The following is a 57,671-nucleotide window of genomic DNA, read 5'->3' as shown; positions in this document are numbered from 1 at the left end:
ATACGGCTTTCCTTTTATATCTGTGTATTGATTTGATTCCCAACCACTAAATAATTTGTTGAAAGCTTCTTCATTTAATATAACAGCAGGGATTGCTTGGTTTAATTCGCTGTCGTTTAATTCACGACCGTGAACTAATTTTATCTTTGAATCTGTCATAAAGGCGCCTGTTCCACCTTTTAAATCAAGATTTACATCTTTTGAACCAGCAGATGCTTTTACTTTCATACTTACATCTGGATACACATCTTTAACGCCTGGTACGGTTTGAAGACGGTTTAGCATATCAGGTGTGATTTTTGCACTATCTGTTCCGTAATCAGGATTGTTGTAGTAAATGGTTATTTCATTATCTTTTCCTTGGCCTAATTCTTCTTTAAACTTTGCATTTGTACCATCACCCATTGAAATGATAGTAATAATGGCACTAATACCGATAATAATTCCTAGCATCGTTAAGATAGAGCGCATTTTGTGGGCAAAGATAGAGGAAAGGGCCATGCGTATATTTTCACTCGTGTTCAAAATTAACCTCTCCAATCTTGGACGATATTTCCGTCACGAATTACAATTTGACGTGCTGCAGCTTCCCCAATTTCACGATCGTGGGTAATCATAATGATTGTTGAGCCTTGTTTGTTTAATTCGTAAAAGAGGTCCATAATTTGTGTACTCGTTTTCGTATCAAGTGCACCCGTCGGTTCATCAGCTAAAATGAACTTTGGATTATTTACGATTGCGCGTGCAACAGCGACACGCTGTTTTTGTCCACCTGATAATTCGTTCGGCAGGTGAGTAGCGCGATCAGCTAAACCTACTTTTGTTAAAGCGGCTAATGAGCGCTCACGTCTTTCTTTTTTATCAACTCCAGCGTAAATAAGAGGTAGCTCTACATTTTGAAGTGCTGTAAGTCTCGGTAATAACATGAAGTTTTGGAATACGAATCCAATCTCTTTATTACGAACGCGCGCAAGTTCTGTTTCAGACATGTTTGAAATGTTTTGACCAGCTAGTTCATACGCACCTGTCGTTGGTTTATCTAAGCAACCGATAATGTTCATTAATGTTGATTTACCAGAACCAGATGGTCCCATAATAGAAGTGAATTCTCCCTGGTTCAGTGTTACGTCAATGCCGTGTAATATTTGAACGGATTCTGCACCATTTTGGAAAGATTTCGTGATGCCTTTTAAGTTAATCATTCAACGACAACCTCCATACCATCTTTTAAGTCTTTTTCAGGTTTAGAGATAATTTGTTCTCCTTTTTTCACTCCAGCAACTTTTGCTTCGCTATCAGTTTCGAATTCAACAGTAACCGCTTGTTCTTTCGCTTTCCCGTCTTTTACAACGAAGACAACATTTTTGTCACCTTTTTTCACGATGCTGCTTTTCGGAACAATTGTACCAGTTGCTTCGCCAGATTTACTTGTTACGTATACATGGAAGCCGTTTTGTAATTCTTCACTGTTGTCTAATGTGACCGTGAATTGATAGTTAGAAACAGTTTTGTTTTCATCCATGCTCTTTAATGGTGTAGAACCGATTTCTGTTACTTTTCCTGTCCAAGTCTTACCAGCGACCGTTTTTGAGGAAACAGTTACTTCTTGCCCAACTTTCATACTAGCAAGCTCGTATTCAGAAAGTTGACCTTTTACTTTAAATGGACCAGCATGACGAAGTGTAATGCCGCTCATACCTGTTTTTTCATCAGCAGTTTTTACGATATCATCAATTACGCCATCAGTGGGGCTCGTTACAGAAAGTGTGTTTACTTTCTCTTTTGCTGCTTTAATCATTTCATCAGATTTTTCAACTTCAAACTTTTTCATTTCAATTTGTGATTCTAATTGTTGTACTTCGATTTCTGATGCTTTTAACGCTTCAGCAGGAAGGCCTGCATTTTTCTCTTTTTGTAATTTTTGTTTCGCTGCATCAATTTGTTTTTGGAACAATGTTACTTCTTTTTGTGCGATTTTCTTTTGCATTTCTGCTTCTGTTACACCTTGTTTCGCAGTAGGGTCATTATATTTAAACAGGAGTTGCCCTTTTTTTACTTCATCACCTTTTTTTACAGCTAATTCATACGTACCTTTTGTTGGATCAAATGAAATTGTTTCGATTCCGTTTGGAATGACTTCACCGCCAAATTTTTGCGCGTTTTCAATTTGTTTTTCTGTTACTTTATATCCGCTATATGCCATTGCTACTTCTGAACTACCGCCAGCAAATGCAAAATATGATCCAGCTGCAATACCGATTGCTACTACACTAGTAATTAACACTTTATTTTTCTTCTTCATCTATTTATCACCTTTTCGTTCGTTTTAGTATCTACATTTAGTATAAAAGAGGTGAAGAATCTGACAAATCGTTTTAGCTTACAATAACCTTACAGTTTTGTAAGGTATGAATATGTAAATGTAAGGTAGAGTTTGTCCAAGTGTGAGCAAATGAATTGACTCGTTGTTTCTTTCTTACAATAATATTGTATGAAGGAGAGGAGGAGGCAAGATGGAAGCTTATTTTAGTGCGCATCCATTAAAACCATTTATTCCATACTCAAGGCAACACGTCCTTATATTATTTATTATGTTGGTGGGGATATTTTTTCTGTATCAATACCAAGATGTATTACGTCAAAGTGAGTGGAATATAACGGTTCGATATGCGATTGCATTTTTATTTATTGGGAGTGAAATTGGGCTCCATATGTGGGAATGGAAAGCGGGGATTTTTGAACTAGGCACTTCATTACCATTTGAGTTATGTACGATTAGTTTATTGTTAGCATCGATAATGATTATAACGAAAAGTTACCGCATATATGAGATTGTATTTTTTACAGGAATTATCGGTGCATCACAAGCTATTTTAACGCCGAACGTGCAATATGCTTTTCCGCATTTTCGCTTTATAGAATTCTTCGCTGCACATGTATTACTCATTTGGGCACCACTCTTTATGACGTGGGTAGAAGGATATAGACCGACCTTGCAATCAATTAAGCGTACGATGATATTTTTAAACATAATAATTCCAATCGTTTCTTTTGTGAACTACAAAACAGGTGGCAATTATATGTTTTTAGCTCGTAAGCCAGAAACTGCTTCATTACTTGATATGTTAGGGCCGCACCCTTACTATATTATTTCATTAGAAATAGCTGCGCTTATTGGATGTTTTATTTTGTATATGCCATTTGCGAAAAGAGAAGGGCATGCGCATAAAGAATCACTAGGATCATAACCTAGTGGTTTTTTTGTATAAATATTTACAATTCAGAAAATTAAGAATAAAATTAGAGGGTAAATTATATAAAGAGAGAAGGGAAAACGTGGTCAAAAAAGTTTTTCTGAATGGGATGGAAGTGACGGTTCAATTTATTATTTCGATTTTGGGTATTATTTGTTTAGGGGCATTGCCGAAATTGTTTTACGGATTTGAGCTGCATGCATCAGAGTACATACAGAGTTTAAAAGAAGTGTTTGTGAACTTAATGGATATTTCCAATTTGCAATATGTGAGAGGTAAATTTTTATTTCCGCAGTTGTTCGTCCATTATAAAGAAACGATCGTGATTTTTTTGGCGGCTTTTTTCATTTCATTATTTGTAGCATTTTGTATTGTTTATGTCATTATGAGTAGTTCACCGCGTATACAACATCGCATTAAATCATTTCTCATCTTCCTAGAATCTATTCCAGACATTCTTCTTATTTTAGTATCACAAATTTTAGTTGTATGGTTTTTTAAACAAACAGGTTTTTTACCTTTTCAAATTGCGTCAATTGGAGGCGAGTCGATTAGAGGATTGCCAATATTTTGTTTGAGTATACCGACTACGATTTTGTTTGTAAAAATGTTAGTGCTTCGTTTTGAAAATGAGCTAGAAAAAGATTATGTACTATTTGCTAAGGCGAAAGGACTGAATCGTTTTCATATTTTAAATCGTCATGTTTTACGAAATGTGTTGCTTAGTACACTTTTCTTTGCGAAAACGAATATCTTTTTTATGTTATCTAATTTATATATTATAGAATGGATTTTTAATACGAGTGGTATTTTTATGTTTTTGAAATCGTATGTGGGTATTAGGGTGGAAGTTTTCATCGTTAGTGTGCTACTTATTTATATTCCGATTTTTATTTTGTTTAAATTGTTTCATTATTTCATTCCAGCTGCGATGAAGGAGAGACTATAATATGTGGACGTATATAAAACGCGATAAAAGATTTTGGATAAGCATTGGGTTTCTTCTCATATTAGTTCTTTTGAGCATCGGAAATACGATATGGAATGATGGACATATTAGACAAGTTACATTGCAATATGATGCAGATGAAAATCCACAAGTACCACCGTTTTCACCTTCATTCCAATTTTTACTTGGGACAGACCGGAAAGGATACGACTTGTTACATTTAGTCATTGAAGGTGCGAAGTGGACGATTGGTATATCTATTTTAATTGCGGCACTTAGAATGGTAATGGGTGTGTTTTTCGGTGTCGTCCTCGGAACATATGTAAAAAGAGGTTTTTCAAAAATCGAGGCTTTTTTTGATAGTTTTACAGTTATTCCAACAGTTATGATTGCATATTTTTTTCTTCAATCTGCAAATGCATTTGGGAGTGGAGAGGAAACAACAACCTTTTTTGAAAGGGCTTCGTTTCAAGTTTTATTACTTGTAATGCTTGTGATGCCAGTTATTGCACTGTATGTTGCGAAGGAAGTCCGTAAGTTGAGAACCGAAGAATTTATTGAAGCTGCGTACATATTAGGTGGATCGAGAAGGCATATTGTTATAAAACATATTTTTCCGCATCTTTATATGACGTTTATACTTGTATTTTTTCAACAGTTTACGCAGACTCTTACTATTTTACTCCACTTAGGATTACTTGAAGTGTTCTTTGGTGGAACTGTTACGTTTGGTGGATCTATAAAAGAGGTGGAATCTTATACACATGAATGGTCAGGTTTAATTGGAGTCTATTTTAGATCATTAACAGTGAATCCGTGGATTCCGCTCGTTCCCATTACATTTTTTGGACTTACTATTTTTTCAGGAAATATGATTGTAAAAAGTATAGAAGAGGCGATGATGAAAGTAAGGTTAGGAGGAGAGATAAAGAAGGACGTTGTAGAAGAGGAACAATCTGCGGTGCAGTCAAAAGAAGAGTTATTCACTTTTAAACATACGATGTGAAGAGCCTAGGAAACTAGGTTCTTTTATTTTGTTATATTACAATATCGTAAGAGAGATGTAATGAAAATCGATAGGGGAGAAATACAATTTCGTATACACTTCATGTATAGAGAAATGCGAGAGCGGGTGAAGGTGTACGATGGATTTTTTAGAAGTATCAAAACGTAGTATAAAACGAAATATGAAAGATTATTTTCTATACTTTATTTCATTAGTAGGCAGCATTATTATTTATTTTACATTCGTATCGATTAAACGAAATGAAAGTGTAGTAGCTCTTTTAAAAGAGTCGGATAAAGTGGAAACGACATTTACGTTTGCACAAATATTGTTGATTATCTTTTTAACGATATTTGTTTTTTATTGTAATAGCTTCTTTTTGCGAAAGAAGAAAAAAGAAATTGCGCTATACAGTTTATTAGGTATCCGTAAAGAAGAAATTGCGAAGTTACTCTTTTATGAAACGTTATTAGTTGGTGCTGCGGCAAGTGTGTTAGGTATTCTTGCTGGTTTATTTATAGCGAATATGTGCGCGGGGCTTCTCGTAAAGCTAATGGGAAGTGCGTTTACTTTTACATTTGCGATTTCATTTGTATCTATAGTAGAAGTGCTTATAACGATAGGCGCAATTTTCTTTATTGCATCATGGAAAAGTAAAAAGTTAATTTATGAGTATCGCTTAGTTGAATTACTATATGGTGAAAATCAGAAAGAAGAGGCACCAACGTATTCAAGTAAGAAGGCAAAGCGAGCAATTGTTTTATTAATTACAGGTTATATCATTGCGCTACTTACACAAATCTTTGGGTTCGGAGCCATTTTTATTACAGGTCTACTTATTTTTGTTTGTATTGTAAAAGGTACGTTTTTACTATTTGAGCAATATACAGTGAAATCACTCCATAAAATAAAGGGAGATAAAACGAAATATTGGAATGGAACGAACATTTTATCCATTTCTTCACTGTTCTTCAGAATAAAAGGGAACGTAAAGATGCTGGCGCTATTATCTTTATTAAGTGCGGTGACACTATGTACAATTGGTATGAGTTCTAGTATGTATTATGGGGCGCAGAAGACAGCGGCATTAATGAATCCATTTAGTTACGAATATGTAACAACTGGAAAAGGATTAGATAAGAAAGTTAGAGAAGAAATTCAAAAACATGAGCTAGCAATTAAAAATGAAACGTCTGTAGCGATGCTCTCTATGCAAGGGAAGATAGATGGAGAACAAATATTAACTGGGTATTTAATAGGTAATGGCAATGTGCAAATGATAAAAGTGACAGATTATAATAAAGTAGCTTCTATGTTAGGCAAGAAACAAGTTATTCTCAGTTCTGAAAAGGAAGTTGTTTTATTAGATCCGTATAAATCGTATAACATAGAAAAGAATTCACTTGAAGGAAATAATGTGTCCTTTGAAGGGATGAATAATGATATAACAATTGCTGAGCATCGTGAAGAAACAATTGTGAGTGCGAAACTTGCACCAGTTGGACTTGTTGTTCAAGATTCGTTATTTAATAAGTTGCAGAAAGGGCATGCTGTTTCAACAGTTAGCGGATTTATCGTTGAAGGAAACGGTAATAGAGAGCTAACGAAAGAGCTAGGGACAATCATTCCTAAAGAAGAGAAATTCCAATCATTTGAAGAGGCGAGTCAATCTGAATTGCAAGATGGTGCAGTGTTATTATTTGCTAGTGTATTTTTAGGGATGGTCTTTATTTTGGCAACGGGTTGTATTTTATACTTTAAACAAATAACAGAAGCGATGGCAGAGCGACCAGCGTACGGAATGTTAAAGAAAATTGGACTAACGAAAAGGGAAGCAACAGAGTCTGTAAGAAAGCAAGTAGGGGCGATATTCGTAGTACCATTACTGCTAGCAATATGTCATACATTCTTTGCATTTTTAAGCTTGATGGGCTTTACAGGTATGTTTGAATATAGTCTTCCTTTACTAGGTAGTATAGGGGTGTATATCATCATATACTTTGGTTACTATATGTTAACGGTTCGTTCGTACACAAATACTGTGTTTAGCGATAGAAAATAAAAAGAAGTAAGCATGGAGTTCATGCTTGCTTCTTTTCTTTATTTTGTAGAAACTTCACCTTCAGCTTCTGTTTGCGGAATATAGTATCCGATTATACCACCGATGATTGCTGGAATAATCCAACCGATTCCTAAGTTGTAAAAAGGAATGGTGTGTACGATATTAGCGATAAAGTTTGGTATCATTTCCACATTATCAAGTGCGTGAATACAGCTAATAATGAATGCTGCGATCATTGCTCCGATATAGACAGAAGGTTTACGTTTCGTATATTTATCAATAAATGATACGAAAATTAAAATGATTGTAATTGGATACAGAATAATTAATACAGGTAATGTAATTTTTATTAGCAAGCTTAATCCTAAGTTTGAAATCACGAAGCTAAAGATACAAACGTATAGTACGAGCTTCTTATATGAAACGTTTGTTAGTACTGTTGCGAAATAGTTGGCGAACGCACTTACAACACCAATTGCTGTCGTTAAACAAGCGAAAATAATGGCGATACTTAATAAAACATTACCGCTTGTCCCAAAGAATTGGTACATAACAGTAGCTAATAGTTGACCACCGTTCTCGAATTGTCCCAAGTTTCCGTTTGAAGCGCCGATATAACCGAGTAAGAAATAAACAATTGTTAAGAATAGAGCTGCAATGCTCCCGCAAATAATTGTATATTTCGCAATCAATTTCTTCTCTTGTATACCGTTTTGGCGAATTGCATTTACAACAATTGTTGATAATACAAGTGCTCCAATTGCATCTAACGTTAAAAATCCTTCAAGAAATCCTTTGAAAAATGGAATTTCTTTATAGTCACCAACAGGTTCTGCAAACGTTCCTGGTGAAAGAATCGCTTTTGTTGCCATAATTGCAATAATTCCAAGTAAAATTGGCGTTAATATTTTTCCGATATGATCTACTAATTTTGATGGATTTAATGATAAGAAGTAGACGACTGTAAAGAAAATCGCACTAAAGATTAACATAGAGTACCATTGGTCCGGGAAAAGTGGTGCAATCCCAATTTCGTAAGATACAGATCCAGTTCGTGGAATAACAAATAGTGGGCCGATTGAAAGATAAATAATGATAGCGAATATTGCTGCGAATTTTGGATGAACACGGCTTGCTAAAGTGTTAAAACTACCACCGGCAAGGGCAACAGCGACGATAGCTAGTAAAGATAAACCGACGTCTGTAATAATAAATCCTGTAATGGAAATCCACATATTTTCTCCGGAAGAAAGACCGAGAAGGGGCGGGAAAATCATATTACCAGCACCGAAGAAAACTGCGAATAGTAATAAACTAATCGAAAGTATTTGCGCTGGTTTTAAAGTTGTACGCATATAAAGAAAATCCTCCTAATGAGTGTTTTTGTCGAAAATTCAAATAATTTGTCGAGTAACTGTTACTATTTTAAAGGTCTGATGACTAGAAAGCAATAGGGAATTTTGAAAATATTAAAAAATAATGCATTAAATCGAATAAATATACTATTTATATCTTTAATAGGAAGGATTTAACTTTGAACGTAAAAAAAACACATATCGCTAGGATACGTGTATTAAAAATAAATTTTTCGATCGCGTTCTTCTTTTAAAATTTCAACCGCTTCTCGGAAACGTTGTGAATGGACAATTTCTCGTTCGCGTAAAAAGCGTAAGCTGTCATTTATGTCAGGGTCGTCAGATAAATCAATGAGCCATTGATAAGTTGCTCTTGCCTTTTCTTCAGCAGCAATATCTTCATATAAATCTGCAATAGGGTCTCCTTTTGCTTGAATATAAGTAGCAGTAAAAGGGACGCCACCAGCATTATGATAAAACAAAGCACTATCATGATTAGCGTACTGTGCGTCTAATCCAGCAGCTTTCATTTGCGCTGGTGTTGCATCTTTTGTTAATTTATAAATCATTGTCGCAATCATCTCTAAATGTGCGAATTCTTCTGTCCCAATGTCGGTTAGTAAGCCAACGACTTTGTCAGGAATTGTATAGCGTTGATTTAAGTAGCGAAGAGCAGCAGCCAGTTCGCCGTCCGCACCGCCATACTGTTCCACTAATAGTTTGGCGAGCGCTGGATTACAAGTACTTACTTTAACTGGATATTGTAATTTCTTTTCATAAATCCACATAATCTCTCTCCTTTATATTTGCCAGGGCCACGGTCCTTTGCTCCATTCCCATGGAGCGTTAGAGTAACTATTTCCAAACTGCTGAAGTGGCCCATATCTTTCTTCGATTTTTTGTTGTAATACTCTTCGTTTATAGGAGAAATCGTTGAATTGATTTATAGCTGCAGTATCGTTTGGGTGCGTATCTAAATAGAGGGTAAGTTCAACTAATACAAAGTCTAGTTCTTGTAGTTCTTCAATCCATTTGTAATATTCATCAGGTAATATCTGTGTCACGTTTTTATTCACCGTCCTTTTTTGTGAGGGTTTTCATAAAAATCATAAAAAGCAGGCCACAGAGTTCCTTTTCGTAAGGCTTCTTTTGGTGGGAATTGGGGTAGGTTAGGTGGTTGAAAGCCCATAAATAGGTGTGGGGGAGTTGAGTAATATTTCTTTCCGATTGGAGGGCAAGGATCGTTTGGGCCATGGAAAGGTATGTAGGATCTCATAAATTCATCCATGTTACACGCCTCCTTTATAAATGAAATATTCATCACTACGTATTGTATTCGTACATAATTGCAAATTATGACTCATATAGAAAACTAAAAGGGGCAGGGGGAGTGCGGATGGAAAGTGTAACGACATGTATTGTATTAGAATCTAAAAACTTAAAGGAAACATTATATTTTTATGAAGGAATTCTAGGGTTTAAACCGAGCAAGGAGAGGCCACAAATACGTGTAACAGGTGTGTGGTATGATATCGGTTCAACAAGAATTTGTTTTGTGGTAAATAGGGGACTGGGAGAACATAGAGAGACCGTTATCTCATCAGTGAAAGAACTGTTGTTAAAAACTACAAATATCGAGCGGTTAAAGAAGAAGTTAGTGTTTTATCAAATATCATTTGTAGAAGAGCGGCATGGTGAAGAAGTCAAAATAATATTTCATGATCCAGATGGTTATATACTCCAATTCCTTTCCGTAGAGAACAGGGAAGAGAGCCTTTTTTAATGTAATAATTTGGATGTCGAATGAAAAAAATATTGACAAGCTTAGGCAAATATTTTAATGTGATTGTATAAAATTGTGTATATAAAGGGGAGTAACTTATTACAGTAAAGTCGTCATTACAGGGAGAAACCCTCGGCTTTATTGGCAACGTTTCGTTGTTAGTGAGACCTTTACCAGCAATGGTAAAGGCCCCTTATTGTCTTTTTTAGGACCCTTACCATGTTTGGTAGGGTCCTTTTTGTATACAAAGAGAGGAGAAATAAAAATGAAAAAACTTATTAGTAGATTAAGAGTTGTATTTCATGTTCGTCGTTTTGTCCCATTTCTATTTGACTTTTTTACTTCAAAAGAGGTTTCAATAAAGAAGAAAATTTTATCCATTGCTTTTTTAGTTGGTTATGTAGCGATGCCGCTCGATTTAATTCCAGACTTCTTACCATTTATCGGTATTTTAGATGATATTGGAATTGTGTTATTCATTTTGAACCGAATTGTAAAAAATGGCGCCAGTGCAATTGCAAGAAAAGCATAATGTAAATATTGGATAGGAGTTAAAAATATGGAGCAAATTATTTTAGATATAATCGAGTTTTTAAAGCAGTTTTCTTATTTTGGAGTTGTACTGGCTTTAACGTTTGAATTTATTCCAGCAGAAGTCGTTTTGCCTATGGTTGGATATTGGGTATACGAGGGAGATATGAATTTTTGGCTAGCTGTATTAGCTGGGACACTAGGGGGAACGACAGGGCCGTTAACGTTATACGCACTCGGTTATTACGGTGGTCGTCCTCTATTAATAAAATACGGAAAATACTTCTTTATTAAAGAAGAACAAATTCAAAAAGCAGACGATTTCTTTGAGAAATATGGACCAGTTGTAGCATTTGTTGGACGCTTTGTACCGGGAGTTCGAACGCTTATCTCTGTTCCATGTGGTATGGCGAAAATGAATATATGGAAATTTAGTATATATACATTTGTAGCAATGTTTCCGTTAACGACTTTGTATATTTATTTTGGAATGAAATTAGGTCCGCATTGGGCAAAAGCGGCGGATGTTGTTGGGCAATATATGCTACCGATATTACTAGTCGTAGTTATTGTTGTAGGTGGTATTTTAATCTATAAATTTATGAAAAAAAGAAAAAGAACGGAATCTATCTAGTCATTGGTACTGGAATTTGCATATTTTTTGAAAATAGATGAATAGTACAGGCAAAAGACTCTGAGGGACATACACATATAAGGAATAAGTAAGAGAGAGGGGAAACTTCTATGTCTTGTGAATGCTCAGGGGCGGCATTAACGTGTTGTCCAGATAAAAATTATGTGCAAGATAAAGTGTGTAGTCCATGGTCTGCTACTGTAGTTGCAACAGCAATTGATAATGTTCTTTATACAAATAATATTAACCAAAATGTAGTTGGTACTGGTTTTGTTAAATATGATGTTGGTCCAGGTCCAATTACTGTAGAAGCGCTTGATTCTGCTGGGGCTACAATTGATACACAAACATTAAACCCAGGAACGAGTATTGCTTTCACGTATCGTCGCTTTGATAGTATACAAGTTGTGTTACCTGCAACACCTGCTGGAACGTATCAAGGAGAATTTTGTATTACAACACGTTATCCACTTTCATAGCAGAATAGGAGAGGATCAAAATGGGAATGAGAAGTTCCGGTTTGTCTTGTTGTTCTAATAAAACACTTGTGCAAGATCAAGTATGTACAGACTGGTCTATTACAGGTGCTGGTACTCAAATTGTATATACGAATAATATTACACAAGAAGTATATGGTTCAGGTTACGTGAAATATGATGTAGGGGCAGCGCCGATTACAGTTGATTTTTTAGTAGGTGCTACAGTAGTTGATACAATTACTGTACAACCACAAAGTAGTGGTACTTTCACTGTACGATATTTTACGACTGTCCGAATTACTACGACAGGAACAACTGTTAATCAAGGAGAGTTTTGTATTACTGTACGTTATCCAATTTCATAAAAAAGCATACCGTAAATGGTATGCTTTTTTTATTAAGGAAGTAATGAAATTGGTATTCTATAAGCAACATGTAAATTGGCAACAGTACTTACCTTCTAAATATAGTGAAGGATTACTTTGTATATTGATAACCCTGACTGACTCTAAATCTTTTCCCGTGTACGATATTGTATTACCAGGAAACACAGTGAAAACATTAGTTACTGCTCCAACAATTTGAATTGTAATTGCTTCTGTGCTGCTAGTACTATTGTAAACTGAGACATTACCTGATATAAGTAGTATCCCATCACTTTGCCATAGTATCATTGATTGTGATGCATCTTTGACAGAGGGGATGGTGTTATTCGTTATGAGGAAATTCCCTGCAAATTCATTAGTTACTCGCTCACAACTTGGATTTGGAGGAGGGGGCGGTGGACAAGGGTCTGGACAAATGATAGATAAAGGAGCGAAACAGCCAATATTTTTTTTGTTCTTCAATACAACCCCTCCTTTTAAGTTGTCTTTTACTATTATTAAATGTAGAAGCATGGCCGATGTGTTAAAAAAAGAAGGAAATGTTAAAAATTAAGATTGTCTAATAGGCTTAAACCTTAAATTATCATTAGTGTTATAGAAAAGATTATATGTGAATAGCCATAGGAAAAGAATGATCAGACTCTTTTAGACAAAAGGTGGTTGTATACAATAGTACGAGGAATGTTGGACTTAACTTCTAATTAACTGTATATTTACAAAAATCTAATAAAATTCATTTGTTATTTAAACGAAATTAATATGTTTTAGATAAAATAGCCCTTGTAATGAATCAATTATTATGAGGAGGATTCACGTGGACAGAACAGCTTTACGAAAAGTAAAAGGTCTTATTGGATTATTAATGGTTTTTGTATTAGCATTCGTATCATTTCCGTGGAGTACATCAGTCAAAGCGGAAGAGAAGAAGCAAGAAAAGGCACCAAGTGAAAAGAAGATAGTTTTTCCAGTTGTAAGTGATGTACATATTAAAAATAGTGGAACGGATGATACGTTTCGCTGGAAAAGAGCGATTGAACAGTTTAATACACTTGCACCAAAGCAAGATGCGTTCGTAATTGTGGGAGATTTTACTGATTCAGGATCGGTACAACAATACGATCGTTTCATGCAAGTATATAATGAAAATGCAAATAAAGATGCGGTACGAATGAACTCTCTTGGTAATCATGATTATTGGAATGGTTTATCTGTAGAAGGAGCACAGAAGCGTTTCTTAGAAAAAACAGGAATGAAATCAATTTATTATCATAATGTGGTAAAAGGTTATCATTTCCTTGTTATGTCTCCAGAGGATGGAACAACTCATGGATATTATTCGGACAAGCAAATTAATTGGTTAAAAGAAGAGATGGCAAAGGCGCAAAAAGATGATCCGGAAAAACCTATTTTCGTATTTTTACATCAGCATATTAAAGATACAGTATACGGTAGCCAAGAATGGGGAACAAAAGATAGTGCGAAAATTAATGAGATATTAAAACAATACCCACAAGTTATTACGTTTTCCGGCCATTCACACTATCCGCTAGATGATCCAAGATCGATTCACCAAAAAGACTTTACATCAGTTGGCACATCTTCAGTAAGTTATATGGAGGTTGAAGGTGGTAAAGTACAAGGAAATATCCCGTCAGGAGCTAGTACATTAAGCCAAGGTTTATTAGTAGAAGTAGATGATAAAGAAGTAACGATTAATCGCCGTGATTTCCATACGAATTCTTGGACAGGTGAACCGTGGAAAATTCAGTTGCCATCAAAGAAAGAAACTTTTACACATGTAGAAGATCGTGATAAAGAAAAGCCGTATTTTGCAAAAGATGCAAAGTTATCAGTATCAAATGTAACTGAAAATGCAGCAACAGTAACATTCATGCAAGCATTGGACAACCTTCTTGTTCATTCTTACCGTGTACAAGCTAGAGATAAGCAAACGGGAGAAATAAAGAATAAATTGTTAGCATTCTCAGAGTTTTATCGTGATCCAGTGCCGAAAGAACTGACATTTACACTTGCAGGACTAGATGGCGGGAAAACATATACACTAGAAGTCGTTGCGATTGATTCATTCGGCAATGAAAGTGTACAACCGTTAACGGCAGAAATTACTACGAAAAAAGATAATATTGACCCGAATGTGAAAGTACCAAAGGCGGATGTTTTTGATGTGAGCTTTGCAGATGGTACATTTAAAGACAATTCATCATTTGGTACAAAAGGTGATGTTAAGGGCAATGTGACTATTGAATATGATAAAGCATTGAAAAAGAATGTTATGAAGCTAAACGGAAAAGCAAATACATTTGGATATCTTCCGTTTTCAGCAGCACAAAAAGAGAAAGTAGCAAATACGTTTACGTTAGAAACTGTATTTTCAATGAATGAACTCCGCGGGCAAGGTATTTTACAAAATACAGAGAGCGGCGGAATTGGTTTTGAATCTACAGGAAGTGGATATGTTGAATTATGGGCTCATATTGGCGGTAGCTATAAGCGTGTTGGCGTTCAATTAGCGGCAAATAAAACGTACCATTTAACTGGAACGTATAATGGAAGTGAAGTAGCTATTTACGTAGATGGTAAAAAAGTAAATAGCCAACCAGCTACAGGGAAAGTATATCACCCGAACGTACCATTTGCACTTGGTGCAGATCCAGATAGTAACGGAAATGGTGGTATTCCGTTAAATGGACAAATTGCGCTTGCGAAATTATATAGTAAAGCGTTAAGTTCTTCAGAAGTATTAGCAGCATATAATGAATTTTCTAACCGCACAAAGTTAGAGGAGGTAAACGCGTTATATGAAGAGCTTGGGAAAGTAAAAGAAATGTTAGTTGGAACGTATGAGTTTGGTGATAAGCCAGGTCAATACTCAAAGGAAGCATTTCAAGAATTAGAGAAAAGCTATAATAATGCAAAGCAAGTATTTGAAAATGTAGGAAGTACTGGAGAGCAAATCGTTCAAACGTATAACGAATTAAAAACAGCTAATGTAACATTTGTACAATCAAAAGTGGCAGAAGAACAACCGAAAACACAGAAAGAAAAATTACAAATCAATATTGAATCTGCAAAAGCGTTAGTGAAAAAAGCGCAAGCTGCAAATGTAACGGACGGTTCAGTGAAATCATTGAGTCAAAAAATTACAGTGGCAGAATCTGTGTTAAAAGATGCGACAGTAAAAGATGCACAAGTAGAAACGATGAATCGTACGATGGAATACGCGATTTCACTCGTTGAAAAAAGCATAAACAAATAAGAGAGAAGAAAAGAAGCTTATCATGATAGGCTTCTTTTTTGTTATACTAAAAGTAGTATAGAATGAAGGAGCGAATAATTTGGAAGAGAAAAAGCTAAAAAGAATTCTTGAATATGTATGGATTGCGGTTGTGCTCCTTGTAGGATATTATTTCTTAAAAGAGAAAAGTATATGGGTTTTATTTTTAATGACGTTTTTATTAGCGGGTTTAGGCACGTTATTTATTAATTTCTTTTTTGATAGTTTAAATGCATGGAAGAAGAAAAAGAAGGGAACGAAGTAAAGGGGGGAACATATGCAAAAGTGGAAGCTTATATATCAGGTGATTATTTTTTTATTGCTTGTAGGTATTGGCGTTTTTACATATTCTACACCAATAGGAAATTGGGCATCGTTTACAGCTTGCATCGGCATATGTTTCATTTTACAATCGTTAACGAAAAAACATACGAATATCGAAAGATAGCTCGCCGTTTTATCGGCGAGCTATTTTGTTATGCTTTTTTCTTTGTATCGTCTGTGTTTTCAGTAGCTAAATGACTATGCTTTCTAGAGTAGAAGAAATAGAAGCATAAGCCGACTATAAGCCAAGCTATAAAGCTAATCCATGTCGTTTTAGACAAATTAATCATTAAATATAAACAGCAAAGAATCGCGACAACTGGTAATACAGGTACGAAAGGTGCACGGAATCCTCGTTTTAAGTCAGGGTGTGTTTTTCGTAAAATAAGTACCGCGCAGCAAACGAATGTAAAGGCTGTTAACGTACCGATGTTTACTAAATTCGCTAGTAAATGTAAGTCTAAAAGTCCTGCTAGTAAAGCGGCAACAACACCAGTGATCCATGTGTTTAATAAAGGGACTTTTACTCTTTTATTTACACGTGCTAGCGCTTTTGGAAGTAGTCCGTCTCGGCTCATCGCATAAGAAACGCGAACTTGTCCGTACATAACGACTAAGAGGACGGTTGTCATTCCAGTCATCGCTCCAACAGCGAGTAGTCCTGCAATTGTATCTTCGCCAACGAAATGTAAGGCAAACGCAACTGGATCAGAAACATCTAATTGTGTATATGGAACCATACCTGTTAAAACGAAAGATACAATCATGTATAAAACAGTACAAATAAGAAGGGAACCGATAATGCCAATTGGTAAATCGCGCTGTGGTTTTTTCGTTTCTTCTGCAGCGGTTGCGATTGCATCAAAGCCTAAGAAGGCGAAGAACACAGTGGCAGCCCCAGTAATAATACCGTCGTATCCGAACGGAATGAACGGTGTCCAATTTTCAGGTTTTACATATTTTGCGCCTGCTACGATAAAGGCGATAATGACAGCTAACTTGATAAGAACCATAATGTTATTAATGCGTGCGCTTTCGCGTATACCGAAACTTAAAAGTCCCGTAATGAGTAGTAAAATACAAACAGCTGGTAAATCGATAAGACCGCCTTTTCCTACGCCAGGGGCCGAGGCTATTATGGCGGGCAGATGGATGTTAAATCCTTGTAGTAAAGATTGTAAATAACCAGACCAACCGACAGCGACTGCAGCGACTGCAAGTAAATATTCGAGCATTAAACACCAGCCAACGATAAAGGCGACGACTTCTCCGACTGTCATGTATGCGTAAGTATATACACTTCCTGAGACAGGAATCGAAGAAGCAAATTCGGCATAACAAAAGGCTACGCATGCACAAGTAAATGCAGCAATAAGGAATGATAGCATAATACCAGGACCAGAATGTTTCGCTGCGACAATACCTGTTAATACAAAAATCCCTGTTCCAATTACGGCGCCAATTCCTAAAAATGTTAAATCGAGTGCCGTTAATGTTCTATCTAGCTGCCGTGGTGATTCAGTACTAAGCGGTTTTTTTCGTAATAATGACTTCACTTTGGACTCTCCCCCCGTTTTTTCATTTCCATAACTGCGAATATAGTATGAGCCCACTAGAAAAGAGTATGTAGGTAAATGGAGGTACAGTTATGGTATGTAGTTTTTTAAAAATTCTGGATTAATTTTATTATAATTCAGAATATTTTGTCAAATAAAAATATGACAAATAAAATGCGAATAAATAGGGGAAACTACTGGCAGGAATGGACGAGGGTTAATGACCCACTCATTAAAGTTAAAGTAGGAGCAGATGCTATGTTATTTTATTTTGAACTTGTTGTCATTTTACTTTGTACGAAATTAGCTGGCGATATTAGCGTAAGACTCGGCCAGCCTTCTGTACTTGGTAAATTGCTTGTCGGTATTATTATCGGTCCGGCTGTACTTGGTATTATTAATAGTTCTGAATTGATCGATGAACTGAGTGAGATTGGTGTTTTACTGCTTATGTTTATGGCAGGGCTTGAAACAGATTTAGAAGAGTTAAATCGGAATTTGAAATCATCATTTGCAGTAGCGGCTGGTGGAATTATTTTTCCTTTCATCGGTGGTTATGTAACAGGGTTGCTGTTTGGATTAATACAATCTCATGCAATTTTCTTAGGTTTATTACTTTGCGCAACGTCAGTTAGTATTACGGTGCAAACGCTAAGAGATTTAGGGAAAATGAATACGAGAGAAAGTACAACGATTTTAGGTGCTGCTGTCTTTGATGATGTCATCGTCGTTATTTTATTAGCGTTTGTTATGAGTTTTTTAGGAACGCAAGATGTGAATATAACACTTGTTATCGTAAAGAAAATTATTTTCTTTGTCAGCATTGTTTTTATCGCATGGAAAGTTGTTCCATGGATTATGAAAATGCTTGTACCGCTTCGTGTAACTGAGGCATTAATTAGTGCAGCTCTTATTATTTGTTTCTCTTTTTCGTATTACAGTGAAATGATGGGGATTGCAGGTATTATCGGAGCATTTGCAGCCGGAATTGCCATTTCTCAAACAGAGTATAAGCACGAAGTAGAACATAAAATTGAACCGATTGCGTATGCGATATTTGTGCCAGTGTTCTTCGTAAGTATCGGAATGGAAATTACATTTCAAGGAATTGGAAGTCAGCTTTGGTTCATTATCATCATGACGCTTATCGCGATTTTTACAAAGTTAATCGGATCAGGTTTAGGAGCAAGATTAACAGGATTCAACCTTCAATCTTCAATTAGTATCGGTGCGGGAATGGTATCACGTGGTGAAGTAGCGCTTATCATTGCAGCGAATGGACTTACAGCGAATTTATTGGCGAAAGAAAATTTCACAGCGATTGTTATTGTTGTTATATTAACAACGATTATTACACCACCGCTTTTGAAGAAGTATTTTGTATAGAGAGGAAGGGCTTATCTGATGTAGGTAAGCTCTTTTTTTATTGGAAAAAGCGATAGGCATATAGCGTGAATAGGTTGTAATTATGGTAAAATCTACGTATATCATAAGTCGAGGGGAGAAAATGTGTGAAGATTACGAAGGGAAAGGTTATCGGTGTAATCACACTTATTGCACTATGTATACCGTTTACTGCATGGAAAGAGTCAAAAGTGAAAGACTTTCCAGTTTCTATTTTTTCTTCCTACGTAGAAGACGAAAATCCGAAAGACTATAAGTACACTGCTTTTGTATCTGACTTTGCAATTTGGATACGTGGATGGGAAAAACAGCGATCTGAAGGTGAAATAACGTCATATAAAAAAGGGGATCGAACTGTAATTGTTCACCATCCACCTGGTAATGATGGTTTTTATTTATATGATACAAATGAGATTAAAGAATATAAGCAACCGTAAGAAGTGGAGGTTAAATAGTGAAAGCTTCAACGTTACTATTTAAAATTGAAAGTAATATGGATCAATTTTCACCAGCTGAAAAGAAGGTTGCCATGTACATAATGGGGAATGCAGAAATTGTTCCGAATTTAACGACGAAAGAAGTGTCAACGAATGCAGGCGCAAGTGAGGCGAGTGTTGTTCGCTTTTGTAAATCGATTGGAATCGGAAGCTTTAAAGCATTTAAAATCGCGCTCGTTCGTGAATTAACGATTGCTGATTATAATATTAACGATTTTTCAGTGATGAATACGGAAGATGGACCGTACGATTTGTTTAATAAAGTTACATATGTGAATAAAGCTGCAATTGAGGCGAGCGTGACGGCTATAGATAAGAAGGAACTTGAGAAAGCAGCGGACATTATTGTAAATGCGGATAAAATTATCTTTTACGGAGTAGGTGGATCAGCTACTCCGGCGATGGACGGGGCTTATAAATTTACAAGGCTCGGATTTACAGCGATGATGCTATCAGATTTTCATATGATGTTGCCGCTTGTGACGAATTTAAAAGAAGGCGATATATTTGTGGCGATTTCAACATCTGGTCGTACGAAAGATGTACTTGAAATGGCGCAATATGCGAAGAGACAGGGCGCAACTGTTATTGCGATTACGAAGCTCGATCAATCCTCACCGTTATATAAAGAGGCGGATATTCGTCTTTGTATGCCAGATGTAGAACAAGATCATCGTATTGCAAGTATTGCTTCGAGAATGACACAACTCAATATGATTGATGCTTTATATGTGATTACGTTTAATCGTATTGGTAATAAAGTGTTGGATCAATTTATGGAGACAAGAGAAGAAGCTCTTCGGTTACGGAAGTTAAAATGAAAAGATGGGGAAACCCATCTTTTTTTGCATACTGACATAAAGTGAAACTTTAATAATTGGGGGTTTTGTTCATCCCCCAATTATTATTAGCCCTCACCAATCGGACTTTTACAGGCAGTTGATCCCCCACCTATCTTTTTTGCTTTCGCTGAATTTGAGGTGGGGGTCTTACTACCAGTTAAAGTGGGATAAATTCGTCATGAAAAGAAATAAAATTTCATAAAATAATAAAGTGATATTGATTTTAAGTTTCTTAAAGTTATAATAAAAGTATGAAATTAAATTTCAGGGCAGGTGGTAATATGTTAGAAAATTTATCGACAGAACATCGGAATGAGAAGACGATGAATTTAGATGAGATGAGCATAAAAGAAGTGTTGCAAAGTATGAATGAAGAAGATCGAACTGTTGCATTAGCAGTTGAAAATGAAATAGAAGAAATTGAAAAGGTTGTACAGATTGTTATTAAATCCTTTGAAGATGAGGGCCGACTAATTTACATTGGGGCTGGTACGAGTGGCCGTTTAGGTATTTTGGATGCGGTGGAATGTCCGCCGACATTTGGCACAGATGATAAAATGGTGCAAGGATTTATAGCAGGTGGATTGAAAGCGTTTACTAAGGCGGTGGAAGGTGCCGAAGATCGCGAAGAGTTAGCAGGAGAAGATTTAAAAAGTATTGGATTAAATGAGAAAGATACAGTGATTGGAATTGCGGCAAGTGGTCGAACTCCTTATGTAATTGGCGGCTTGAAATACGCACATAGCGTGGGAGCGAGTACAGCTAGTATCTCCTGTAATAAAAATGCTGAAATAAGTAAATATGCAAAACTAAATGTGGAAGTAGAAACAGGCGCAGAAATTTTAACAGGATCAACACGTTTGAAGGCTGGCACAGCGCAAAAATTAGTGCTGAATATGATTTCAACAGCTTCTATGATTGGTGTGGGGAAAATATATAAAAACTTAATGGTAGATGTTCAATCCACAAATGAAAAGTTAGTAGAACGATCAAAACGAATTATTGTGGAAGCAACAGGGGTTAGTTATGAAGTAGCAGCGGAGTATTATGAAAAAGCAGAACGTAATGTGAAAGCTGCGATTGTTATGTTGTTATTGCAGTGTGAGTATGGGGAAGCACTGGAAAAATTAAAAGAAGCGAAAGGGTTTGTGAAGAAGGCATTATAAAGTAATAGGGAGGGGGATTCTATTATGAAGAAAGAAGAGAGAATGGCCAAAGAAATTTCAGAGCAACTTGGGGGAGTAAAGAATATTCGTGGCATTGCTCATTGTATGACGAGACTGCGATTAACGCTTCATGATGAAAGTAAAGTGGATATGGACCTTTTGAAAAAGGTTGAAGGGGTTATGGGCGTTATTGAAGATGAGACGCTTCAAGTTGTTGTTGGGCCAGGGACAGTAAATAAAGTAGCAGCTGAAATGGAAGGTTTAACGGGACTGCGAATTGGTGAGGTGGCAGATCATCACCTTGAAGATCTTGGGCAAGAGATGAAGTCAGAGAGGAAGAAGAAAAATAATACGCCAGTGAAAAACTTTTTAAGAAAAATAGGAAGTATTTTCATTCCGTTAATTCCAGGTCTTGTTGCGTCAGGTATTATAAACGGGGTTGCTAACTTTGCGAAAAACGCAGGTGCTGATCCGAATGCAACGTGGCTACAAATGTTACTACTCATTGGCGGCGGTATCTTTACATTTTTAGGGATTTTAGTCGGCTGGAATACAGCGAAAGAATTTGGCGGGACACCAGTTCTTGGGGCAATTGCTGGTATATTAATTTTTAACCCAGCGATGGCGAATGTAAAATTATTCGGTGAAGCGCTTGTACCCGGACGGGGCGGATTGTTTGCAGTTATTTTTGCAGCGTGGCTTATGGTTGTAGTGGAAAGACAAGTTCGAAAAGCAGTGCCAAATGCAGTTGATATTATTGTGACACCACTCATTACTGTATTAGTCGTAAGTATCGTAACGATGTTAGCAATTCAGCCGATAGCAGGTTTCTTATCTGAAGGAATTACAAGCGGAATTAACGGTATTTTAAATATTGGCGGTGCATTTGCGGGAGCAGTGCTTGCAGGAACATTTTTACCGCTCGTTATGGTCGGATTACATCACGGTTTAACACCAATTCATATGGAATTTATTAATCAAACGCACGTAACGCCTTTATTACCAGTACTAGCAATGGCAGGTGCTGGGCAAGTAGGAGCAGCGATTGCGATTTTTGTAAAAACGAAAAACAAACGACTTCGTAACGTAATTAAAGGTGCATTACCAGTTGGATTTTTAGGAATTGGCGAACCGTTATTATACGGGGTTACATTACCACTTGGGAAACCGTTTCTTACCGCTTGTTTAGGTGCAGCTGTCGGCGGTGCATTCCAAGCAGTTATGAAAACAGCGGCACTTGGAATTGGCGTATCAGGATTATCTTTAATTCCGTTAATTGCTGATAATAAATATTTATTATATTTCCTTGGATTAGTAGTGGCATATACGTTCGGATTCATCTTTACGTACTTCTTCGGATTCAAAGAAGAAATGGCAGAAAACATATAGAGAAAGGGATTCCTTTCTCTTTTTCTATTCATAGAAAGGGAGATTCATATGATAGGAGTTTCAATTTACCTTGCAAAAGAACGAGTGAAGAAACAAGAAGAGTGGCTAAAAGTAGCGAAGGAAAACGGATTTACATCTATTTTTACATCATTGCACATTCCTGAAGATGATCCAAATACGTATAAAGAGTTAATTCAAATACTTGGGAAGCAAGCTCTCGAAAATGAAATGGAATTAATGGTTGATGTTTCTCCGAAATCGTTACACCATTTAGGTATGACGTACGAAAATGTCGAGGAGTTAGTAAACTGGGGCATTACTGGTTTACGAATGGACTATGGCATTGCGCCGAAAGAAATTGCACGCGTATCCCATAAAATGAAAGTAGCTTTAAATGCGAGTACGATGACAGATTCATTTTGGGAAGAGTTAATCATAGAAAATATAAAGGTAGAGAATGTAGAAGCGTGGCATAATTTTTATCCACGTCCAGAAACAGGACTAGCAAAATCATTCTTACAAAAACAAAATGAATACTTACATGAGTGCGGAATAAAAACGATGGCATTTATTCCGGGAGACGGTGAAAAACGTGGTCCGCTATATGAAGGCTTACCGACGTTAGAAAAGCACCGTAATATGCGCCTGCTTGAAGCGTACTTAGAACTTGTACAAGATTGTGGTGTCGATAAGGTGTTAATCGGGGATATAAGCGGAAGTGTAGAAAGTGTACAAGAGATAGCAAGTGCGAGTAGAGGAATTATTCCGCTGCGGTATGAGCCATTAATAGAGAAAAATGAAGTATTAAAAATGGTAGAACAAGTGCACACAAATAGACTAGATCCAGCTCGTGATGTCATTCGCTCTGTAGAATCACGAGAAGAAAACAAGGTGATTGTACAGCCGATGCCTACCATTGTAAGAAAGAAAGGCAGCATTACAATTGATAATGAATTGTATGGTAGATATGCTGGAGAGATGCAAGTTGTTGTACAGGATTTGCCTGTAGATGAGAAAGTGAATGTTGTTGGAATGGTTGTAGAAGAAGACTTGTCTTTATTGCCGTATGTTGGTGCTGGAAAAATGTTTCAACTTTTTTTGTGCGATAGAGTAAAAGCCTGAATTAGCGCTATTTTGTAAGAAAACATTATCCGTAAATGGGATAATGTTTTTTGTTTTCTTTAAAAAAGTATTTGACGAATGAAATGAAATAACGTATTGTTTTGACTTGTAAATAAAAGTTCACCATAACAAAACAAAAAGGAGAGTTCAAAATGAACCAATATATTGGGAATTTAATTATTCGTATCGTGTTAGGAGTGACATTCTTTGCGCACGGTTTAGCGAAGTTTCAATCAGGTATCGATAACGTAGCAGGATGGTTTACAAGTATCGGCTTACCGGGTGGTCTTGCGTATGGCGTGGCAACTGTGGAATTAGTTGGTGGTATCTTATTAATTATCGGTTTAGGCGTAAAATATGTAGGATTGTTATTTGCACTTATTTTAGCTGGAGCTATTGTAAAGGTAAATGGAGCAGCAGGTTTATTAGGAGATGGAAAGAATCCAGGATATGAATTAGATCTTGCATTACTAGCAATGGGTGCGTATTTATTTGTTGTAAAAGCAGAAGGATATATAGATCGTTTCTTAAAAGAGAAAGTAATGAAAACGAAGTAAACTTATTTATAAATTGTTGACTTGAATCATCATTGTAACTATAATGATTACAACGTGTAGATTAAGAGTAAAACAATTTAAAATTTTTTTTGCGCAAGATGTAATGATATTGGTTACATCTTGTGCAAAAAATAAATAAAATGGGAGGAAGTAACATGCCTAAATCAAATTTAGAAATTATTCGAAGTACATATGAAGGATCGGCTTCTTCGAATGCAAAACATTTAGCAGAAGCCCTCTCTGAAAAAGTAGAATGGACAGAGGCAGAAGGATTCCCGTATGGGGGAACTTATATAGGTTTGGAAGCAATAATGGAAAATGTATTTAGCCGATTAGGATCAGAATGGGATGATTATAAAGCGAGTGTAAATATGTACCATGAAGTAAACGCAAAAGATGTAATTATTGCGGAAGGTGTTTATTCAGGAGTTTATAAAGAAACGGGAAAATTATTTGAAGCAGATTTTGTTCACGTATGGCAGCTGGAAAACGGAAAAATCATAAAATTCAAGCAATATGTGGATAGTTATATTGTACAAGAAGCGATGAAGGTTTAAAATGAAATAAGGAAAAAAATGGAATCGGCTGTGCGCAGGCGATTCCATTTGTTTATGTGATTATTAGGGGAATGGGGAGTACATAATATGAAAAAATGGATAATAGGGGCCATTACAATGATTGTAATTGCGATAGGAGCTGTATTCGGTGTTACTAAACTGCTTAATTATATAGAGGAAGAGGAGAAGAGTCTTAAAACACAAAAAGTGATGAGCCAACAGGACAAGAAAGTTGCGGAAGAGAAGCCACAGTTTAGTGAGGATGAAATTATTTCTACCATGCATAGGATGGTACATCAAAAAGTGAAATCCTCTGAAAAATGGGGATTTATTGAAATGACAAATAAGGAAATTGTTAGTGCCAAGAAGGTGGTAGAAAGTAGTACAAATTTTAAATATAAATCAAAGCTACTTGCCACTTTAGAGCGCTGGGAGAAAGGGGATTTTTCACAAACGGTCGAGGAGCATAACTTTTTGTGGGAAATTCAAGGTGGTGATACTGGAAAGGCAACAGAACGTTTATCGCCAGAAGAAGAAAAGCAGTATGTGAAAGAAATGAAAGGTAAATAAAAATATCGCCACTTTGGTGGCGACATTTTTTTGTTAAGAATGTTTCCGCATTAAAGCTCTAGTTGGCTGAACAGCAACCGTTTTGAAATGGGAAAATAAATAACATCCCGTTACAACGATCATTGTCCCTACAATTTGTATCCACGTTAGTTCTTCACCGAGGAAAAGGAATGCTAAAATAGCTGTGAAAATCGGATTGAAATTTAGAAAAATACCGGATGTCGTAGCTCCTAATTTTTGTACGCCAATATTCCAAAACACCATACAAAGAACTGTTGAAATAAGCCCTGTATATAAAAGGGATGTGATGAAGGAAGTATTTATATTTGTAACAGTGAAGCTCCCAATGTTAAATGGCAGTAATAAAATAACACCGAAAATACCAGAGTATAATGTTGCCATGAGCGGTGTAGTTGTTTTTGTTGCCCATTTACTGCAAACAGAATACATGCCCCAAATACAAACAGCCGCAAGCATCCATAAATCGCCGCTATTAAAATGTAGTGAAAATAAAAGTGCAAAGTTACCTTTTAATAGGACAAGAATAACCCCAAAGAATGAAAGAATCATGGATAGAATTTGAAGTGTATTTACCTTTTCTTTTAGAAATAATACTGAAAATAGTGCAATGGAAATCGCATTTAATGTAGAAATAAGCCCTACATTTGTTGCGGATGTTTTTTCTAGTGCTAGAAATTGAAAGATGTTAAAAAGAGCGACCCCTGAAATCCCCATAAGTATTAACGGAAGTATTGCAGCACGAGGTGGAATGATTTTCTTTTCTTTAAACCAAACCATCGGTAATAAACAAACAATCGCAATCATCCATCTTAAACTTGTAAGTGTCATCGGAGACGCGTGATCAACGAGCGATTTTCCAACGACGAAATTTCCTCCCCATAATAAGCTCGTTAGTAATAGTAAAAAGACATAAAAATAAGGCATATTAAAATCCCCTTTGTTTTAATCAATGTGAATTGTAAATAATTTTAGCATTTTTCTTTAATATGTAATATATTCTTTTGTATAATGGAGAAAAGTCGATAAGATATTTTGTTTTGAATACTATTTACGGAAGAATATTCAGTTTTATTTAGATTATAAGGTGTTTTTTCGAATAATCATCGGTAATAAAAAGGGGGAATTTTGATGGAGTCGTCAGTTATTAAAGTGTTAGATGATTTAGACGTACAAATTTTAGATATATTGCAGAAGGAGTCTCAAGTAAGTAATGCAGAGCTTGCGCGACGCGTTAACTTATCACCAGCTGCGATGCATGCGAGAATAAAAAGATTAGATGGAGAAGGGTTCATTGATAAGCAAGTAGCCATTTTAAATCAAGAAAAGCTTGGTTTTGATTTGTTATGCTTCATTTTTATGAGTACAAATATTCATAAATCAGATAAACTTGACGTGTTGGAAAAAGAATTAGAATCGATGCCGGAAGTGTTAGAATGTCACTGTTTAACAGGAGAGTATGATTATTTATTAAAGGTTGCAAATCGTGATCGTAAAGAGCTGGAACAGTTTATTAGAAAGCTGAATAAGCTTGGGATTACAAGGATACAGACGAGTTTAGCACTTCGTGAAATTAAATATTCGACAGTATTACCGATACGAAATGAGGAACCGAGCATCGATTAGATTGCTTGGTTTTTTGTTTATATAAAGTGATTGACGGGGATAGAGGAGAGATGTATTATTATATAAAATTATGTATTAAAATTCACATCTGTTTATAGATATTAATATCGGGGGCAAGGGGATAGAATATGAAAATCTTTAATGCAGTTACGAGTGATGTGAAAGAAATTTACAGTCTCATTGAAGCTTATGCAAAAGAAGGAGTGGTTTTACCGCGTTCACTTTTGTCTCTCTTTCAATATTTACAATGTTTATATGTTATGAAAGAAGGGGAAGAAATTGTTGGAGTTGCTGGTTTACATGTGTTAGGGGAGGACCTTGCAGAAGTTCGGTCATTAGTCGTTTCGCATACATATGCAGGAAAAGGAATCGGACGTATGTTAGTGAACCATCTAATAAATGAGGCAGCGAAAATAAAAGTGAATAGAGTCATTTCTTTAACATATGAAACGGAATTTTTTCAAAAGTGCGGGTTTGATTTTGTGAATAGAGAGGTGTTACCAGAGAAAGTATGGATTGATTGTAGACATTGTCCAAAGGTTGATTATTGTGATGAGGTGGCGATGATTCGGTATGTTGGGTGAAAGTTTCAGAAAGAAAAAAGTCCCACTATTATTTACGTAATAGTGGGACTCTATATTTTAGGGGAATTAAGAGTTTGAATTCGTTTTTCTTACAGCAAAATTAAAAATGGGATTTTTAAGCTCATAGTTATAAGTATAACCATCGACAAGCCCTACAACTTTATCACTGTCGTAAAGATCAAGCATAAATTGTGCCATTTGTTTTGCGGTGTGGAATTTCGGTACAACATTATCGTATTGGAACTCATTAATATCCAATGAACGTTTTGCAAATTCTGTTTCAGTTGCACCAGGTGCTAAAACCTTTGCTTGCAGTTTTGCACCTTGTTCTTTCAATTCGTGAGATAAACCTTCTGTAAATGCACTTACATAGAATTTCGTAGCGCAATACGTAATAGCATCAGCGACAATTGTGTATCCACCGCCTGATGAAACGTTAATAAGTTGTGTGCCATCAGCCATGGAATAATCTCGAACGAAAAGAGAAGAGAGTATTGTTAGTGCTTCTATATTGACATGTAACATCGTTTCAATTTTGTTTAAGTTTTGTTCAGCAATTGAGGCGAAATTACCAAATCCTGCGTTGTTAATCCACGTTTCAATTTGAAAGGCTTGTAGGCTTTCATAAAGCTTATAAACATTCTCCGTGATAGATAAATCAGTTCTTCGAATAACAACATCCAATTCTGGATTCATTTCGTTAATTTTTAATTTTAATCCGTCTAATTCTTCTTGTCTTCGAGCGACAAGTATTAAGTTCTTTCCACGAGATGCAAAGGCTAAAGCCGATTCATAGCCAATTCCAGAACTAGCGCCAGTAATAACAGTGTATTTCATATAAAATCCCCCTAAGTTCAAATAAATGTATTATGGTTAGATTTTATTTGTTAGAGTATACTCTAAGTCAAATGTTTTTTATTAATTTGATAAGGCTATAAAATATATGAGGATGAGCATGTGGAGGGAGTGAGAGTATGTACACAATTAGCGAGGTGGCTAAATTAATAGGAGTGAGTACACATACACTACGTTATTATGAAAAGGAAAATATATTAATTGCAAATCGCGATACAAATGGGAATCGACTTTATGAAGAATCACATATAAAGTGGTTGCAGTTTGTCATGAAATTAAAACAAACGCAAATGCCAATAGCGAAAATTAGAGAATATGCTAGGTTATATTTAGAAGGGGAGCATACAACCGAATCCCGTTTACAGCTCCTAGAAAATCATAGGAAATCTATTCAGATGCAAAGAGAAAACTTAGTCATTACAGAAAAGATGCTTGAGAATAAGATTATTGCATACAAGGCCTCTTTGGAAAATAAATAGAAAACATATATATGATGAAAATTGATTTAATCTCACAGTGTGCTGGAAAATAAAAAAGAGTAGTTAGCAAACGCTAACTACTCGGTAAATTGGATGTGAAAATTTAGTGTGTATATCTTCATAGTAGATAAATTATGATTTCTTGAATGTGATTTATCCCGCTTTAATGGGCAGTAAGACCCCCACTGATTAAAGTTTCACTCTATTTTGGATCAAGTGAACATGCGATTGAATTGGATTATGAAAGATGAAAAATAAAAAGAGCAGCTAGCAAACGCTAACTGCTCTATTAAAGGGATATCTCCAAGGGGGAGTGGAGAAAATATTATGTTACTAGCAGTATTGACAGATTATTAAGAAATATACAAATCGGATGAAATAAATTTTAAATATTTTTTCGGCGTTGACAGTTCATAAAATATCCATGTACAATACTTATGAATGACATTCAGTCATTTTTTCCGTGGCAGGATGTAGTTAGCTTAGAAACGGAACAAATACAATGGTAAATGAGGATGATAGTTGTTTATATATAGTAGTGATGAAAGAGAATATTTTTTAAAACAAAAATGACTGATAGTCAGTCATAAGAGGTGAGAGGTATGAAAAGTAGAGCTTGGTTATATGTCATATTAACGTGTATCTTTGAAATTTTTTGGGTGTTTGGTTTTAATACGGCCGATACTTGGTGGCATTGGATTATTATTTTAGGAGTTATCGCTATTGATTTTCACTTTCTTTCTAAAGCGTGTGAACATCTTGCGACAGGAACTGTATATGCCATCTTTGCTGGAGCTGGTACGGTAGGTACGTTCTTAATGGATGTATTCCTTTTTGGCGGAAGTTTCAGTGTAGGAAAGTTATTCTTCATCGTGATGGTTGTAGCTGGCGTTATCGGTTTAAAGCTAGCTGATAATAAAGAAGAAACTATGGAAGGGGCTGCTTAAAGATGGGTTGGTTTTTCGTATTTTGTGCTGCAATTAGTGAAATAGTCGGTGTGATCGGTCTAAAAATGTATAGTAAAGATAAAACATTAGCAAATGGTGCGCTTTATATAGGCGGCTTTGCTACATCCTTTGCATTCTTGTATACATCTTTCTTATTTTTACAAGTAAGTGTCGCATATGCGGTTTGGATTGGTATTGGAACAGCAGGTGCCGTTTTATTAAACATGTTCCTGTTTGGTGAGTCGAAAAGTAAAGCACGTATCATTAGTGTGGCTCTTATTGTATGCGGAGTGACAGGATTAAAGGCTCTTTCGTAAAAATATATTGTATCTCCTAACAAGTCGTTAGGAGATTTTTGTTATAAAAAGTACACGATAATTGACAGTACAGCTAGTTATTTTATAAAATGAGTGACAGTCATTCAATACGCGTATGAAAGGGTTCAGATGATGAATAAAAAAGAGAAAATTGTCTATGCAGCTATTGAAGTGTTTCAGGAAAAGGGCGTTGAAAAAACGAAGATTTCTGATATCGTGAAATTAGCTGGTATTGCACAAGGAACTTTCTATTTATATTTTCCTTCTAAGTTATCTGTTATGCCTGCAATAGCAGAAGTGATGGTTGAAAAGATGATACTTGCAGTGAAAGAAAAAGTGCAAAATGATGCGCCTTTCTCAAGCAAAGTGACGCAAGTAATAGATGCGGTATTTAACTTCATAGCTGAGTATCGTGAAATACAAGCTTTAATGTATGCTGGTCTTGCATCTACAGAACATATAAAAGAATGGGAAGCTGTGTATGAGCCTCTTTATATGTGGCTAAGCGAGTTTTTAAATGAGGCGAAAGAAGCTGGTGAAATTCGCGATTCGGTTCACGCGGAGCGAACAGCGAAGTTATTTATCGCTCTTGTTGAATCAGCAGCGGAACAAGTTTATTTATATGATCATAAAGATGAAGAGCAAGTCGAGCTACAAAAGGCAGAAGTACTAGATTTTTTAACACATGCACTACATATAAAGAAATAGTGAGATGAACCTGTCTGAAAAGGTAGGTTCATTTTTGAGGAAAACTGAATGATAGTCATTCACCTAATGCTTATGTATGTGTGGAAGGATAGTGTGAAATTCTAATGAGTGGAGGCATCTCTACTCATGATTAGCCCACAAATAGCAGGATAAAGAAAAAGCTTCTTGGGCATTATTTTTTTGAGGAACTTAAGGGAAGAGGTGTTAAAAAGTGAAGAAACCGATAAAAGAACAAAAGATGGTATTGGTCATTCTTTTGAGTAATATATTTATCGCTTTTTTAGGGATTGGATTAATCATTCCGGTTATGCCGTCCTTTATGAATGACATGAGTTTAACAGGGAAGACGATGGGATATCTCGTTGCAGTGTTTGCAATGGCTCAGCTCATTACGTCACCTATTACAGGCCGGTGGGTTGATCTTTACGGCAGGAAGAAAATGATCATCATTGGATTATTTATTTTTGGTGTTTCAGAACTTCTTTTTGGATTAGGAAAAGATGTGTGGATGCTTTATGCAGCACGGGTGTTAGGCGGAATTAGTGCTGCGTTTATTATGCCTGGTGTTACGGCATATGTTGCGGATATTACCTCTATGCAAGAACGTCCAAAGGCGATGGGATATTTATCTGCGGCAATTAGCACTGGATTTATTATAGGGCCTGGAATTGGCGGATTTATTGCAGAGTACGGTATACGTGTGCCGTTTTTCGTTGCAGCAGCAATTGCCTTTATAGCATGTGTAATTTCGATCTTTATTTTGAAAGAGCCGTTAACGAAGGAAGAACTTGCAGAGATTTCTGCTAATACGAAAGGATCAAGTTTTATTGGTGATTTAAAGAAATCATTACATCCAATGTATGCAATTGCATTTATTATCGTATTTGTACTCGCATTCGGATTATCAGCGTATGAAACTGTGTTTAGTTTATTTTCTGATCATAAGTTTGGATTTACACCGAAAGATATTGCCGCAATTATTACGATTAGCTCCATCTTTGGTGTAGTTGTGCAAGTATTTATGTTTGGCAAATTGGTTGATATGTTTGGTGAAAAAGTGTTGATTCAAATATGTTTAATTGTAGGTGCAGTATTAGCGTTCGTTTCAACTATAGTCTTTAATTATTGGATTGTACTCCTCGTTACTTGCTTCATTTTCTTAGCATTTGATTTACTTCGTCCAGCTTTAACGACGTTTTTATCAAAAGCAGCCGGAAAAGAGCAAGGATTCGTTGCTGGTATGAACTCGACTTATACGAGTTTAGGAAATATCGCAGGACCAGCGATGGGCGGAATATTATTTGATATGAATATTCATTATCCATATGCATTTTCAGGAGTTGTTTTAATAGTTGGTCTCGGTATCACATTTATGTGGCGAGAGAAACAGCTAGCTGAAAGTTTTGCGAAGTAATAAAACCCCTTACGACGGTAAGGGGTTTTTGTTTTATAAACTTAATCCAAATCGTTTTAATTCAATGAAAATCCCCTCTAATTGCTTTCCTTTATCCGTTAATGTGTACTCTACACGAGGCGGAACCTCTGGATATACTTTTCTCGTTATAATGCCTTGAGACTCTAATTCTTTTAGTCGAAGCGATAATGTTTTCGGACTAATCCCGTCCATTGATTTTTGTAAATCACTAAAGCGCAATGTTCCTTCGATAAGAAGGTCGCGAATGATTAAAAACGTCCATTTTGTACGAATTACATCAAGCGTTTTAGCGATAGGACAAGGTATGCCAGGTAAACCTTTCGTTAATTCAACTGGATCTATATTGTTCATGGAACTAGCCTCCATAAAATTTTTTTGAATGAATTTGCTTTATAGTATCACAAAACTATACTTTTAGTAACTATATGAAAAAAATATCACTACTTCCATTAAGGAAGTTAGTGCATATACAATAGCAATACGAAATACAAAGGGTTTAGATGAAGAGGAGGTGATTTTCATTGGAATAAAAAAGTTGTTTGGATTCCTTAGTTTGTTTGTTGTTTGTATTGTACTTGTAGCATGCAGCGTGGAAGAAAAAACGGAAGTCCAGTTATTAAAAGAAATGCCAAAGCCAAAAGCAATGACAATTGATCCCTCACTAAGTAAAAAAGAAGCGACCGAAATGGTTCATGCAGCGCAGCGTTTTTATGCATTTTGGGATACAGGTAAGGAGGAGCTTATTCCGCAGACTGTTACTGAAAATTTTCTCGATAATACATTGCCGAAAGGGCGACCACAAGGCACGGAAGGATTAAAGTTTGCGGCACAAAACTTTCATAAAGTCGTTCCTAATATACATTGCGAGATTGAAGATTTATTAGTCGTCGGTGATAAAGTAACAGCTCGTCTTTCTTTTACAGGAACGCATAATGATAAGAAAATCAATTTTTTCGCCATTGATATGTTACATGTGAAAGACGGAAAGATCACGGAAGACTGGCATTTAGAAGATAATCTTACGCTGAAACAGCAACTGGGGTTAATAGCTGAGGAATAAAATAAGGGAGAGAAAAGCGATGAAAAATATATTTATTATAAATGGACATGAAAAATACGGTACGAAAGAAGGACGTTTAAATAGAACGTTAGTTGATTATATGGTAACGGTATTAAGTGAGAAACATCATGTGAAAACAACGACGGTTCAAGATGGCTATAGTATTAAGGAAGAACAAGAGAAGTTTTTATGGGCCGATGTTGTGATTTATCAAACACCGATTTACTGGTTTAGTGTACCGGGCTTATTTAAAACGTATATGGATGAAGTATATGAATACGGTTTGTTCTTTAAAGGTGCTGATGAATATGGGACAGGTGGTTTATTAAAAGAGAAAGAGTATATGTTTTCTACAACTTGGAATGCGCCTGAGAAAGCATTTGGAGATAAGACGAAGTTCTTTGAGGGAGAAAGTTTAGAGTCAACGCTTAGCCACTTACACCGCGTGCAAAAGTTTCTCGGCATGAGTCCGTTAAAGAGTTTTGCTTGTTATGATGTGGTGAAGAATCCGGATATTGAACAATATTTATTGAACTTGAAAGATCACTTAGATGGAGTAATTAAATAATATTTTGTATCTGTATGTGAAGAAGGTACTACTAGGGATGTAGTACCTTCTCTTTTATGAAATACGTTGAAAATCTTTACTTATACAGGACTCTTTTAGTTTTTTTGATTTGATTAAACGTTTAATATCAGAAATGTTATCGTATGAAAGCTGAGTGTGATAATAGTTAATGTACTCAAGTAATGCAAAAATATAAATAAATAGAGTGAATGATAGCCCACCTAAAGGTAAGTGGGGATACCAAATTACAAAATCAATAGTAAACGTAATAAATCCTGTGATAATGAATGCTATATTTATCTTTTTAAGTATTTTTAAATATTGAATCACCCTAATAGGTGTAACAGATGTTTTCTCTTTTTTTAGTCGTTTCCACTTTACGTACCAGTAAAGTGTTCCTTGTAATAAGATAAACTCTAAAAGAAGAAATGAGACCCAAAAAGAATATAGGGAATATAAATGTAACGTAGGATAAGCATAATTAAGTAAGTAGCTTGTGAAAATAAAAGTAATGACTGAAAATAACTCACCTGTGTATAGATAGGAAAGTCTTTTTTCTAGGGTGCGTTTCATGGTTCCTCTCCTTTTATCCAGCATTAACGGGCAGTGGGGAGGAACAAAACCCCCACTGATTAAAGTTTCACTTTATAATGACTCACATTTTAAGACATGGATGGCTGTATCCATAACTTCGCAAAATTTGCCCAGCCGAATGAATCAATTGTTACGTTTTTTAAAGAAGACGGATATGTTTTTCTTTTTAAAACGTGATAGTTAAATAAAATGATGTGTTCTGCTTGTAAAAATTCTTCGATTTCATACATGAGCTCATAGCGCTTCTCTTTATTTTCTTCTAATAAAAAGGTATCAAGTAAACAGTTAATTTGGTTTTCATAGTGCGGGTCCATGAACCGATTTACGAAGCAACTTTTATTTTTAAATACATTTAAGAATGCAAGTTCATGATCAGCAGCAAACACTTCTCCCATGAAAATAATATCGGCATGTTTATCGATAGAATGATCCATATAATCTGAAACGAGAAATGGATGAAGTTCTACGTGTATTCCTAATTGTTCACAGCGTTCCTTTAGGAAATGTGCGTCATTTGCACTATCTTTAAATGCGAAGAAGTAAATATGTATCGTTTCTCCATTATAGGTGCTCTTTTTTAAATACTCTTTCGCTTTTTCTAAAGAGTAGGACCTTTTAGTAGCTTGGCGGCTTCTTTCAGGGAAAAAGCTTGATGCGGCAATTGTTCGTCGGCCATCTATGCTATGAAGTATCGTTTCAACGTCATATATTTCTCTCCAAGCTTTTCGAAAATACATGTCGTGATGAGGACCAGGTTTTGTAAAATTGAAGCTAGCATAAATACAACCTATTTCTTCTATTTGTATATCATGTCTTTCATTTTCCTCTTCATTTGGTAGTTCATAATCAGCATCGATTTGCACATGATCAGGAATACCCCAAAATTCAATACGGTCTAATAACGCGCGCTCTTTAAAATAATGGGTGAACGCTTCGAGTACGATATTATCTTCAGAGTAATGAGTAAGTTTGAAAGGTCCAGTACCTATATAATGATGATTTTGAATACTAGCATCACATGGCAAAATTGCTAATTGCATGGAACTTACATAGTGTAAGAAAAATAAATTTGGCTTTGCTAAATGGAATCGAATTTGCAGTGGTGATGGTGTTTCAATTTGAACAATTTCTTCTGTTAACCATTCGAAAGGAGAATGCATTTGCTTTAATCGTTCAAATGAAAATTGTACATCTTTAGAAGTTAAAACTGTTTCGTTATGAAAATATATATCCTTTCGTAAATAAAAGGTCCACGTAAGTCCGTCTTCACTTAATTCCCACGTATGTGCAATGTGTGGTTCCATCTTTTCAGTAACATCGTTATAAACGACTAACGTGTCAAAAATTTGACTCGTAAGATGGCTCTCTGTAGTTACAGCGACAAAAGCCGGATCTAATGGGAATATCTTTCTCGATATAGGAATTTTTAATATGTCGTACATATCATTTGAAGGTTCGTATCCAAAATGATGATGTAGTTTATTTTCTATCTTTTTTTGAAGTGCAAGAGGTAGCGGTTCTTTTAAAAGAAGAAAGATATCCTTTAATTTTTCTTGCGCTAACAGTTCATCTGTGTAGGATTCAATCGCTTCTACGAGACTATGTATAAATAGAATTTCCGTTTTATTCCCGCGGCCTCTCCCTGGAGTCCAGTGAATGAATTGCTCCTCACTCATTTTCTTTAATAAAATTTTTACGTTTTTCGTACTGCAATATAAAATATCCGCTAATTCTTGTAAGCTATTTCGGATATGCTGTTGATCTTGTGCGTGTAATCTTAACCGGATGTAATAGTCCATAATTTTCATATATACACTTCCTTCTATCATAAAAGAGGAAACTCTTTAGAATATTCTAACCTTTTTCTTCCTCTTTTTCAAAGTAAAATAAGTAAGCATAAGGAGGGGGAACAATGGGATTTTGGAGTATGCATCGAAATATAAAAATTAGAATTATAACTTCGTTTTTAACACGTGCTGTGTCCACGATGATTTTTCCATTTATGGCGATTTACTTTTCAATAAAGTTAGGTAGTGCGATTGCAGGTGCATTGCTACTCATTAATGTCATAGCTTCATTAGTAATTGGTTTATACGGTGGATATGTGGGAGATCGGCTCGGTCGTAAAAAGGTGATGATTATCGGTCAAAGTATACAAGTCATTTCCATCGCTTGTATGGGGGTTGCGAATTCGGATTATGTAGACTCACCGTGGTTAACATTTATCTTTATGTTAGTGAATAGTTTAGGATCTGGACTTATGAATCCTGCGACAGAGGCGATGTTAATTGACGTGAGTACACCGGAAAACCGAAAAGTGATGTACAGCATTAACTACTGGGCAATTAATTTATCAATTGCAATTGGAGCGATATCTGGCGGATTACTATTTGAGAACTATAGATTACAATTGTTTATCGGATTAACAGTTATTGCAGTTATTACTTTATATGTGATGGCTGTATATATGGAAGAAGTGTATGTAGCACGAAAAGCGGTAGAGAAGAAAAATGTATTAAAAGATATGGCGGATAGTTATAAAGTCGTGATGAAAGATAGAACGTTTTTAATTTTTTGTGCAGCAAGTATATGTACATTATCTTTAGAGTTCCAAATTAATAATTATTTAGGGGTACGTTTGCAGAAGGAATTTGAAACGGTGCACTTTTTATTTTGGAATGGTTTTACATTTGATTTAACAGGTATTCGCATGCTGAGCTGGATTTCAGCAGAAAATACAATTTTAATTGTATTATGTTCAGCGCTTCTTATTAAAATGATGAAACGCTTCAATGATTTAAAAATTTTATATGTAGGTTTATTCATTTATACAATTGGCTTTACAATACTCGGAACAAGCAATAGTTTATGGATCTTATTAATCGCAGGGCTTTTCCAAACAGTAGGAGAGATGATGTATGTGCCAGTACGTCAATCTATAATGGCAGATATGGTGCCAAATGAGGCGAGAAGTTCTTATATGGCGATTAATGGGATGGTCTTTCAAGTGGCAAAAATGAACGGGGCATTAGGTGTTATGTTAGGCTCATTTCTTGCATCTTGGGGCATGAGTGCTCTGTACTTTATCGTTGGTATGAGCAGTATTTTATTATTTATGAAGGCGATAGGGAAAGAGAAGTATGAGGATGAGAGAGAGGTTTCTCAGATTGGGTAAAACTATATAAAAAGCGAACCAGTTATACTGGGACTCGCTTTTTATATGATTTTTAGAACGGATCAACTTCAGCTAAGTCTGGAGTGGTGCTAGGCTGTAGCAAAAGATTTTTTAACGTTCCTACTTCAGAAAGAGCTACTAATATGTAGCCACTAATTAGTACAATAAGCCCAATGACGCGTAACGTTTGTAAACTCACTTCATTATTATTCGTTTCCGGTGGATTTGGGGGCGTTGAAGGCGGATTATTATTCATAAATAAGGCTCCCATCTTTTGTATTTATCCCGCGTTAACGGACAGTAAAACTCCCACCTCAAAATTCAGTTGGAGCAAAGCAGTTCGGTGGGAGATCAACTGTCCGTAAACGTCCGATTGGTGAAGGCTAATAATCAGTGGGGGATGAACAAAACCCCACTGATTAAAGTTTCACTTTATATATGTGTAAAATCATTAGTTAACTTATGGATAGGAATTGTATAGTCATTTTCACTATATGAGAATTGCCTATGAAAAGTGATTAGAAATTTCGGAACGAAAAAAGAGGCTGTGATGTACAGCCTCTTTTTTCGTTAAAATGCGGAAATGCGTTTCTTCGTTTTTGGTACAATAATAAATTTGATCCAGAGTAACCCGACAATCATAATGATAAGGCTATGTAAAAATTGACCTGTAGCAATGAGTATAACACTTGAAAATACAATGAGTTGAATGCTTAGTAATATAAAGATTAAGCGAAGAAATTGGTTCATTCGTTTTTCAGTATCAATTGGATATAATGCTACAATAATATTTCCTGAAAAATATTTCCACAGGGAACGTAGCTGCATAGAGATCATATATAGGACGATGTAAGCGATAGCGCCTTTTACGTATATGTTTGGTATAAAATATAAGGCGAAGGCACCGATTAAGCCTAAGCGAATATATATACCGAAATAATCATTCCCGCGTAAAAATGCGAGTGTATGTAAATAGAAGAAAGTTGCTCTTTTTTTATGTAATAAAGGTTCAATCCAATTTGTAAGCCATTTTCTTTTATTTACTTGCTTATTCAGTTGTGGAACATCGGTGAAAATGCTAGCAAATTGATAAAAACGAACATTCATTTTTTCTTCTTGTTCGATTATGTAATCCCACGGTATTCTTTTTGTAGGCTGTTTTTTCGTATATAGAAGCAGGAAAGCAAGTAATAAGAGCAATCCGCTTAATATGAGAACATGTGCTGAGTAAAACAGCATGTAAATGATTAGGGCGTTACAAGCAATACGAATAATGAACCATATGTTTTTTTCATGGCTATCACGCCACATCCAATGTATGTACATATTCCAAGCTTTCGTAATCATTAAAACGATAAAGATTGTACATAAGAAAGGTACCGTTACTTGTAATGATTGCATTGCAAGTGGAACGAGAATCAGGAACGTAAATAATAATGGGAAAAGCTGAATGATGTAATTATATAGAAGAGATTTTTTAAAATAAGATGTTAGTTTCTCTTCTAATGCAAGCAAATAGACAGCATCAGGCTTTTGAATAAATGTACGGATCGGGCATCTCGTTATAATGAATGTAAGTACAATCGTGATGAGTAGTAAAGATATTCCTTTAGAAGGAGATGCTTTTAGAAACTGAGCATAGTAGTATGCGCCAACACATGAAATAAAGATAAAGCTATATAGTAAACCGTTAATCATACGTGCAAAGTATGTAATGATATTTTGCATATGTTGTTGGAAGCGACTGCTCCATAGTGATTCGATTGACATGTTTTTCACCTCTTTGTTCTATTATATATGTTTTATAAAAGAAAAAACGAGCAAATTGCGTTATGCAACTTGCTCGTTTTTCTTTTCGTTATTTTTTTTCTGATCACGATTCATTAATGGATAGAAGGCAAAGCCGATTACGAATAAACCAATTCCGAGAAGGAACGTTTTTATATCGGATGCACCGGTTTTAATAACCCATAGTGCGTAGCAAAGTGCAATCACTGCGACTATACCATCTGTAATTCTTGCCCGCATTTCATTTTTATATGTTTCACCAGTTGCGACTAGTTTTAACTGGAAGATTGGTGAAACGAGATATGGAATGAGGTAGGCCAGTGTTGATACGGTAATAACGAATGTATAAGCTTCCGCAATAGTTCCTGATAATGTTGAGAATAAGAACACTTGCGACATAATGTTTGTTAATCGTAATGAGTAAATTGGACTTCCTTTTTTATTTGTTTTCGTGAAGAAGGAAGGGAAGAAACCTTCTTTTGCTGCTTGATACGGTACTTCTGAGCTTAATAAAATCCAGCCTAATATAGAACCGAATAGGGAAGTAAGAGCAAGTAATGCCATCAGTTTCCCGCCGCCATGACCCATTGCAGCGTTTAATGCATCTGCTAATGGACGTTCAGAAGCTTGTAATTTATCAACGTGAAGTACACCCATTGTTAAAATTGTAATTCCTAAGTAAATCGCAACTGTAATAAGTAATCCCGCAACTGTTGCGCGTTTTACTGTTTTAGGAGAGGTAGCACGGTTTGATAAAAGTACTGCCGATTCAATTCCGATAAATGCCCAAAGCGTTGTAAGAGCAGCTAAGTTTACTTGTGAAAGTAGGCCGTGTGATACACCTGATTTATCGATCATCGGTGTGTACCATTGTCCAAACTTAGAAGCTTCGAATGCAAATAACGTAACGACGATGAATAAAAGGAATCCAGTTACTTTCGTTGTTGTTGCTAAGAAGTTTAGCTTTCCAGCTCCGCTTACACCGTTTGTTAATATAATATGAGTTCCCCAAAGTAAGATGGAACAAATCGTAAATGTAATTAGTTTTCCGACTTCTATGTTAAAAGAGCCGATTGAAAATAGTAGTCGTGTATCTTTCATAATTGGGAAGAAGAGTGATAAATATCCCGCGAAAGATGTAATGATGGCAACGTTACTTGCCCAGTTTGCAACCCAATATCCCCATACCATACTGAAACCAGCCATTTTTTTCTTTTTTGGTGTTGAGAATAAAGCATATGCATGACTTTGTGGTCCTGTCGTTAAATCAGGACGACGAATTGCTAAATTACCGAAAACAAGAGCTAGCATTAAAACACCAAACCCTGTTGTTAACCAAGCTAAAGTGACACCGAGAGGGCTTGCTGTTTGTGCCAACGTACTTGGCACCATGAAAATACCAGCGCCAACCATGTTACCGACAACGAAAGCTGTTAGTACCCAAAAGCCCCATTTTTTTTGTTGCATAGAAAATACCTCCAAAGTTAGTATAACCAAGTCAAGCGAGGAGATATGTATGTCTTCTTAGTAGAGAAGAGAAGTCCCAAACAAAACAAAAAAAGCACGTAATTTGCCGCTACATGCTTTCTATCTTATAAGAAACCCACGACATACCTCTCGATAGCTCTCCACAAACGAAACGTTTCGTTTGTGACAGTTCTGCACTTATTAAATGCAGACCCAGCAAGTGTGCATGGTGGACACGACTTACTTCGGCAATCATTCCTTTCTCATTCCTTCATCAATGCCACTACATCTCCTGAAATGATACTCTTAATGACTGCAACCTCTACCTCACCGAGATACGAATGAGGATTTAAATATTAAATTAACGTAGTTAAGAGTAACAAATGAATTTTTATACGTCAATGGATATGGTAATAATCAGATTATAGAGAAGAGTTTGTGATTAAAAGAGAGTCAGGAAGGGCTGTAGCGTTTATTAGTTGTGTAGAAGAAATAGCGACAGAGTGAAGGTCAATTTTACCCCGCATTAATGGGCAATAAGACCCCCCACTGATTAAAGTTTCACTTTACAGTACAAAGAATTTTGTCTGAAAATCTTAATTCGAAGCATCTATTTTTTTAACAGGCTTCGTTTCATAAGAAGGAAAGAATAAGCTTTTCATTGAAATGATTAAGGTCATTTTAATGAAAGGAGAGGTTTGATTATGGAATTATCAAGATCTCAATTATTTGCTTTAGAGTACATTTCAAAATATGCAGAGAACGAAAAACGTGAGGCTAAAGCAACAATTAACCATATATTGAAAATGTCTAATATTACTGATGAAATGTTTGAAGAAGCTGTCGTTCATTTAAAATCAAATGCGAGGATTGCTTTACACTTTCATCCTGACAGATTAGATTCGAATATGAAAAATATTGCTGAAGCACTGTTTGAGCAAGGAATATATAAAAGTCAGTTTGAAACATTGCTATCTAATGGGAGTGTATCTGCTTATCCTGGTGGTGAACGTGACCTTTGGGAACAGAGAATATTTGGAGGCGCATATCAATTGGAAGGCGTAACGAATAATGAACGGTCCAAATATGGGGCGCTAAATGTAATGTTACATCCAGATGGACCTGCCCCGCGCTTTGGATCATGTTATTTTCTCTTATCTCCAAAAGTTTCTTATCGTTCTACATATACGTATTTAGATTCGCATCAAGATCCAAAAGAAAAAGGTACTTATGAAGAGTTTGATATGATTTTAGCTGCTCTTTTGGAAGAGACATTCGTAAGAGATTTTGCAATTGGTGAAGGGAATTTGACTCCAACAAGATTCATTCATCATTTACTAGCTAACTTGGAAAGGCCGTTTATAGATGTAGTAAACAAAGAGTCAGCTCGTAATCTTAATCATTATATTGAAGCACAGATTCATGGAGATATTTCTCTTAAAGAAGACGTGGAAGCGCTTGTTGTAGATCCTTCATTTAAGGGGACGAATGTAGGTAGAACTTTAGAAGAAATTTGTCTGAAGTATTTTATTGATTTGTATTGGCACAAGGGTTTTGTACTGATGGTAGATGAAGTTCCAATGGATTTTAGAGGTTCAAAAATGCCATCTTTGGCAAGGCGCATTGCACGAAATAATTGTATTGATGCACATATAATTGGTTCTGCTGCAATGGATTTGAAAAGTAATCCACTATCGTGGAGTGATCGCGGAACGTATGAAGAAGTGCTTCAGGAATTTAAATTATTATGGCATGTTTTAGTTCGATTTGGAAAACCAAATCGGAATTTGAAATAAATACGCTATTATTCTTGGAAGCATGTATATAAAAAGAAGCTGATCCAAAATCAGATCAGCTTCTACATATAAGATTAAACTAAGTTTAATACAGTTACTTTTTCACGTGTCATAGACTCAAGGCTCTTGCGAATACCTTGTGCGCCCATACCTGAACCTTTTACACCGATGAATGGGAAGTGGTCAGGGCCGCGCTCTGTGCGTCCGTTAATTTGAACAGAACCAGTTTCGATTTTGTTAGCAATTGCAAATGCTTTGTTAATGTCTTTTGTGAAGACACTTGCTTGTAAGCCGAACTCTGATTTGTTAGCAATCTCAATTGCTTGCTCATCTGAAGAAACACGGATGATTGGAAGGATTGGGCCAAATGGCTCTTCCCAAGCAACTTTCATTTCTTCTGTTACGTGGTCGATTAATGTTGGGTAAATTAAGTTACGCTCACGTTTGTTACCGATAACAATTGTTGCACCTTTTTCAACAGCGTCATCAACTAAACCTTGAACGAAGTCAGCAGATTTATCGTCGATTAATGGAACGATTGTGCTGTCTTGTTCTGGAGATCCAACTGATAGTTCAGCTACTTGTGCTTTTAATAAGCTAACAAGCTCGTCTGCAACGTTTTCGTGTACAAGTACACGTTTAATAGCTGTACAACGTTGACCAGAGTAAGAGAATGCACCGCTTACGATGTGATTTGCAGCATCTTGTAAGTCAGCATCTTCACGAACGATACCAGGGTCTTTACCACCAAGTTCTAATACAAGTGGAATCATTGCAGCTTTTTTCGCTAAATGTTTACCTGTGTTTGTACCACCTGTGAACGATACCATATTGATGCCTTCGTGTTCTACTAAGTAGTCACCAATTACAGAACCGCGTCCTGTCGCTACATTTACAAGGCCTTTTGGAAGGCCAGCTTTATGAAGTGCTTCCACCATTTTAATACCACTAATTGCACCTTGAGTTGCTGGTTTGAAAATAACAGCGTTACCCATAATTAATGCTGGTGCAAGTTTTGCAGCAGATAAGTTTACTGGGTAGTTAAATGGTGCGATTGCTAATACAACACCAAGTGGTGCGCGTTGGATGATCGCAAGTTTAGATTTCGTTCCGCCAGGGAAACTATCGCCCATCATGCTTTCTCCATGCATATGAAGAGCTTCTTCAATTGTGTAACGAATGAAATCAGCTGTACGAACAACTTCTTTCTTCGCATCTTTATATCCTTTACCGACTTCTTTCATAATGATATCGGCAATTTCATCTTGCATATTTACGAGCTCATCAGCCCATTTATATAAGTATTTTGCGCGATCTTGTAGAGAAGCTTCTGCCCATGATTTTTGAGCTTCTTTTGCAGATGCAATTGCTTCATCTACTTCTCCGCGAGTAATTGCTTGTACTTGTCCAATTACTTCGTGTAAGTATGGAGATGGAATTTCGATTGTTTCTCCTGAAGAGCTTTCTCTCCATTCTCCGTTTAAATAAAATTTGTACGTATTGCTAGTTGTCATGATTAGTCCTCCTAAAATAGCAACTTGTAAGAGTGAGTATAAGGTGATTGTAGGGTGTTTGATAACATTTTTCAAATGAAATGTTTGTGAAAACGATTTCTTGTTCTTTTTTTATTTTGTATGCCCTTTCTTACAGAAGATTCTTTTATTTCAAACGGATGTATCATTATGAATCGCCTTCATTTTTTTGTGATAAAAGATTATTTTATTCTATAGTTAAAAAAACAATTGACAGAATACTCAATAAAGTTGTAAGATTATAAATGGAAAATAAATGAAGGGGGTGTGCGTAATGATTGTAATCGTAAATGTAATGGGCTTAGCTCTGTTAAATGGCAGAAAACATTCATATCATTACGCAACCCGTACGGATATATAGGGCATCTTTGTCTTATAAAAAGCGTACGTTGCGTATATCGTAACGTACGCTTTTTATGCATTTCTGTGCATATCGTCAAGCGGCGGTATGCTTTTTTTTGTTTTCCGCGTTACTATATAAAACTTTGGAAGGTGGAAAAATGTGATGAGATTGTATGGATTACGAAATGTAAATGTGATGGGTCTGGATAGTGGATAAAGAAATGAGAGGGAAACGAGTACGAGAAGGGAGAGGTTACATTGTTATCAGTATTACTAAAGTTAAAATGGTTTTTTAAAGAGCATTGGAAGAGATATAGTATCGCCATTGGAGCTCTTTTAATTGTAAATATAGTTGAAGTTATTCCCCCAAAAGTGTTAGGGGTTACGATTGATAACATAAAAACAGGAACGTTATCGAATGAAGCAATTATGCAATCAATTCTTATTTTAATAGGGGTTACGATCGTTGGATACGGTCTTACTTTCGTTTGGCAACATCAATTGTTTGGAGGAGCATTCGTACTGGAGAAGACGATGCGCTCTAAATTTATGGGGCATTTACTTAAAATGACACCGACGTTTTATCAAAAAAATCGTACTGGTGATTTAATGGCGAGAGCGACAAATGATTTAAAAGCAATCGCTATGACAGCCGGTTTCGGTATATTAACGCTCGTAGATTCGAGTTTATATATGCTTACGATTGTCTTTATGATGGGGTTTACAATTAGTTGGGAGCTTACACTGGCGGCGCTTATACCGCTTCCGATTATGGCGTATGCGATGAATATATATGGAAAGAAATTGCATGAAAGATTTACAGTTGCGCAAGATGCGTTCGGTGATATGAACGATAAAGTATTAGAATCGATCGCTGGCGTGCGCGTTATTCGTGCATACGTACAAGAGAATGCAGATCAGGAAAGATTTCATCATTTAGGAGATGACGTCTACGAAAAAAATATGAAAGTAGCGAGAATCGATGCATTATTCCAGCCAACTGTGAAAATGCTTGTTGGTCTTAGTTATTTAATTGGTTTAGTGTATGGCGCGTATCTTGTATTTCAATCAAAGGTAACACTTGGTGAACTTGTTTCATTTAACGTGTATTTAGGGATGATGATTTGGCCGATGTTTGCAATTGGCGAATTAATTAATGTTATGCAAAGAGGAAACGCTTCGTTAGACCGTGTGAATGAAACGTTAGCGTATGAACCAGATGTAAAGGATCCGAAAAATCCAAAGCTTGTACAAGAGCCGGATTATATTCAGTTTGATGATGTTACCTTTTCGTATCCTTCATCAACTGAAACAAATTTAAAGAAGGTTTCATTTACATTAAAACAAGGGGAAACGCTTGGGGTTGTTGGGAAAACAGGAAGTGGAAAAACGACGCTCGTACGTCAGCTTCTTCGTCAATATCCGCTTGGAGATGGGGATATTGCAGTCTCTGATGTGACGTTAGATAACATAACGAATGAAAATGTACTCGGGTGGATTGGGTATGTACCTCAGGAACATATTTTGTTCTCAAAAACAGCGAGGGAAAATATTTTATTCGGGAACCGAGAAGCGACTGAAGAAGAACTCGAGAAAGCGATTGAAATTGCGGCGTTTACAAAGGATTTAGAGTTTTTACCAGAAGGGTTAGAAACGCTCGTTGGAGAGAAGGGTGTTTCTTTATCAGGAGGGCAAAAACAAAGGATTTCAATTGCGCGAGCTGTGATTCAAAATCCAGAAATTTTAATTTTGGACGATTCTTTATCAGCTGTTGATGCCCGTACGGAAGCAGCGATTATTGAAAATATAAGAACAGAAAGAAGCGGGAAAACGACAATTATTACGACGCATCGTTTATCAGCTGTACAACATGCGGATTGGATTCTCGTTATGGATGAGGGCGAAGTAATGGAAGAAGGTACGCATGATCAGCTTATTAAAAGCGGAGGCTGGTATGCTGAGCAGTTCGAAAGACAACAAGGGGAAAGTGAAAGTGCGGATAGTGGGGTGAAAATATGAGCGTTTCAAAACGATTGTTTCAATATGCGATGAAAGTGAAAGGGACGATTTTTGCAGCGATGCTAATGTTATTTATTTTCGTTATCGCAGAGCTTGCTGGTCCTTTCGTCGCAAAAACGATGATTGACGATCATATCGTTGGAATAGAGAAACCTTGGTATGAAACAGAAAAAAGTGAAGAGGCTGTTCCGTATAATGGTACCTTTTATAAGCGAAGTGATCGCTTTGAACAAGGTGAGAAAAAAGGAAAAGAAGTACGCGTGATGCAAGTCGGTTTTCAATATTACTTTGTGCCGAATAAAGTGAATGCTGAAGGGTCACGTACTGTAAAAGGTGATATGATTACCGTTCAAAATGGTAAGGCGGTGCAAGTGTATAAAGCGAAAGCATTAACGAAAGAAGAAGTGTTTGCGTTTTATAAACCAGAAATAAACCGTTTACTCCTACTTGGTGGTGGGTATTTCGCTTTATTAGTAGTCGTTTCCTTATTTGCATACGGAAAGCAATTTTTCTTACAGAAGGCAGCGAACAAAATTATTCAAATTATGAGGGAAGATGTCTTTTCTCATATTCAAACGTTGCCGATTCGGTATTTCGATCATTTACCAGCAGGGAAAATTGTATCGCGTGTCACGAATGATACGGAAGCTATTCGGGATTTATACGTAACGGTGCTTGCGACATTCGTTTCTAGTATCATTTATATTATCGGGATATTTGCGGCGTTATTTTTACTCGATGTAAAATTGGCGACGTTATGTTTACTTATCATCCCGATATTAATCGTTTGGGCGATTCTTTATAGAAAGTATGCGTCTGTATACAATCATAAAATGCGTTCACGTTTATCTGATATTAACGGAACAGTGAATGAATCTATTCAAGGTATGCCAATTATTCAAGCGTTCCGTCAAGAGCGTGAAACGAAAAAAGAGTTTGAAGAATTAAATGGCGATTATTTTAAGTATCAAAATAAAATTTTGAATTTAAATGCAGCAACTTCCCATAACTTAGTGTCTGTATTAAGAAATATCGCATTCACAGGTGTGATTTGGTATTTCGGTGGTGCTTCATTAAGTGCTTCAGGCGTCATTTCGCTGGGGATACTGTATGCGTTCGTGGATTATTTAACACGATTGTTCTCACCGATTACAAATATGGTAAATCAGTTAGCTAATTTAGAACAATCACGTGTTGCATCAGAACGTGTTTTTGAATTATTAGAGGAAAAAGGGGAAGCTGTAGAAGAGGAACGTATGCCTCGCTTACAAGGAAATGTAAAGTTTGATAATGTGTCGTTTTCTTATAATGGAAAAGATGAAGTGTTAAAAAATATTTCTTTTGAAGCGAAACAAGGCGAGACAGTAGCGCTGGTCGGTCATACTGGATCAGGAAAAAGTTCCATTATGAATGTACTCTTCCAGTTTTATGAGTTTGAAAAAGGAAAGCTTACGATTGACGGTCACGATGTAAAACAGATGCCGAAACAAGCAACTCGTGAACATATGGGAATCGTACTGCAAGATCCGTTTTTATTTAGCGGAACAGTAGCATCTAATGTTAGCTTAGAGAATGAAAAAATTTCAAAAGAGCGCATCGTAAAAGCATTGCGCGATGTCGGTGCGGAACGCTTTGCGAACAATATAAACGAAGAAATTACAGAAAAGGGAAGCACGCTTTCCACCGGAGAACGTCAGCTTATATCGTTTGCTAGGGCACTTGCTTTTGATCCGGCCATTTTAATTTTAGATGAAGCGACATCTAGTATTGATACCGAGACGGAAGCGATGATTCAACAAGCACTAGAAGTTGTGAAAAAAGGGAGAACGACATTTATTATTGCTCACCGTCTTTCAACAATTAAAAGCGCAGATCAAATTATTGTGCTTGATAGAGGAACGATTTTAGAAAAAGGTTCTCATGATGAGCTAATGAAAAAGCGCGGGCGTTATTACGATATGTACAAAACGCAAATGGAAGGTAATCAGAGCGCTTAAGGTATGGAGGAGAACTTGTGATTTTCACAAGTTCTTTTTAGTGAATCGTGACAGTTAAATAAGAAGTATTGTTTTACCTTTTTCTTTATAAATGCTATATTAAAAAATGTTACTTATTTTTTGTATGTAGCGTTATTTTCCCCTTTTGTTTGATTATGAAGAAAAAGGATAAACTAAATAAGAACATTTTCATTGAAAAATTGTTCAAGATTGCATACAATCAATATAGTTTTTAAATTCCTATCAGAATACTTGGAGGATTACCATCATGAAAAAATTATTTTCAGTACTTGCAGTAACTACATTAGCGATCGGGATTGTAGCGGGCTGCGGTAAAGAAGAGAAAAAAGATACAGCTAATCAAGATGCGTTACAAAAGATAAAACAAAGTGGTGAATTTGTAATTGGAACAGAAGGTACATATCCACCGTTCACATTCCACGATTCAAGCAATAAATTAACTGGATTTGATGTTGAATTAGCAGAAGAAGTTGCAAAACGTTTAGGGGTAAAACCTGTATTTAAAGAAACACAATGGGATAGCTTACTTGCTGGTCTAGATGCAAAACGTTTCGACATGGTTGCGAATGAAGTTGGTATTCGTGAAGATCGTCAAAAGAAATATGATTTCTCTAGCCCATACGTTTCATCTTCAGCGGTATTAGTTATTGCAAAAGATAAAGATAAACCTGCTACATTTGCTGATGTAAAAGGATTAAAAGCGGCACAATCTTTAACAAGTAACTATGCAGATATTGCTAAGAAAAATGGGGCAGAAATCACGAATGTAGAAGGCTTTAGCCAAGCGGCGGAATTATTAAATACTGGTCGTGTTGATTTCACAATTAATGATAAATTATCAGTGCTAAACTATTTAGAAACGAAAAAAGATGCAAAAATTAAAATTGTAGATACAGAAAAAGAAGCGTCACAAAGTGGATTCTTATTCCGTAAAGGTAGCGACAAGGTAGTACAAGAAGTAAATAAAGCGTTAGAAGATATGAAAAAAGATGGTACGTACGATAAAATAGCGAAAAAATGGTTCGGTGAAAATGTATCTAAGTAGCGCATTGGTTTCAGATCGATTGTCTACTTGGATAGATATTATGCAGTCTTCCTTCATGCCTATGCTGAGGGAAGCTGTTCTTACGACAATTCCATTAACGCTTATTACATTTATTATCGGGATTATACTTGCGACGTTAACGGCGCTTGCACGTATTTCAGGTAGTCGTATTTTACAATGGATTGCTCGTATCTATGTATCTATCATTCGCGGAACGCCACTTCTTGTACAATTATTTATTATTTTCTATGGTCTTCCAACTCTTAATATTGAAGTTGAGCCATATACAGCAGCAGTTATTGGATTTTCATTAAATGTCGGTGCATATGCATCTGAAATTATTCGTGCTTCTATCCTTTCCATTCCGAAAGGGCAGTGGGAAGCAGCTTACACAATTGGGATGACGTATCCGCAAGCGTTAAAACGTGTTATTTTACCGCAAGCGACGCGCGTATCAATCCCGCCGCTTTCGAATACATTTATTAGTTTAGTGAAGGATACTTCATTAGCATCGTTAATTTTAGTAACAGAAATGTTCCGAAAAGCGCAGGAAATTGCGGCAATGAACTACGAGTTTTTAATTGTTTATTTCGAAGCAGGTCTTATTTATTGGGTAATTTGCTTCTTATTATCTATCGTGCAACAAATATTAGAAAAACGTTCAGAACGTTACACTCTAAAATAACCCTTTCATAAAAGGAGTTTTTGTTTTTATGATTTCAATTCAACATTTACAAAAAAGTTTCGGAGATAATACCGTACTAAAGCATATAGATTTATCAGTTGAGAAGGGAGAAGTTGTTGTTATTATCGGGCCATCTGGATCTGGTAAAACGACATTCCTGCGTTGTCTCAACGTGTTAGAAACGCCGAACGCTGGTAATATTCGTATCGGTAATAAAGAGCTCGACTTCTCTCAAAAAGTATCGAAGAAAGATATTGTTAACCTTCGTACGCAAACAGGTATGGTATTCCAGCACCATAACTTATTTCCACATTTAACAGCACTTCAAAATGTTATGGAAGGGCTTGTTACAGTGAAAAAGATGGGGAAAGAAGATGCGAAGAAAAAAGCAAACTATTTCCTTGAAAAAGTTGGTCTTGCGGATAAAGTAGACTTATATCCATTCCAATTATCAGGCGGACAACAACAGCGCGTTGGAATTGCTCGCGCGCTTGCGATGGAGCCTGAAGTGTTACTATTTGATGAGCCAACGTCAGCGCTTGATCCTGAACTCGTTCAAGAAGTTCTGAAAGTAATGAAAGAACTTGCGAAAGAAGGCATGACGATGGTGATTGTAACGCATGAAATGCGCTTTGCACATCAAATTGCGAATCGTGTTATTTTCATGGATGGCGGTGTCGTTGTCGAACAAGGTACACCAGAAGAAGTATTTACAAATCCAAAAGAAGAACGCACGAAGAAGTTTTTACAAATGTTGCAATAAACTAAGGAAGGTCTCAAGGCATATGCCTTGAGACCTTTTTGCCATATATATTTATTTTTGGAATCCGCCAAGGCTTTGCTCAGCCATTGCAACTAGACGTTTTGTAATTTCTCCACCAACTGAACCGTTAGCACGAGCCGTAGAATCTGCTCCTAATTGTACACCAAATTCTTGAGCGATTTCGTACTTCATTTGATCGATTGCAGCTGTTGCACCTGGTACTACTAATTGATTGTAAGAACTTTGGTTTGCCATAGGAATATATCCTCCTTAGAGTTATAAAAATTTTTTTGGTTGGACTAGCTGGATTTGAACCAGATTATCGCCCCGTTTGGCGCTAATCCATCGGTAATTAAGTTTGTACTCATAGTATGGATGTTACCTAGAAAGATATACGAAATAATAATTTGTAAATTTTGTAAAAAAATATTAGTGATTTCGTAAAGTATGAAATAAGAGTAATCGTTGTATTTTTTAGAAAGAAGGCTAAACTAAGAGCGATTTGAAATATGTTTTTTTGTTTGTATCCCGCTATTGTGGGGCAAATCATTAACTTTATAGTTCTATTTTGAATAGGAGTGGAACAAAATGCTCCTATGCACGGCTTGATGTTCTCTTCAATCAACTTGTAAATGATAACGTATGGAGGAATCGTGATGGGAATTTGCCCGCTTTGCAACGCATTAGAATCACAAACATATTCTTGTCAAAATTGCGAAGGTATACTCCAAGATTATGGGAAAACTGTAGATTACATAGACGATTATAGTGCGTATATGGATCAAGAATTATTAAGTGCAGTAGATGGTTTAACACATAGTAATTCACAAGAATACTGTAATCATGTTTTTTATTGCGGGATATGTAATGTGGAAACAGAAGTTGTAGTGAAACTTGTGTAAATAGAAAACTTCCACCTTATGAATGAGGTGGAAGTTTTTGTTTTCGTATTTGTGAGTGAATCATAGGGGAAGGGATATGTTCGGTGTTTGAGGGTGCCTCGGATTTTATTTGAGACATTTTTTCTTTTGCATCGCGCAAAGAATGTTCAGTTAAGTAGATGGCATATTCGTAAAATAATTGGCGCGTCAGTTCACTTTGTTCTTTTAACTTGGCATCTTGGAATACAGTTCGCCCAGGTTTAGAGTTTGCTTCAAAGAGCCATGGATTTTCCTGTGTGTCTAAACCGATATCAAAACCAATTTCTCCAATGTTTCCGGTTACTTGTTCATCGAGCGCGTAACTGATTTGTAAGGCAGTTTGTTTTAATTTGTTTTCAATTTGAACTTGTTTCGTTGAATCAGGAAAAAGTTCTTGTAGTAATTTTGTATCGCCACCGCTATTTACATGTGTTGTTAAACTACCTTTGCCAGCAATTTTTGCAACGATTGCACTGACCATCCATTGGCCGAAATGATTTTTATTTGTATGAATGCGGAAATCAACAGGTTGCCCATCGAAGCGAAGTAAGGAAATACCTTGTTGTACGATAAATTTTTTTAAATCATGTCCTTTTAATACATGGTTTAGAAGTGTTTCTAATGATTGATACTTTCTTAGTTTATTTTCTTCATTTTCGCGATAACGACAGTAGTAGCAATTCTCTGCTTGAGAATAAAATAGTTGATGAATATTTCTACCGAAGCTGCCGTGAATTGGTTTCATGTAAATCGATTTATACGTACCGAGAAATCGTTCTACTTGTTCGAAGTGTTGAAATGTTTCTGTGTTTGGTAAGAACGGAATAATGGATTCATCTTTCATAAGAAGTTGATGTACTTCCCATTTATTAAAAAATCCTGGATTAAACCACGGAATAGCATAGTCATGCTCTAATTTTCTTTTTGCCCTTACGATCGGTTTATAATTTTCGGCTTTACGATTCGGTAATCGGTCGTAAATGACATTCGGTAATGGGACTTTTTTCTTAATCCATTGCCCTTCTTGAAAGAAATACCCTTCAATTGTTTCATCTTCCCAGTTTATATGTTGCACACCAAAAACGAATACAAATGGTCGTAAGGTGAATGGCGGCGTTAGTAACTCACCAAGAGAAGTTGAACGGTTTCCTAAAGGGTTAGAAGAGTCATCGTTAAAACCAGTTGTGAAAATCCCGATTAATGGTCCGAAAATAATGGTTTCATTTTGCGTGAATGCATGGATAGTAGTGGAATGAGGAAGCAAAAGCTTCTCAGCAATTTGTTGTCCGATAATGATTTCACGAGTAAAGGAATAATGAATTTTTACCTCTTCACTTGCAACATGGCGTACGCCGAAGGAAAGGGATGTAATGGGTGGTGTAATGGAAAAAATATAAGGTAAAGTAATACTATTTGGATGCTCATCTGAAATATTTAACGTATATATGTGCTCTTTCAAAATGGGTTTACCCCCTTTCATTATGGTGTGAAGCGACTAAACTTTAGTGGTCCGTGATATATTTTTTCGGCTAATGAATCACTATGACGAATGTAATGTTCATATGGGGGAATCGTGTTGACATACATAAGCCAAATCGCTCCCTTTTGATCCATAATAGTGGAAAGCTCTAGCTCGAATAACGAAGAATAAGATTGATCTAATGTTTGAAACACTTCATTTATAATGTCTTGTAAAGCGTCTTGTAATAGTTGGACACCGGTACTAGATAGTACGTATTTAATTTTTGAAAATGAATGTAGAGAGGAATCATCCGTTGTCGAAAGTAAAAGTTGATTCGGAAATGAGCTTTTTTGTATAAATTGGCCGATAGCATTCCACTTCTGTTCTTTATTTTTTTGCAAAATGGTTCGAATATGGAGTGGGTATGTTAATTGATTTGGTGGCTGCAGCATGATATGGGTGATGTAACGTGCTGACCGTATATTAGATTTGTACCAAGATATAAATTCATCTGTCCGCTTGATTTGAGCAGAAGTATGATATGCGTCATTTATCGTATCAATATGAAACGTTTTATTTTTGTAAGCAATCCGGTACAGACTTTCATTGGAATGTGTATGGGTAGGACGTATAATAATATCTTTTGTTTTTAATAACAGCTTGAAAATGTTTTGGATTGTTGCTATTTCAAATTTTGGTATATAAGGAGATAATTTTTTATTCGTGAGAAATACATCATGTAGTTCGCTTAAGTCAATGAGTGTGTTATTTAAAAAGGTAGTGGTAGGACGGTTGTGTAATGAGTGAATAATTGACTTTGCTTTTTGGAAGTCTGTTTCCTCGTTAAAAGAAGAACGATCGTATATATAAGAAGGAATAGGGAATGTTTGCTCTTTCCATTTTCCTGAATCAGTATCATAAATCAGACCAGAAATAAGATCTGTTTTAGGATCCATACCAAATGGCGTAAACTGGGCAACGACATTATGATAAAGCCGAGCGCGTTTAGCGATTTCGGTGTAATACGTTTGCTCATAATGAGGGTGAGAAGTTAAAATACCGAGAACCAACGAAATCACTCCTTTACTAACAAAATGTTGGCACAATAGGCGAAGCTATATATTGCAAATACGTTTTTATACCATTATACTTTTGTCCGTATGATGATATGCTATAGTTTTGGAGAAGCGAAAGGTTGATTGTAATGAATATATGGTTAAGTATGTTAACGACGACAGGGCTCGGAGCAGTTATTGGGGGATTCACAAATCATTTAGCAATAAAAATGTTATTTCGTCCTCATCGCCCTATTTATATTGGGAAGTTTCAAGTTCCATTTACACCAGGATTAATTCCGAAGCGCCGTGATGAGCTTGCTGTTCAATTAGGAAAAATGGTTGTCGAGCATTTGTTAACGCCAGAAGGAATCGGAAAGAAGCTAACAAATGAAGAGTTTCAAAAAGGTTTAATCCACTGGGCACAAGTAGAAGTGGATAAAGTAATGACGAATGAACAATCACTGCGACAAATGTTAGAAAAATGGAACGTAGCGCATGTAGAAAAAGAAGCGACCGGAAAAATCGAACATATGATTATAGAAAAAATTCAGGCATTTTTAGAAGAGTACTATACATATACATGGGAACAAGCTTTACCTCATTCTGTTCACGAAAAAATTGAGAATGCGATCCCAAATGTTTCAGCGTTTATTTTAGGACGAGCAACTCAATTTTTTGAAAGCGAAGAAGGGAAAGCACGTCTTTCAAAAATGATTGATGATTTCTTTGCTTCTAGGGGAACGCTGCTTAACTTAGTCGGAATGTTTTTAGGGAATGTAAGTGTAGTGGATCGTGTGCAGCCAGAAGTTATTAAGTTTTTAGGGCAAGATGGAACAAAACAGCTATTAACTGATGTACTGCAAAAAGAGTGGGAGAAGTTAAAAGGAAGAGATGTAAAAGAAGTAGAAACGTTTGTAGAGAAAGAAATGATTGTAAGCTCTATATTGTCAGCAGTTAAAGTGGGGGAAACAGTGAGTAAGTTTTTAAACCAATCTGTGCAGCAAGTATGTGAGCCAGTTCGAGAAACAATTAAGGAAAAGGTAGTCCCAAGTGCAGTAACGAAAGGCTTGAAGTGGGGAACAGAAAACGTAGCGAGTATATTAAATAATCTCCATCTTGCGGAAATTGTGCAGCAAGAAGTATCCACATTTTCAACAGAGAGACTAGAAGATTTAGTTCTATCCATTACAAAAAATGAACTAAAAATGATTACGTATTTAGGTGCCTTATTAGGCGGGATGATTGGACTCGTGCAAGGACTGTTACTGTTGTTTCTTAAATAATAAGAAGAGTACATAGAAATAAAAGTGAAATTTCTTCACATCTCTTGCATAGTTTGATATGGTAAGAAGAGGTGCATATGTAAACGCACTTAAAAGGCAGTGCGAGCGAAAAGCGCTAGCCTTCTAAAGGAGGAAAAATAAAATGACAAAAAACATTCATGATGTTGCATATGAATTACAAAAAGCAATCGCTGAAAACGAAGATTTCCAAACATTAAAAGCAAGCTACGCAGCAGTACAAGGTGACGCAGCTTCAAAGAACTTATTCGATGAGTTCCGTACAATGCAACTTGGCCTACAACAAAAAATGATGCAAGGTCAAGAAATCACTGAAGAAGATAACCAAAAAGCACAAGAAGTTGTAGCTCGCATTCAACAAGATGCTAAAATCACAAAGTTAATGGAAACTGAACAACGTTTAAACATCGTTATCACTGACGTTAACAAAATTATCATGCAGCCACTTGAAGAATTATATAACGCGCAACAACAAGCGTAATAGTGGAAGGCGCCCCTGTATAGGGGCGCCTTTTTTCGTTGGTTATTTGTGGAAATACTCCGTTTCAATATTCTTCTCCTTCAAAAACTTTTCAATTTCTTTTTGCTTCCTACCATTCACTTTCTCAAAGCGTTTTGTAAAAGAAAAATCGGTTTTGAATAAGTTACCGTCTTGAGCGAGTTTATCTAATTCTTGCTCTAGTTCTACTGAAAGTGCCGTAGATGCTGAAATGAATTCATATATTTCTTTCGAAGGTTTTTTGTAATCATTAGGGATCGTATTGTTACTAATAAAATCATGGAAATTCGCATCATTTTGTTTTGCTAAATCTACAAGTTGTTGTAATTTCTTTCGGTCGGATTCTGTGACATTCTCATCAGACATGGCTGACGAAAGTGGAACGATGTTTTCATCTAACTCTCCGCTATAATCTAAATACGTTTTTATATTTTGTTTCATTTCATCTTCATTAATCGTTTCATTCTTTTTTGAGGAAGTGAATATCGTTTCTGGAATTTTTATCGTAACATCTTTAATAGATTGTACGTCGTTGTCTTCCTTAGGTTGTGCACTGTTTGAACAAGCTGATAGAAATAAAATTGTAAGTAACATGAGTAGATATAAAGTATACTTCTTCATTTTAATCTCCTTTTACATTCACTATTATCTTTGTAAAATAGCTACATTCCATTTCAAATACTTTACTAAAGCTGCGTATAGATATTTTACCATTTGGTAAGATATGACGGATATGAGTAAACCGCTGCAAAAAGCGATGAACACATTATAAACATCGGAATAGCTAATTTGATGAAACCCTTTAAAGAATCCTAATCCTATTAATAAAATAGGTGAGATGATTAATAATGGAGTAGCAATGATAAGTGCTAGAAGAATCGGTAATAAAAAG

63 protein-coding genes, 1 pseudogene and 1 riboswitch (2 of these 65 cut by a window edge) are annotated in these 57,671 nt (G+C 36.0%); of the genes and pseudogenes, 41 read left to right on the top strand and 23 right to left on the bottom strand.

The features are described from left to right. The 3 genes in view from MR115_RS19800 to MR115_RS19790 are tightly spaced (at most 26 nt apart) and all read right to left on the bottom strand, a layout consistent with a single transcriptional unit that may run on beyond the window. Positions 1–501 carry the 5' end (the start) of an ABC transporter permease gene (locus MR115_RS19800; RefSeq protein ID WP_472926390.1) on the bottom strand. It extends 651 nt beyond the left edge of the window, so the window shows 501 of its 1,152 coding nt (coding positions 1–501); it begins with the start codon at positions 499–501; its stop codon lies beyond the left edge, outside the window. Between the two features lie 26 nt (positions 502–527). Further along, a complete protein-coding gene (locus MR115_RS19795; protein ID WP_000609098.1) occupies positions 528–1,202 on the bottom strand; it encodes an ABC transporter ATP-binding protein in 675 nt (224 codons plus the stop codon). Continuing rightward, entirely contained in the window at positions 1,199–2,302 is a 1,104-nt protein-coding gene (locus MR115_RS19790) for an efflux RND transporter periplasmic adaptor subunit (RefSeq protein ID WP_097863289.1), read from the bottom strand. Before MR115_RS19790 ends, MR115_RS19795 begins: the two co-directional genes overlap by 4 nt. Before the next feature lie 211 nt (positions 2,303–2,513). Between MR115_RS19790 and MR115_RS19785 the strand changes: the two genes are divergently transcribed. The 4 genes from MR115_RS19785 (at position 2,514) to MR115_RS19770 (ending at position 7,271) form a co-directional block, all read left to right on the top strand. Further along, entirely contained in the window at positions 2,514–3,248 is a 735-nt protein-coding gene (locus MR115_RS19785) for a YwaF family protein (protein ID WP_071722599.1), read from the top strand. A gap of 88 nt (positions 3,249–3,336) precedes the next feature. Further along, on the top strand, positions 3,337–4,203 hold the full coding sequence (locus MR115_RS19780) for an ABC transporter permease subunit (protein WP_242242479.1): 867 nt from the start codon (positions 3,337–3,339) through the stop codon (positions 4,201–4,203). 1 nt (position 4,204) lies between these two features. Beyond that, the gene (locus tag MR115_RS19775; protein ID WP_242242478.1) at positions 4,205–5,209 is read left to right on the top strand and encodes an ABC transporter permease; all 1,005 of its coding nucleotides are present in this window, start codon (positions 4,205–4,207) and stop codon (positions 5,207–5,209) included. A 139-nt stretch (positions 5,210–5,348) separates the two neighbouring features. Beyond that, positions 5,349–7,271: an FtsX-like permease family protein gene (locus MR115_RS19770; RefSeq protein ID WP_242242477.1), complete on the top strand. Its 1,923-nt coding sequence runs from the start codon at positions 5,349–5,351 to the stop codon at positions 7,269–7,271. A 38-nt stretch (positions 7,272–7,309) separates the two neighbouring features. On the opposite strand, the gene brnQ2 is transcribed toward MR115_RS19770, so the two are convergent. The 4 genes from brnQ2 to MR115_RS19750 all read right to left on the bottom strand — a co-directional run bounded on the left by brnQ2 (position 7,310) and on the right by MR115_RS19750 (position 9,914). Then, positions 7,310–8,626 carry a branched-chain amino acid transport system II carrier protein BrnQ2 gene (gene brnQ2, locus MR115_RS19765; RefSeq protein WP_242242475.1) on the bottom strand — a complete coding sequence of 439 codons (1,317 nt, stop codon included), beginning with the start codon at positions 8,624–8,626 and terminating at the stop codon, positions 7,310–7,312. A 218-nt stretch (positions 8,627–8,844) separates the two neighbouring features. Further along, positions 8,845–9,414 (bottom strand): spore coat protein CotJC, encoded by a 570-nt coding sequence (gene cotJC / locus MR115_RS19760; protein ID WP_061677842.1) that lies wholly within the window; start codon positions 9,412–9,414, stop codon positions 8,845–8,847. Positions 9,415–9,426: 12 nt separating this feature from the next. Further along, the gene (locus tag MR115_RS19755) at positions 9,427–9,690 is read right to left on the bottom strand and encodes a spore coat protein CotJB (protein ID WP_242242473.1); all 264 of its coding nucleotides are present in this window, start codon (positions 9,688–9,690) and stop codon (positions 9,427–9,429) included. An 8-nt stretch (positions 9,691–9,698) separates the two neighbouring features. After that, positions 9,699–9,914, bottom strand: a complete 216-nt coding sequence (locus MR115_RS19750) for a spore coat associated protein CotJA (protein ID WP_242242471.1) — start codon at positions 9,912–9,914, stop codon at positions 9,699–9,701. Positions 9,915–10,022: 108 nt separating this feature from the next. On the opposite strand from MR115_RS19750, the gene MR115_RS19745 reads away from it, so the two are divergent. The 5 genes and pseudogenes from MR115_RS19745 (at position 10,023) to MR115_RS19725 (ending at position 12,418) form a co-directional block, all read left to right on the top strand. Continuing rightward, entirely contained in the window at positions 10,023–10,409 is a 387-nt protein-coding gene (locus MR115_RS19745; protein WP_242242469.1) for a VOC family protein, read from the top strand. A 265-nt stretch (positions 10,410–10,674) separates the two neighbouring features. Further along, positions 10,675–10,957, top strand: a pseudogene (locus MR115_RS19740) (YkvA family protein). Positions 10,958–10,968: 11 nt separating this feature from the next. Beyond that, positions 10,969–11,574 (top strand): DedA family protein, encoded by a 606-nt coding sequence (locus MR115_RS19735; RefSeq protein ID WP_242242467.1) that lies wholly within the window; start codon positions 10,969–10,971, stop codon positions 11,572–11,574. A gap of 110 nt (positions 11,575–11,684) precedes the next feature. Further along, the gene (locus MR115_RS19730; RefSeq protein ID WP_088062054.1) at positions 11,685–12,053 is read left to right on the top strand and encodes a DUF3992 domain-containing protein; all 369 of its coding nucleotides are present in this window, start codon (positions 11,685–11,687) and stop codon (positions 12,051–12,053) included. Positions 12,054–12,073: 20 nt separating this feature from the next. Beyond that, on the top strand, positions 12,074–12,418 hold the full coding sequence (locus MR115_RS19725; RefSeq protein ID WP_000525802.1) for a DUF3992 domain-containing protein: 345 nt from the start codon (positions 12,074–12,076) through the stop codon (positions 12,416–12,418). Positions 12,419–12,475: 57 nt separating this feature from the next. On the opposite strand, the gene MR115_RS19720 is transcribed toward MR115_RS19725, so the two are convergent. After that, complete coding sequence (locus MR115_RS19720) at positions 12,476–12,856, bottom strand: S-Ena type endospore appendage (RefSeq protein WP_242242550.1); 381 nt, start codon at positions 12,854–12,856, stop codon at positions 12,476–12,478. Here MR115_RS19720 and MR115_RS30085 point away from each other — a divergent pair. From MR115_RS30085 to MR115_RS19700, 4 genes are all read left to right on the top strand, one after another. Beyond that, positions 12,744–12,992, top strand: a complete 249-nt coding sequence (locus MR115_RS30085) for a hypothetical protein (RefSeq protein ID WP_308443125.1) — start codon at positions 12,744–12,746, stop codon at positions 12,990–12,992. The two genes, MR115_RS19720 and MR115_RS30085, sit on opposite strands and share 113 nt — an antisense overlap. Positions 12,993–13,253: 261 nt before the next feature. Beyond that, positions 13,254–15,716 carry a LamG-like jellyroll fold domain-containing protein gene (locus tag MR115_RS19710; protein ID WP_242242464.1) on the top strand — a complete coding sequence of 821 codons (2,463 nt, stop codon included), beginning with the start codon at positions 13,254–13,256 and terminating at the stop codon, positions 15,714–15,716. A gap of 79 nt (positions 15,717–15,795) precedes the next feature. Next, positions 15,796–15,999, top strand: coding sequence for a hypothetical protein (locus MR115_RS19705; RefSeq protein ID WP_000391504.1), 204 nt, complete (start codon positions 15,796–15,798; stop codon positions 15,997–15,999). Positions 16,000–16,011: 12 nt separating this feature from the next. Next, entirely contained in the window at positions 16,012–16,182 is a 171-nt protein-coding gene (locus MR115_RS19700; RefSeq protein ID WP_242242462.1) for a hypothetical protein, read from the top strand. 28 nt (positions 16,183–16,210) lie between these two features. On the opposite strand, the gene MR115_RS19695 is transcribed toward MR115_RS19700, so the two are convergent. After that, positions 16,211–17,614 carry a branched-chain amino acid transporter BcaP gene (locus MR115_RS19695; RefSeq protein ID WP_242242461.1) on the bottom strand — a complete coding sequence of 468 codons (1,404 nt, stop codon included), beginning with the start codon at positions 17,612–17,614 and terminating at the stop codon, positions 16,211–16,213. Positions 17,615–17,776: 162 nt separating this feature from the next. Here MR115_RS19695 and MR115_RS19690 point away from each other — a divergent pair, with 162 nt between their 5' ends. From MR115_RS19690 to MR115_RS19650, 9 genes are all read left to right on the top strand, one after another. Beyond that, positions 17,777–19,000 carry a cation:proton antiporter gene (locus MR115_RS19690; protein ID WP_242242457.1) on the top strand — a complete coding sequence of 408 codons (1,224 nt, stop codon included), beginning with the start codon at positions 17,777–17,779 and terminating at the stop codon, positions 18,998–19,000. Between the two features lie 125 nt (positions 19,001–19,125). Next, entirely contained in the window at positions 19,126–19,455 is a 330-nt protein-coding gene (locus tag MR115_RS19685) for an outer surface protein (protein WP_242242455.1), read from the top strand. A gap of 17 nt (positions 19,456–19,472) precedes the next feature. Continuing rightward, positions 19,473–20,336, top strand: a complete 864-nt coding sequence (locus MR115_RS19680; protein ID WP_098373926.1) for a MurR/RpiR family transcriptional regulator — start codon at positions 19,473–19,475, stop codon at positions 20,334–20,336. 302 nt (positions 20,337–20,638) lie between these two features. Next, entirely contained in the window at positions 20,639–21,523 is an 885-nt protein-coding gene (gene murQ / locus MR115_RS19675; RefSeq protein ID WP_242242454.1) for an N-acetylmuramic acid 6-phosphate etherase, read from the top strand. Positions 21,524–21,547: 24 nt separating this feature from the next. After that, the gene (locus tag MR115_RS19670) at positions 21,548–22,912 is read left to right on the top strand and encodes a PTS transporter subunit EIIC (protein WP_242242452.1); all 1,365 of its coding nucleotides are present in this window, start codon (positions 21,548–21,550) and stop codon (positions 22,910–22,912) included. A 48-nt stretch (positions 22,913–22,960) separates the two neighbouring features. Continuing rightward, entirely contained in the window at positions 22,961–24,034 is a 1,074-nt protein-coding gene (locus MR115_RS19665) for a DUF871 domain-containing protein (protein WP_242242451.1), read from the top strand. 152 nt (positions 24,035–24,186) lie between these two features. After that, on the top strand, positions 24,187–24,591 hold the full coding sequence (locus MR115_RS19660) for a DoxX family protein (protein WP_063263500.1): 405 nt from the start codon (positions 24,187–24,189) through the stop codon (positions 24,589–24,591). A 155-nt stretch (positions 24,592–24,746) separates the two neighbouring features. After that, positions 24,747–25,148 carry a nuclear transport factor 2 family protein gene (locus tag MR115_RS19655; RefSeq protein ID WP_242242449.1) on the top strand — a complete coding sequence of 134 codons (402 nt, stop codon included), beginning with the start codon at positions 24,747–24,749 and terminating at the stop codon, positions 25,146–25,148. Between the two features lie 87 nt (positions 25,149–25,235). Next, positions 25,236–25,718 carry a PRK06770 family protein gene (locus tag MR115_RS19650; protein ID WP_242242448.1) on the top strand — a complete coding sequence of 161 codons (483 nt, stop codon included), beginning with the start codon at positions 25,236–25,238 and terminating at the stop codon, positions 25,716–25,718. Positions 25,719–25,751: 33 nt separating this feature from the next. Here MR115_RS19650 and MR115_RS19645 read toward each other — a convergent pair whose 3' ends face one another. After that, positions 25,752–26,663, bottom strand: coding sequence for a DMT family transporter (locus tag MR115_RS19645; RefSeq protein ID WP_071722630.1), 912 nt, complete (start codon positions 26,661–26,663; stop codon positions 25,752–25,754). A 204-nt stretch (positions 26,664–26,867) separates the two neighbouring features. Here MR115_RS19645 and MR115_RS19640 point away from each other — a divergent pair, with 204 nt between their 5' ends. Both MR115_RS19640 and MR115_RS19635 read left to right on the top strand, forming a co-directional pair. Then, positions 26,868–27,362, top strand: a complete 495-nt coding sequence (locus MR115_RS19640; protein ID WP_061677859.1) for an Lrp/AsnC family transcriptional regulator — start codon at positions 26,868–26,870, stop codon at positions 27,360–27,362. Positions 27,363–27,490: 128 nt separating this feature from the next. After that, positions 27,491–27,946, top strand: coding sequence for an N-acetyltransferase (locus MR115_RS19635; protein WP_242242445.1), 456 nt, complete (start codon positions 27,491–27,493; stop codon positions 27,944–27,946). Between the two features lie 66 nt (positions 27,947–28,012). Here the strand turns inward: MR115_RS19635 and MR115_RS19630 are convergent, their stop codons facing one another. Continuing rightward, a complete protein-coding gene (locus tag MR115_RS19630; RefSeq protein WP_242242443.1) occupies positions 28,013–28,783 on the bottom strand; it encodes an SDR family NAD(P)-dependent oxidoreductase in 771 nt (256 codons plus the stop codon). 137 nt (positions 28,784–28,920) lie between these two features. Here MR115_RS19630 and MR115_RS19625 point away from each other — a divergent pair, with 137 nt between their 5' ends. The 5 genes from MR115_RS19625 to MR115_RS19605 all read left to right on the top strand — a co-directional run bounded on the left by MR115_RS19625 (position 28,921) and on the right by MR115_RS19605 (position 32,666). Then, entirely contained in the window at positions 28,921–29,280 is a 360-nt protein-coding gene (locus tag MR115_RS19625; protein ID WP_242242441.1) for a MerR family transcriptional regulator, read from the top strand. A 602-nt stretch (positions 29,281–29,882) separates the two neighbouring features. Further along, entirely contained in the window at positions 29,883–30,227 is a 345-nt protein-coding gene (locus MR115_RS19620) for a DMT family transporter (RefSeq protein ID WP_242242440.1), read from the top strand. A gap of 2 nt (positions 30,228–30,229) precedes the next feature. After that, complete coding sequence (locus MR115_RS19615) at positions 30,230–30,544, top strand: DMT family transporter (RefSeq protein WP_000539674.1); 315 nt, start codon at positions 30,230–30,232, stop codon at positions 30,542–30,544. A 129-nt stretch (positions 30,545–30,673) separates the two neighbouring features. Then, positions 30,674–31,252: a TetR/AcrR family transcriptional regulator gene (locus tag MR115_RS19610; protein ID WP_242242438.1), complete on the top strand. Its 579-nt coding sequence runs from the start codon at positions 30,674–30,676 to the stop codon at positions 31,250–31,252. Positions 31,253–31,463: 211 nt separating this feature from the next. Next, positions 31,464–32,666 (top strand): MFS transporter, encoded by a 1,203-nt coding sequence (locus MR115_RS19605; RefSeq protein ID WP_242242435.1) that lies wholly within the window; start codon positions 31,464–31,466, stop codon positions 32,664–32,666. Positions 32,667–32,699: 33 nt separating this feature from the next. Here MR115_RS19605 and MR115_RS19600 read toward each other — a convergent pair whose 3' ends face one another. Beyond that, positions 32,700–33,038: a winged helix-turn-helix transcriptional regulator gene (locus MR115_RS19600; protein ID WP_001059468.1), complete on the bottom strand. Its 339-nt coding sequence runs from the start codon at positions 33,036–33,038 to the stop codon at positions 32,700–32,702. Positions 33,039–33,207: 169 nt separating this feature from the next. Here MR115_RS19600 and MR115_RS19595 point away from each other — a divergent pair, with 169 nt between their 5' ends. Together MR115_RS19595 and MR115_RS19590 are read left to right on the top strand one after the other, a co-directional pair. Next, the gene (locus MR115_RS19595; RefSeq protein WP_242242549.1) at positions 33,208–33,747 is read left to right on the top strand and encodes an ester cyclase; all 540 of its coding nucleotides are present in this window, start codon (positions 33,208–33,210) and stop codon (positions 33,745–33,747) included. 19 nt (positions 33,748–33,766) lie between these two features. Further along, the gene (locus MR115_RS19590) at positions 33,767–34,315 is read left to right on the top strand and encodes an NAD(P)H-dependent oxidoreductase (protein WP_242242433.1); all 549 of its coding nucleotides are present in this window, start codon (positions 33,767–33,769) and stop codon (positions 34,313–34,315) included. Between the two features lie 54 nt (positions 34,316–34,369). On the opposite strand, the gene MR115_RS19585 is transcribed toward MR115_RS19590, so the two are convergent. Further along, positions 34,370–34,888, bottom strand: coding sequence for a general stress protein (locus MR115_RS19585; RefSeq protein WP_242242432.1), 519 nt, complete (start codon positions 34,886–34,888; stop codon positions 34,370–34,372). A gap of 89 nt (positions 34,889–34,977) precedes the next feature. After that, entirely contained in the window at positions 34,978–36,717 is a 1,740-nt protein-coding gene (locus tag MR115_RS19580) for an SgrR family transcriptional regulator (protein ID WP_242242430.1), read from the bottom strand. A gap of 104 nt (positions 36,718–36,821) precedes the next feature. Between MR115_RS19580 and MR115_RS19575 the strand changes: the two genes are divergently transcribed. After that, complete coding sequence (locus MR115_RS19575) at positions 36,822–38,084, top strand: MDR family MFS transporter (RefSeq protein ID WP_242242428.1); 1,263 nt, start codon at positions 36,822–36,824, stop codon at positions 38,082–38,084. 52 nt (positions 38,085–38,136) lie between these two features. On the opposite strand, the gene MR115_RS19570 is transcribed toward MR115_RS19575, so the two are convergent. The 3 genes from MR115_RS19570 to MR115_RS19560 form a co-directional block, all read right to left on the bottom strand. Beyond that, on the bottom strand, positions 38,137–38,340 hold the full coding sequence (locus MR115_RS19570) for a hypothetical protein (RefSeq protein WP_071722644.1): 204 nt from the start codon (positions 38,338–38,340) through the stop codon (positions 38,137–38,139). 314 nt (positions 38,341–38,654) lie between these two features. Then, complete coding sequence (locus MR115_RS19565; RefSeq protein WP_242242426.1) at positions 38,655–39,854, bottom strand: ABC transporter permease; 1,200 nt, start codon at positions 39,852–39,854, stop codon at positions 38,655–38,657. A gap of 60 nt (positions 39,855–39,914) precedes the next feature. Continuing rightward, positions 39,915–41,339 (bottom strand): amino acid permease, encoded by a 1,425-nt coding sequence (locus tag MR115_RS19560; RefSeq protein ID WP_048545652.1) that lies wholly within the window; start codon positions 41,337–41,339, stop codon positions 39,915–39,917. Between the two features lie 146 nt (positions 41,340–41,485). Next, a riboswitch (Lysine riboswitch) is annotated at positions 41,486–41,672 on the bottom strand. 371 nt (positions 41,673–42,043) lie between these two features. Here MR115_RS19560 and MR115_RS19555 point away from each other — a divergent pair. Continuing rightward, positions 42,044–43,135: a DUF3626 domain-containing protein gene (locus tag MR115_RS19555; protein WP_242242424.1), complete on the top strand. Its 1,092-nt coding sequence runs from the start codon at positions 42,044–42,046 to the stop codon at positions 43,133–43,135. Positions 43,136–43,209: 74 nt separating this feature from the next. Here the strand turns inward: MR115_RS19555 and gapN are convergent, their stop codons facing one another. After that, positions 43,210–44,649 carry an NADP-dependent glyceraldehyde-3-phosphate dehydrogenase gene (gene gapN / locus MR115_RS19550; RefSeq protein ID WP_061677872.1) on the bottom strand — a complete coding sequence of 480 codons (1,440 nt, stop codon included), beginning with the start codon at positions 44,647–44,649 and terminating at the stop codon, positions 43,210–43,212. A 618-nt stretch (positions 44,650–45,267) separates the two neighbouring features. On the opposite strand from gapN, the gene MR115_RS19545 reads away from it, so the two are divergent. The 5 genes from MR115_RS19545 (at position 45,268) to MR115_RS19525 (ending at position 51,539) form a co-directional block, all read left to right on the top strand. Further along, a complete protein-coding gene (locus tag MR115_RS19545; RefSeq protein WP_242242421.1) occupies positions 45,268–47,028 on the top strand; it encodes an ABC transporter ATP-binding protein in 1,761 nt (586 codons plus the stop codon). Further along, entirely contained in the window at positions 47,025–49,025 is a 2,001-nt protein-coding gene (locus tag MR115_RS19540; protein ID WP_242242420.1) for an ABC transporter ATP-binding protein, read from the top strand. Before MR115_RS19545 ends, MR115_RS19540 begins: the two co-directional genes overlap by 4 nt. A 268-nt stretch (positions 49,026–49,293) precedes the next feature. Further along, positions 49,294–50,091 (top strand): amino acid ABC transporter substrate-binding protein, encoded by a 798-nt coding sequence (locus MR115_RS19535; RefSeq protein WP_242242419.1) that lies wholly within the window; start codon positions 49,294–49,296, stop codon positions 50,089–50,091. Continuing rightward, positions 50,078–50,776 (top strand): amino acid ABC transporter permease, encoded by a 699-nt coding sequence (locus MR115_RS19530; protein WP_242242417.1) that lies wholly within the window; start codon positions 50,078–50,080, stop codon positions 50,774–50,776. The genes MR115_RS19535 and MR115_RS19530 overlap by 14 nt, the downstream gene beginning before the upstream one ends. A 28-nt stretch (positions 50,777–50,804) precedes the next feature. Then, a complete protein-coding gene (locus MR115_RS19525) occupies positions 50,805–51,539 on the top strand; it encodes an amino acid ABC transporter ATP-binding protein (protein ID WP_000623592.1) in 735 nt (244 codons plus the stop codon). 51 nt (positions 51,540–51,590) lie between these two features. On the opposite strand, the gene sasP is transcribed toward MR115_RS19525, so the two are convergent. Further along, positions 51,591–51,794: a small acid-soluble spore protein, SasP family gene (gene sasP, locus MR115_RS19520; RefSeq protein WP_000013349.1), complete on the bottom strand. Its 204-nt coding sequence runs from the start codon at positions 51,792–51,794 to the stop codon at positions 51,591–51,593. Between the two features lie 401 nt (positions 51,795–52,195). On the opposite strand from sasP, the gene MR115_RS19515 reads away from it, so the two are divergent. Then, positions 52,196–52,441 carry a hypothetical protein gene (locus tag MR115_RS19515; protein WP_061677876.1) on the top strand — a complete coding sequence of 82 codons (246 nt, stop codon included), beginning with the start codon at positions 52,196–52,198 and terminating at the stop codon, positions 52,439–52,441. 16 nt (positions 52,442–52,457) lie between these two features. Here MR115_RS19515 and MR115_RS19510 read toward each other — a convergent pair whose 3' ends face one another. Together MR115_RS19510 and MR115_RS19505 are read right to left on the bottom strand one after the other, a co-directional pair. Then, entirely contained in the window at positions 52,458–53,918 is a 1,461-nt protein-coding gene (locus MR115_RS19510) for a YheC/YheD family endospore coat-associated protein (RefSeq protein WP_097818427.1), read from the bottom strand. Positions 53,919–53,938: 20 nt separating this feature from the next. Then, entirely contained in the window at positions 53,939–54,991 is a 1,053-nt protein-coding gene (locus MR115_RS19505; RefSeq protein WP_242242415.1) for a YheC/YheD family protein, read from the bottom strand. A 134-nt stretch (positions 54,992–55,125) separates the two neighbouring features. On the opposite strand from MR115_RS19505, the gene MR115_RS19500 reads away from it, so the two are divergent. Both MR115_RS19500 and MR115_RS19495 read left to right on the top strand, forming a co-directional pair. Further along, the gene (locus MR115_RS19500) at positions 55,126–56,262 is read left to right on the top strand and encodes a DUF445 domain-containing protein (RefSeq protein WP_242242414.1); all 1,137 of its coding nucleotides are present in this window, start codon (positions 55,126–55,128) and stop codon (positions 56,260–56,262) included. 142 nt (positions 56,263–56,404) lie between these two features. Continuing rightward, entirely contained in the window at positions 56,405–56,761 is a 357-nt protein-coding gene (locus tag MR115_RS19495) for a YlbF/YmcA family competence regulator (RefSeq protein WP_064473844.1), read from the top strand. Positions 56,762–56,803: 42 nt separating this feature from the next. Here the strand turns inward: MR115_RS19495 and MR115_RS19490 are convergent, their stop codons facing one another. Both MR115_RS19490 and MR115_RS19485 read right to left on the bottom strand, forming a co-directional pair. Beyond that, positions 56,804–57,400, bottom strand: coding sequence for an NDxxF motif lipoprotein (locus tag MR115_RS19490; RefSeq protein WP_242242412.1), 597 nt, complete (start codon positions 57,398–57,400; stop codon positions 56,804–56,806). Positions 57,401–57,424: 24 nt separating this feature from the next. After that, positions 57,425–57,671 carry the end of an HAAS signaling domain-containing protein gene (locus MR115_RS19485; RefSeq protein ID WP_242242411.1) on the bottom strand. It continues 311 nt past the right edge of the window, so 247 of the gene's 558 nt are visible here — the last part of the coding sequence; the start codon falls outside the window, past its right edge; it ends in the stop codon at positions 57,425–57,427.

Origin of the sequence: Bacillus cereus group sp. BfR-BA-01309, assembly GCF_022664315.1 — a bacterium.
In the GTDB taxonomy this organism is placed as follows: Bacteria; Bacillota; Bacilli; order Bacillales; family Bacillaceae_G; genus Bacillus_A; species Bacillus_A mobilis.
This window is presented reverse-complemented; position numbering and strand designations above follow the sequence as displayed.

What these genes read in the sequence shown, in the direction of transcription:
- MR115_RS19540 (WP_242242420.1), top strand. Translation starts at nt 47,025, where the DNA reads ATGAGCGTTTCAAAACGATTGTTTCAATATGCGATGAAAGTGAAAGGG.
- MR115_RS19535 (WP_242242419.1), top strand. Translation starts at nt 49,294, where the DNA reads ATGAAAAAATTATTTTCAGTACTTGCAGTAACTACATTAGCGATCGGG.
- MR115_RS19725 (WP_000525802.1), top strand. Translation starts at nt 12,074, where the DNA reads ATGGGAATGAGAAGTTCCGGTTTGTCTTGTTGTTCTAATAAAACACTT.
- gapN (WP_061677872.1), bottom strand. Translation starts at nt 44,649, where the DNA reads ATGACAACTAGCAATACGTACAAATTTTATTTAAACGGAGAATGGAGA.
- MR115_RS19665 (WP_242242451.1), top strand. Translation starts at nt 22,961, where the DNA reads ATGATAGGAGTTTCAATTTACCTTGCAAAAGAACGAGTGAAGAAACAA.
- MR115_RS19585 (WP_242242432.1), bottom strand. Translation starts at nt 34,888, where the DNA reads ATGAAACGCACCCTAGAAAAAAGACTTTCCTATCTATACACAGGTGAG.
- sasP (WP_000013349.1), bottom strand. Translation starts at nt 51,794, where the DNA reads ATGGCAAACCAAAGTTCTTACAATCAATTAGTAGTACCAGGTGCAACA.
- MR115_RS19655 (WP_242242449.1), top strand. Translation starts at nt 24,747, where the DNA reads ATGCCTAAATCAAATTTAGAAATTATTCGAAGTACATATGAAGGATCG.
- MR115_RS19530 (WP_242242417.1), top strand. Translation starts at nt 50,078, where the DNA reads ATGTATCTAAGTAGCGCATTGGTTTCAGATCGATTGTCTACTTGGATA.
- MR115_RS19500 (WP_242242414.1), top strand. Translation starts at nt 55,126, where the DNA reads ATGAATATATGGTTAAGTATGTTAACGACGACAGGGCTCGGAGCAGTT.
- MR115_RS19735 (WP_242242467.1), top strand. Translation starts at nt 10,969, where the DNA reads ATGGAGCAAATTATTTTAGATATAATCGAGTTTTTAAAGCAGTTTTCT.
- MR115_RS19560 (WP_048545652.1), bottom strand. Translation starts at nt 41,339, where the DNA reads ATGCAACAAAAAAAATGGGGCTTTTGGGTACTAACAGCTTTCGTTGTC.
- MR115_RS19590 (WP_242242433.1), top strand. Translation starts at nt 33,767, where the DNA reads ATGAAAAATATATTTATTATAAATGGACATGAAAAATACGGTACGAAA.
- MR115_RS19670 (WP_242242452.1), top strand. Translation starts at nt 21,548, where the DNA reads ATGAAGAAAGAAGAGAGAATGGCCAAAGAAATTTCAGAGCAACTTGGG.
- MR115_RS19515 (WP_061677876.1), top strand. Translation starts at nt 52,196, where the DNA reads ATGGGAATTTGCCCGCTTTGCAACGCATTAGAATCACAAACATATTCT.
- MR115_RS19580 (WP_242242430.1), bottom strand. Translation starts at nt 36,717, where the DNA reads ATGAAAATTATGGACTATTACATCCGGTTAAGATTACACGCACAAGAT.
- MR115_RS19490 (WP_242242412.1), bottom strand. Translation starts at nt 57,400, where the DNA reads ATGAAGAAGTATACTTTATATCTACTCATGTTACTTACAATTTTATTT.
- MR115_RS19640 (WP_061677859.1), top strand. Translation starts at nt 26,868, where the DNA reads ATGGAGTCGTCAGTTATTAAAGTGTTAGATGATTTAGACGTACAAATT.
- MR115_RS19770 (WP_242242477.1), top strand. Translation starts at nt 5,349, where the DNA reads ATGGATTTTTTAGAAGTATCAAAACGTAGTATAAAACGAAATATGAAA.
- MR115_RS19775 (WP_242242478.1), top strand. Translation starts at nt 4,205, where the DNA reads ATGTGGACGTATATAAAACGCGATAAAAGATTTTGGATAAGCATTGGG.
- MR115_RS19690 (WP_242242457.1), top strand. Translation starts at nt 17,777, where the DNA reads ATGACAAATAAAATGCGAATAAATAGGGGAAACTACTGGCAGGAATGG.
- MR115_RS19555 (WP_242242424.1), top strand. Translation starts at nt 42,044, where the DNA reads ATGGAATTATCAAGATCTCAATTATTTGCTTTAGAGTACATTTCAAAA.
- MR115_RS19575 (WP_242242428.1), top strand. Translation starts at nt 36,822, where the DNA reads ATGGGATTTTGGAGTATGCATCGAAATATAAAAATTAGAATTATAACT.
- MR115_RS19745 (WP_242242469.1), top strand. Translation starts at nt 10,023, where the DNA reads ATGGAAAGTGTAACGACATGTATTGTATTAGAATCTAAAAACTTAAAG.
- MR115_RS19600 (WP_001059468.1), bottom strand. Translation starts at nt 33,038, where the DNA reads ATGAACAATATAGATCCAGTTGAATTAACGAAAGGTTTACCTGGCATA.
- murQ (WP_242242454.1), top strand. Translation starts at nt 20,639, where the DNA reads ATGTTAGAAAATTTATCGACAGAACATCGGAATGAGAAGACGATGAAT.
- cotJC (WP_061677842.1), bottom strand. Translation starts at nt 9,414, where the DNA reads ATGTGGATTTATGAAAAGAAATTACAATATCCAGTTAAAGTAAGTACT.
- MR115_RS19700 (WP_242242462.1), top strand. Translation starts at nt 16,012, where the DNA reads ATGCAAAAGTGGAAGCTTATATATCAGGTGATTATTTTTTTATTGCTT.
- MR115_RS19730 (WP_088062054.1), top strand. Translation starts at nt 11,685, where the DNA reads ATGTCTTGTGAATGCTCAGGGGCGGCATTAACGTGTTGTCCAGATAAA.
- MR115_RS19625 (WP_242242441.1), top strand. Translation starts at nt 28,921, where the DNA reads ATGTACACAATTAGCGAGGTGGCTAAATTAATAGGAGTGAGTACACAT.
- MR115_RS19790 (WP_097863289.1), bottom strand. Translation starts at nt 2,302, where the DNA reads ATGAAGAAGAAAAATAAAGTGTTAATTACTAGTGTAGTAGCAATCGGT.
- MR115_RS19620 (WP_242242440.1), top strand. Translation starts at nt 29,883, where the DNA reads ATGAAAAGTAGAGCTTGGTTATATGTCATATTAACGTGTATCTTTGAA.
- MR115_RS19795 (WP_000609098.1), bottom strand. Translation starts at nt 1,202, where the DNA reads ATGATTAACTTAAAAGGCATCACGAAATCTTTCCAAAATGGTGCAGAA.
- MR115_RS19610 (WP_242242438.1), top strand. Translation starts at nt 30,674, where the DNA reads ATGATGAATAAAAAAGAGAAAATTGTCTATGCAGCTATTGAAGTGTTT.
- MR115_RS19525 (WP_000623592.1), top strand. Translation starts at nt 50,805, where the DNA reads ATGATTTCAATTCAACATTTACAAAAAAGTTTCGGAGATAATACCGTA.
- MR115_RS19570 (WP_071722644.1), bottom strand. Translation starts at nt 38,340, where the DNA reads ATGAATAATAATCCGCCTTCAACGCCCCCAAATCCACCGGAAACGAAT.
- MR115_RS19660 (WP_063263500.1), top strand. Translation starts at nt 24,187, where the DNA reads ATGAACCAATATATTGGGAATTTAATTATTCGTATCGTGTTAGGAGTG.
- MR115_RS19630 (WP_242242443.1), bottom strand. Translation starts at nt 28,783, where the DNA reads ATGAAATACACTGTTATTACTGGCGCTAGTTCTGGAATTGGCTATGAA.
- MR115_RS19785 (WP_071722599.1), top strand. Translation starts at nt 2,514, where the DNA reads ATGGAAGCTTATTTTAGTGCGCATCCATTAAAACCATTTATTCCATAC.
- MR115_RS19635 (WP_242242445.1), top strand. Translation starts at nt 27,491, where the DNA reads ATGAAAATCTTTAATGCAGTTACGAGTGATGTGAAAGAAATTTACAGT.
- MR115_RS19650 (WP_242242448.1), top strand. Translation starts at nt 25,236, where the DNA reads ATGAAAAAATGGATAATAGGGGCCATTACAATGATTGTAATTGCGATA.
- MR115_RS19750 (WP_242242471.1), bottom strand. Translation starts at nt 9,914, where the DNA reads ATGGATGAATTTATGAGATCCTACATACCTTTCCATGGCCCAAACGAT.
- MR115_RS19495 (WP_064473844.1), top strand. Translation starts at nt 56,405, where the DNA reads ATGACAAAAAACATTCATGATGTTGCATATGAATTACAAAAAGCAATC.
- brnQ2 (WP_242242475.1), bottom strand. Translation starts at nt 8,626, where the DNA reads ATGCGTACAACTTTAAAACCAGCGCAAATACTTTCGATTAGTTTATTA.
- MR115_RS19565 (WP_242242426.1), bottom strand. Translation starts at nt 39,854, where the DNA reads ATGTCAATCGAATCACTATGGAGCAGTCGCTTCCAACAACATATGCAA.
- MR115_RS19615 (WP_000539674.1), top strand. Translation starts at nt 30,230, where the DNA reads ATGGGTTGGTTTTTCGTATTTTGTGCTGCAATTAGTGAAATAGTCGGT.
- MR115_RS19645 (WP_071722630.1), bottom strand. Translation starts at nt 26,663, where the DNA reads ATGCCTTATTTTTATGTCTTTTTACTATTACTAACGAGCTTATTATGG.